The 40,460-nt window shown below is 67.8% G+C and carries 39 protein-coding genes, 2 pseudogenes and 1 riboswitch; of the genes and pseudogenes, 21 read left to right on the top strand and 20 right to left on the bottom strand.

Features of this window, described 5'->3' with window-relative positions; translation table 11 throughout:
* Positions 1–82: 82 nt before the first annotated feature.
* Positions 83–958: a hypothetical protein gene (locus ACLB9X_RS32380; protein ID WP_410364007.1), complete on the bottom strand. Its 876-nt coding sequence runs from the start codon at positions 956–958 to the stop codon at positions 83–85.
* A gap of 467 nt (positions 959–1,425) precedes the next feature.
* Between ACLB9X_RS32380 and ACLB9X_RS32375 the strand changes: the two genes are divergently transcribed.
* Both ACLB9X_RS32375 and ACLB9X_RS32370 read left to right on the top strand, forming a co-directional pair.
* Complete coding sequence (locus ACLB9X_RS32375; RefSeq protein ID WP_410364006.1) at positions 1,426–2,382, top strand: hypothetical protein; 957 nt, start codon at positions 1,426–1,428, stop codon at positions 2,380–2,382.
* 369 nt (positions 2,383–2,751) lie between these two features.
* On the top strand, positions 2,752–4,695 hold the full coding sequence (locus ACLB9X_RS32370; protein WP_410364004.1) for a Helicase associated domain protein: 1,944 nt from the start codon (positions 2,752–2,754) through the stop codon (positions 4,693–4,695).
* 146 nt (positions 4,696–4,841) lie between these two features.
* On the opposite strand, the gene ACLB9X_RS32365 is transcribed toward ACLB9X_RS32370, so the two are convergent.
* On the bottom strand, positions 4,842–5,354 hold the full coding sequence (locus tag ACLB9X_RS32365; protein ID WP_410364003.1) for a hypothetical protein: 513 nt from the start codon (positions 5,352–5,354) through the stop codon (positions 4,842–4,844).
* A 216-nt stretch (positions 5,355–5,570) separates the two neighbouring features.
* Here ACLB9X_RS32365 and ACLB9X_RS32360 point away from each other — a divergent pair.
* From ACLB9X_RS32360 to ACLB9X_RS32350, 3 genes and pseudogenes are all read left to right on the top strand, one after another.
* A pseudogene (locus ACLB9X_RS32360) lies at positions 5,571–5,801 on the top strand (RacP protein); the annotation flags it as partial.
* Between the two features lie 68 nt (positions 5,802–5,869).
* Positions 5,870–6,723: pseudogene (locus tag ACLB9X_RS32355) on the top strand (IS5 family transposase).
* Between the two features lie 428 nt (positions 6,724–7,151).
* A complete protein-coding gene (locus ACLB9X_RS32350) occupies positions 7,152–7,301 on the top strand; it encodes a hypothetical protein (RefSeq protein ID WP_410364002.1) in 150 nt (49 codons plus the stop codon).
* 2 nt (positions 7,302–7,303) lie between these two features.
* Here ACLB9X_RS32350 and ACLB9X_RS32345 read toward each other — a convergent pair whose 3' ends face one another.
* Positions 7,304–7,660: a PadR family transcriptional regulator gene (locus ACLB9X_RS32345; protein WP_410364001.1), complete on the bottom strand. Its 357-nt coding sequence runs from the start codon at positions 7,658–7,660 to the stop codon at positions 7,304–7,306.
* Between the two features lie 342 nt (positions 7,661–8,002).
* On the opposite strand from ACLB9X_RS32345, the gene ACLB9X_RS32340 reads away from it, so the two are divergent.
* Together ACLB9X_RS32340 and ACLB9X_RS32335 are read left to right on the top strand one after the other, a co-directional pair.
* Complete coding sequence (locus ACLB9X_RS32340; RefSeq protein ID WP_410364000.1) at positions 8,003–8,872, top strand: IS5 family transposase; 870 nt, start codon at positions 8,003–8,005, stop codon at positions 8,870–8,872.
* A 1,499-nt stretch (positions 8,873–10,371) separates the two neighbouring features.
* Positions 10,372–11,040, top strand: coding sequence for a hypothetical protein (locus ACLB9X_RS32335; protein ID WP_410363999.1), 669 nt, complete (start codon positions 10,372–10,374; stop codon positions 11,038–11,040).
* A 347-nt stretch (positions 11,041–11,387) separates the two neighbouring features.
* Here the strand turns inward: ACLB9X_RS32335 and ACLB9X_RS32330 are convergent, their stop codons facing one another.
* On the bottom strand, positions 11,388–12,311 hold the full coding sequence (locus ACLB9X_RS32330; RefSeq protein ID WP_410363998.1) for a glutamate ABC transporter substrate-binding protein: 924 nt from the start codon (positions 12,309–12,311) through the stop codon (positions 11,388–11,390).
* A 398-nt stretch (positions 12,312–12,709) separates the two neighbouring features.
* Between ACLB9X_RS32330 and ACLB9X_RS32325 the strand changes: the two genes are divergently transcribed.
* Positions 12,710–13,147, top strand: coding sequence for an STAS domain-containing protein (locus ACLB9X_RS32325; protein WP_410363997.1), 438 nt, complete (start codon positions 12,710–12,712; stop codon positions 13,145–13,147).
* A gap of 202 nt (positions 13,148–13,349) precedes the next feature.
* Here the strand turns inward: ACLB9X_RS32325 and ACLB9X_RS32320 are convergent, their stop codons facing one another.
* The 3 genes from ACLB9X_RS32320 to ACLB9X_RS32310 form a co-directional block, all read right to left on the bottom strand.
* Positions 13,350–13,766: a hypothetical protein gene (locus tag ACLB9X_RS32320; protein WP_410363996.1), complete on the bottom strand. Its 417-nt coding sequence runs from the start codon at positions 13,764–13,766 to the stop codon at positions 13,350–13,352.
* 138 nt (positions 13,767–13,904) lie between these two features.
* A complete protein-coding gene (locus tag ACLB9X_RS32315; protein WP_410363995.1) occupies positions 13,905–14,252 on the bottom strand; it encodes a DUF6233 domain-containing protein in 348 nt (115 codons plus the stop codon).
* Between the two features lie 17 nt (positions 14,253–14,269).
* Entirely contained in the window at positions 14,270–14,641 is a 372-nt protein-coding gene (locus tag ACLB9X_RS32310) for a hypothetical protein (RefSeq protein WP_410363994.1), read from the bottom strand.
* Positions 14,642–14,765: 124 nt separating this feature from the next.
* On the opposite strand from ACLB9X_RS32310, the gene ACLB9X_RS32305 reads away from it, so the two are divergent.
* Complete coding sequence (locus tag ACLB9X_RS32305; protein WP_410363993.1) at positions 14,766–15,122, top strand: hypothetical protein; 357 nt, start codon at positions 14,766–14,768, stop codon at positions 15,120–15,122.
* A 23-nt stretch (positions 15,123–15,145) separates the two neighbouring features.
* On the opposite strand, the gene ACLB9X_RS32300 is transcribed toward ACLB9X_RS32305, so the two are convergent.
* From ACLB9X_RS32300 to ACLB9X_RS32260, 9 genes are all read right to left on the bottom strand, one after another.
* Positions 15,146–16,162 (bottom strand): ATP-dependent DNA ligase, encoded by a 1,017-nt coding sequence (locus ACLB9X_RS32300; RefSeq protein ID WP_410363992.1) that lies wholly within the window; start codon positions 16,160–16,162, stop codon positions 15,146–15,148.
* A gap of 187 nt (positions 16,163–16,349) precedes the next feature.
* On the bottom strand, positions 16,350–17,699 hold the full coding sequence (locus ACLB9X_RS32295; RefSeq protein ID WP_410363991.1) for a replication-relaxation family protein: 1,350 nt from the start codon (positions 17,697–17,699) through the stop codon (positions 16,350–16,352).
* Positions 17,700–18,070: 371 nt separating this feature from the next.
* Complete coding sequence (locus ACLB9X_RS32290; protein WP_410363990.1) at positions 18,071–18,937, bottom strand: hypothetical protein; 867 nt, start codon at positions 18,935–18,937, stop codon at positions 18,071–18,073.
* Positions 18,934–19,833, bottom strand: a complete 900-nt coding sequence (locus tag ACLB9X_RS32285) for a sigma-70 family RNA polymerase sigma factor (protein ID WP_410363989.1) — start codon at positions 19,831–19,833, stop codon at positions 18,934–18,936. The genes ACLB9X_RS32290 and ACLB9X_RS32285 overlap by 4 nt, the downstream gene beginning before the upstream one ends.
* Positions 19,830–20,042, bottom strand: coding sequence for a hypothetical protein (locus ACLB9X_RS32280; protein WP_410363988.1), 213 nt, complete (start codon positions 20,040–20,042; stop codon positions 19,830–19,832). Before ACLB9X_RS32280 ends, ACLB9X_RS32285 begins: the two co-directional genes overlap by 4 nt.
* Before the next feature lie 681 nt (positions 20,043–20,723).
* Positions 20,724–20,921: a hypothetical protein gene (locus ACLB9X_RS32275; RefSeq protein WP_410363987.1), complete on the bottom strand. Its 198-nt coding sequence runs from the start codon at positions 20,919–20,921 to the stop codon at positions 20,724–20,726.
* Positions 20,922–21,219: 298 nt separating this feature from the next.
* Complete coding sequence (locus ACLB9X_RS32270) at positions 21,220–21,843, bottom strand: histidine phosphatase family protein (protein WP_410363986.1); 624 nt, start codon at positions 21,841–21,843, stop codon at positions 21,220–21,222.
* A 276-nt stretch (positions 21,844–22,119) separates the two neighbouring features.
* Positions 22,120–22,707 carry an SMI1/KNR4 family protein gene (locus ACLB9X_RS32265; protein ID WP_410363985.1) on the bottom strand — a complete coding sequence of 196 codons (588 nt, stop codon included), beginning with the start codon at positions 22,705–22,707 and terminating at the stop codon, positions 22,120–22,122.
* Positions 22,708–22,750: 43 nt separating this feature from the next.
* On the bottom strand, positions 22,751–24,340 hold the full coding sequence (locus tag ACLB9X_RS32260) for an ISL3 family transposase (protein ID WP_410363984.1): 1,590 nt from the start codon (positions 24,338–24,340) through the stop codon (positions 22,751–22,753).
* Between the two features lie 313 nt (positions 24,341–24,653).
* Between ACLB9X_RS32260 and ACLB9X_RS32255 the strand changes: the two genes are divergently transcribed.
* Positions 24,654–26,246 carry an ISL3 family transposase gene (locus ACLB9X_RS32255; protein WP_410363983.1) on the top strand — a complete coding sequence of 531 codons (1,593 nt, stop codon included), beginning with the start codon at positions 24,654–24,656 and terminating at the stop codon, positions 26,244–26,246.
* A gap of 123 nt (positions 26,247–26,369) precedes the next feature.
* Here the strand turns inward: ACLB9X_RS32255 and ACLB9X_RS32250 are convergent, their stop codons facing one another.
* Positions 26,370–27,095, bottom strand: a complete 726-nt coding sequence (locus ACLB9X_RS32250) for a DUF4241 domain-containing protein (protein ID WP_410363982.1) — start codon at positions 27,093–27,095, stop codon at positions 26,370–26,372.
* A gap of 696 nt (positions 27,096–27,791) precedes the next feature.
* Positions 27,792–27,974: riboswitch (cobalamin riboswitch) on the top strand.
* Between the two features lie 252 nt (positions 27,975–28,226).
* Here ACLB9X_RS32250 and ACLB9X_RS32245 point away from each other — a divergent pair.
* A complete protein-coding gene (locus ACLB9X_RS32245) occupies positions 28,227–28,616 on the top strand; it encodes a hypothetical protein (protein WP_410363981.1) in 390 nt (129 codons plus the stop codon).
* On the opposite strand, the gene ACLB9X_RS32240 is transcribed toward ACLB9X_RS32245, so the two are convergent.
* The 3 genes from ACLB9X_RS32240 to ACLB9X_RS32230 all read right to left on the bottom strand — a co-directional run bounded on the left by ACLB9X_RS32240 (position 28,600) and on the right by ACLB9X_RS32230 (position 29,547).
* Positions 28,600–28,881, bottom strand: coding sequence for a hypothetical protein (locus tag ACLB9X_RS32240; RefSeq protein ID WP_410363980.1), 282 nt, complete (start codon positions 28,879–28,881; stop codon positions 28,600–28,602). The two genes, ACLB9X_RS32245 and ACLB9X_RS32240, sit on opposite strands and share 17 nt — an antisense overlap.
* 100 nt (positions 28,882–28,981) lie before the next feature.
* Complete coding sequence (locus ACLB9X_RS32235; protein ID WP_410363979.1) at positions 28,982–29,215, bottom strand: hypothetical protein; 234 nt, start codon at positions 29,213–29,215, stop codon at positions 28,982–28,984.
* Entirely contained in the window at positions 29,212–29,547 is a 336-nt protein-coding gene (locus ACLB9X_RS32230; RefSeq protein WP_410363978.1) for a hypothetical protein, read from the bottom strand. The genes ACLB9X_RS32235 and ACLB9X_RS32230 overlap by 4 nt, the downstream gene beginning before the upstream one ends.
* A gap of 16 nt (positions 29,548–29,563) precedes the next feature.
* Between ACLB9X_RS32230 and ACLB9X_RS32225 the strand changes: the two genes are divergently transcribed.
* The 10 genes from ACLB9X_RS32225 to ACLB9X_RS32180 all read left to right on the top strand — a co-directional run.
* Complete coding sequence (locus ACLB9X_RS32225; RefSeq protein WP_410363977.1) at positions 29,564–30,721, top strand: GNAT family N-acetyltransferase; 1,158 nt, start codon at positions 29,564–29,566, stop codon at positions 30,719–30,721.
* Positions 30,722–31,006: 285 nt separating this feature from the next.
* The gene (locus tag ACLB9X_RS32220; protein ID WP_410363976.1) at positions 31,007–31,972 is read left to right on the top strand and encodes a TauD/TfdA family dioxygenase; all 966 of its coding nucleotides are present in this window, start codon (positions 31,007–31,009) and stop codon (positions 31,970–31,972) included.
* Positions 31,973–32,123: 151 nt separating this feature from the next.
* Complete coding sequence (locus ACLB9X_RS32215) at positions 32,124–33,044, top strand: TauD/TfdA family dioxygenase (protein WP_410363975.1); 921 nt, start codon at positions 32,124–32,126, stop codon at positions 33,042–33,044.
* 15 nt (positions 33,045–33,059) lie between these two features.
* A complete protein-coding gene (locus ACLB9X_RS32210; protein WP_410363974.1) occupies positions 33,060–34,259 on the top strand; it encodes an NAD/NADP octopine/nopaline dehydrogenase family protein in 1,200 nt (399 codons plus the stop codon).
* A gap of 1 nt (position 34,260) precedes the next feature.
* Positions 34,261–35,505, top strand: a complete 1,245-nt coding sequence (locus ACLB9X_RS32205) for a hypothetical protein (RefSeq protein WP_410363973.1) — start codon at positions 34,261–34,263, stop codon at positions 35,503–35,505.
* Entirely contained in the window at positions 35,502–36,707 is a 1,206-nt protein-coding gene (locus ACLB9X_RS32200) for an MFS transporter (protein WP_410363972.1), read from the top strand. The genes ACLB9X_RS32205 and ACLB9X_RS32200 overlap by 4 nt, the downstream gene beginning before the upstream one ends.
* Before the next feature lie 35 nt (positions 36,708–36,742).
* Positions 36,743–38,023: an aspartate aminotransferase family protein gene (locus ACLB9X_RS32195; protein ID WP_410363971.1), complete on the top strand. Its 1,281-nt coding sequence runs from the start codon at positions 36,743–36,745 to the stop codon at positions 38,021–38,023.
* Between the two features lie 44 nt (positions 38,024–38,067).
* Entirely contained in the window at positions 38,068–39,171 is a 1,104-nt protein-coding gene (locus ACLB9X_RS32190; protein WP_410363970.1) for a M20 family metallopeptidase, read from the top strand.
* Positions 39,172–39,491: 320 nt separating this feature from the next.
* A complete protein-coding gene (locus ACLB9X_RS32185) occupies positions 39,492–39,914 on the top strand; it encodes a hypothetical protein (RefSeq protein WP_410363969.1) in 423 nt (140 codons plus the stop codon).
* Between the two features lie 84 nt (positions 39,915–39,998).
* The coding region (locus tag ACLB9X_RS32180) for an SMI1/KNR4 family protein (protein ID WP_410363968.1) at positions 39,999–40,460 on the top strand (462 nt) is incomplete at its 3' end.

The following is a 40,460-nucleotide window of genomic DNA, read 5'->3' as shown; positions in this document are numbered from 1 at the left end:
ACCCGACTCCACGGTGAGATAGGGCACGTCCCGCCCGCCGAATACGAAGCCAACCACTACCTGAGCGCCACGAAAGCCCAGGTCACAACCAACATCTGAGATCTCTACCGAACCCGGAACGGTTCACAGCGAAGAACCGGGTCATGCTGGTGCGGTTCAGCCGCTCGATCCCGCCCTTGTGGCGGGCGCTGCGCACCTTGTGCATCGGCACACCGAGCAGGCCGAAGGTCCGCCGGACGGTCTTGGACATGAAGTCGGAGCCGCCGTCGACCCGTACCAGGTGCGGCAGCCCGCCAGCGGGCCCGTACGGGGGTTCGCGCAGCACAGAGGCCCGTACGGCCGCCAGGACCGATCCGCGGTGCGCAGAGCCGGCGGTGACCGCCCAGCCCATCACGTTGCTGGTGCCACGGTCCTCGAACCACGTCACCCACACGTTCGACGGCTTCTTGTCAGGCATCATCACGACGGTCGGGGCCTGCTTGTGGTCCCCTTCCCACACCTGGTTGCGGGCGACCGCCGGGCGCTGGAAGGCGGGGTCGAAGCCGCGGGCAGCTGGGATGCCTTCCCGCAGCCCGGCCATGAAGCCTGGGTTGAGGTCACGGGCGATGGCGTCGTGCAGCGTGGTCAGGCCGATCGGCCTCTCCCCCGCCCGCTTGGCCTCGCGCACCAGATGCTCGTGGCAACGCTTGACGTTGCCGCGGTAGTCGGCGAGGACATCGACGATCTCTTCGGTGATCTTGAAGCGCCTGCGTTCGGGCTTCTCCGGTGAGCCGGTCTCTTCCGCCTCGGCCAGCCAGCGCCACGCCTGCCGCAGACTCACGTCCACCGACTCGGCAATGAGCCTCATGTGTGCGGTGGTCAGCTCCCCCGACTCCCGCAGCCTGAGCATCTGACGAACCGCGGCAGGCCTCAGCTCGTCGCGGGGCTGACCCAGACCCGTCTCCGACTCATCGTTCACGGTGATCACCGTCGGCGGAACCTGTAAGACCAGCAGGCGAACAGCGGCGCAGCGCTCAAGTACAGCCTCCCCCGGCAGAGGTAACAGAGCGGCACGGTCGGGTGCCGCACAACGTGGATTGAGGCTAAATGCGGCGTGACCGAATCGGAGGAGGCTGTCACTGGAACGAGTGGGCTCTGGGCTGTTTCGCCTTCACTCAGCGAGAACATGCGCTATTTGATGCCGGTGAAATTGCTAGGCCGGTGCAGGCCCGGCCTCCCCAAGGGCGCCCTTCCGGAGTCCTTCCCCCGTGGCCTGTACTGCTCTGTATGGAGTGCCGCCCTGGCCGTACATGCACCGAACTCGCCAGCAGGGACGCGGGAACGCCCATGGCTGTCCGTAGCCCGTGGCCCTGTCTACAGCCGTCGATGCCACATGGGACACCTACGCTCCCTGGTCCTCCACCGGTCCAGGTCATCGTTGACCCCGTGGACGACCCCGCGCTCATGCGTGCGGCGCTGCTGGCCCATGCACCCGAACAGGGGCGTATTACCGTTCACCTTGCGCCCTCGCGGTATCCCTCACGCATGCTCTTTCAAGAGATGCTTACCCAACTGGGCAAGAATCCGTATTGGAGATCCAGCACCGAGGCCGCTGACACGCTGCGGGGACAGGCCTTTGTTTGGATCACCGCGTTGGGGATCAGGCATGTCATCTTCTGTCGCGCCCACAACAGTCGGTGGGACCGAGTCTGGGAAGCCCTGCTCGCGCTGCGCCGATCCGCGAACTTGCGTCTTACCGTGCTGTGGCACCAGCCTTGGACCGGCACCCCACATCTGGCCCGCGTGCCACACCGGGTGATCAGGGCCCGGTCCGCCGCGCGGGTGGCCTTGCTGAATACGCCACAACATCAGCGCCCAACAGAGAGTGGAACATCGCTGAAGGTGAAAGCAGTAAGCCGGCCTTTGCCAGAGCCTGTGTTCTCCGACGCCTTACCAGGACACGCAGCGCCAAGCGGCCGCATGGATGAGCCGTTCTGTCCAGGCGCCGACACCATCCAGTATTCTCCGTCACGCCCGAACGGCCTGCGGATGCAGCCCAGCCCAGAGGTTATCGCCGGCCTGCTGCAGATCGCCGACCCGGGAATCGCCGCGATCTTGACAGCCGCAACTGTCACCAGCCTTGGTCTGCGCGCACTCTCCAACACCCGAACCTGCGACATATCCGTAGACGGCGACTTGCTCAAGACACATGGAGGCGTCGGCTACGACTCTCACGGGCGGTGCGCACTGCATATGATGCCGCGATGGGCCCAGCCAGTCCTCAGAGCAGGTCGGCTCGAATGCCTCACGCACTACCAGCACCCATTCGCCTACGCCAAGAAGTACGAGAAAATGCTTCAGAACGCCGCCCGCGGTATTGGGCTTTCTCTACAGACCGCTTGATCCCGAGTGATCCCGAGGCAGCCGCTGAAGACTATTGCTGGTACTGAACACCGGATCCGATGTGCTCCACCAAAGCAAGCCCGTCACTGCGACTTTGCCACGCAGAAGCCCTCACCAGCACCCAGCGGCCGCGCTTGCATGCTCAAGTGAGCATCCGCCAGAGCCAGCAGAAGGAGATTCGACAAAGGCGACACCGGCCAACACGGATTCATGTCACTGCGGAGCGCGAACTGATGCCACCATGATCGACCAGCTAAACCGCCCATGACTTGCTCACATACATCTCCCGGCAAGTGACACACGAAGCCGAACGTCTCGGTGACGCCTTCCCCGAACCTCACAGGCGCCTACGGCCAGCAGCTGGCCCCGATGGACCTGACGGTGGTCGATGAGGCCCACAGGACTTCCGGCTCGATGGGCAAGGCGTGGGCCGACGTCCACAACCAGACCGTCATCCCGTCGCACCGCCGGCTGTACCTGACGGCCACGCCGCGGATCTGGGAGGAACGGCTGAACCGGGAGGTCGCCGAAGGGGTGCGCGACCCGCTGCCGCGCGAGATGGCGGCCTCCATGGACGACGAGAAGGTCTTCGGGCCGGTCCTCTACAAGCTCAGCCTGGCGTCGGCCGTCTCGCGCGGGTTGCTTGCGCGGTACCAGATCATCGTCCTGGAGCTGAAGGACCCGGTCGTCACGCCCGAGCGGCTGATGGGCGAGGACCGGCACACGGAAGAAGTCCGCGGGCAGCGCCTCGGAGCCCTCCAAGCCGCGCTCCTGCACACCATGGCGCAGCACAACCTGTCGACCTGCATCACCTTCCACCACCGGACCATAGAGGCACAGGCATACGCGGAAGGCCTCGAGCGGGTCGCGGCGAAGCTGCATGCCAACGAGCCCGAGAACTACCCCGCTCGGATCTGGGCGGACTGGCTCTGCGGCGAGCACATCCCCCAGCACCGGCGGGAAGTGTTGGGCTCGTTCGGCACCACGACGCAGCGGGCCGTGCTCTCCAACTGCCGCGTCCTAGGCGAGGGCGTCGACATCCGGGCCGTGGACTCCGTGGCCCTGCTGGACCCCAAAGGGGCGCCCCACGACATCGTCCAGGCCATCGGCCGGGCGCTGCGTCAGAAGCCCGGACAAGGAAAGCTCGCCTCGCTGATCGTGCCGGTATTCCTCCAGCCCGGAGAAAAGCCGGAAGACATGTTCACCTCCGGGTCGTATCGGCCTTTGGTGAAGGTACTTGAAGGGTTGCGCGCTCACGACGAAGAAGCCGTCGAACTGCTGGCCATCCCGCAAGAGCCTCAGAAAGACGTCGCGCAGCCGTCCGTGAACATCGGTCCGCCGCCCGAGGAAGACGAGGAAGAATCCCGCCTGCTGCTTCGCTTTGCCGCCCCGCGTGACCCGGTGATGGTCGCAGACTGGGTCAGCTTCAACGTGATCGACACCGAGAAGCAGGACTGGGCACGCGGCTGGGCGGCCTTGAAGAAGTTCACCGAGCGTGAGCAGCACGCCCGAGTGCCCTACGGACACAAGGAGAGTACCTACCCCCTCGGGCAGTGGGTCGCGGAACAGCGACGGGCGTACGGGGCCGGGCAGATGAGCGGCCTGCGCGCCCGGCGGCTGGAGAAACTCGGCATGGTCTGGAGCCTGGCGGATGAGCGGTTCCAGGAGAACCTGGAAGCCGCCAAGGCCTACTACGAGCAGCACTGGACGCTGTGCGCACCCCGCACCGCCACCATGCTCGACCGGCCGATCGGGCAGTGGCTGTCCAACCTCCGCCGCCCCGGCACCCTCGACGACCACCCCGAATGGAAGACCGCGCTGGAGGCCGTAGACAAGGACTGGAACCCGTCGTGGCCAGCGGAGTGGCAGCGGCACTACGCCGCACTGCGCGAACTACTACGCGACGAAGAAGGCCAGGCCCACGTCCTGCCCGGCGTCACCGTCCACGCCATGGACATCGGCAAATGGCTCGCCCGACAGCGGACACCGAAGGCCTGGGAAGCCCTGACGGACGGGCAGCGCGAGCGCCTGGAGCAGCTCGGCATCACGCCGCCGGCCCCGGAGCCGAAAGAGCCCGCGAAGCCCTCCACAGCGCCTCTGAGCCCCTTCGAGAAGGGCGTAGCAGCCCTGGCGCAATACAAGGCCCGCGAAGGCTCTGTAGGGCCTGTCAGCCGCTCCCACGTCGAGATTCTCCCGGATGGGACCGAAGTCAAACTCGGAGTGTTCCTCTCGAACACCAAGAGCCGCCGGGCCAAACTCACCCCCGACAAACTCACCCAACTCGCCAACCTCGGACTGGCGTGGGCCGCGTAGGGAAACGTCCTCGCTCGCTGAAGCGTCCACGAAGGCCGGAGCCCCGGGAGGACACACCTCCCGGGGCTCCGTGGCGTTGTACGGCGGGGCGCCGTAAGTGCCCGGCTGTCCCCGGTCCGCGGGGTAGGGGACAGCCGGGGTCCGCCTCAGCACTCGACCAGTGTGCCATCCAGAGAGGACTCGACGCTGATGAGGTACTCGGTGGGGGTCGTGTAGTGGATCCGCAGAAGGGCCGGATCACCTGCGAGGTCCTTGCGGTAGCAGGAATCAGCGGGAGCATCCGGCGTACCTCCGGCTTCGCCCGCCGGTCGGAGCGGTGTCCAGCCGTCCTCCTTCGTCTCCTTCCGGTAGTGGTCGAGGACCGTCTGCTGGTCGGCGTCGGACTCGTAGCCCGACGTGGCGGCCAGCCAGGGATCCCCGCTGTCGTCCATGCACTCGGTCTGCACGCCCTCCAGGCCCGGCGCGGGACGCGCGCCGGCCGGAGGGGTACGGAAGATCTTTAGGGCCGCTACCTGCTGTTCCCGGACGGAGCTGTCCGCGCAGCCGCCGGCCCCTACGAGCCAGGTGACCGCCGCGAACACGCCCGCACCCGCGACCGCGAGTGCGAGAAGAAGCAGGCCGGACACCCGTAGCGCACGGCTCGTCTTCGGCTGCGTCACCAGAGGTACCTCTTCCGGTAGAGATAGTCGCCGACAGCATAGAGGTAGCCCAGAAGCTGACCTCGGCGGTTGAACCGCGCCATCTCGCGGCTGTTCCACCAGCTGGACGCGAACGCACGCGCCTGACGGTTGTTGTGCTGGTCCTTCACCGTGTCGCAGGACCGGTTCCAGCGCTTGCACGTCTCGCCCCACTCGTGCGCGTCGCCGAGGCTGGAATGGCCACCGCTGATCTGGACCCGGGCTGATGGCTACCAGCTCGGCGCGGAACGGGCCGCGTTGGAGGCCTACGAACGGGCCGTCCTCGCCGAGAAGCTGACCGAGTTCCGCCGGTTCATCACCGGCACGGTCGCCCCGCACGCCGCCGCCCACCCGAACGACAAGTGGGTCCGACACATCGTCGCCCAGCTCAACTCCATCGAATCCACCCTCGACCTCATCGCCTCCTGACCAGCTGTGATGGGCCACCCGTCCAAGGGGACGGGTGGCCCATCACAGCGCTGTTCAAGGACACCGCCATGCGCCATCCCACCTATCCCTCGGACACATCCGACGCCGAGTGGGCCCTGATCGAACCGCTGCTGCCTACACCAGCCTGCGACACTCCTGCTGGCGGCCGACCGGAGAAACATCCCCGCCGCGAGATCATGGACGCCATCCGCTATGTCGTGGACACCGGCTGCAAGTGGCGTGCTTTACCTGCTGACTTCCCGCCTTGGCGCACGGTCTGGGGCTTCATGGCCCGCTGGGCGGCTGCCGGAGTGGTCGGGCAGATCCGCGACCAGCTCAGTGGCCGGATCCGCCGGGAGATGGGCAAAGGGCCCAAAGCGGTGGCCACCGTGATCGATTCCAGTCCGTGAAGGCCGCCGAGACGGTCGGCAAGGACTCGCGCGGCTACGACGCGGGCAAGAAAATCAACGGCCGCAAGCGGCATCTCGTGGTCGACACCAGAGGGCTTCTGTTGCTGGTCATGGTCAGCCCCGCCGACCTGCACGACAGCCATGCGGCGAAGGAAGTCCTCTTCCGCCTCCGCTTGATGCACCCCGAGATCACCATCGTCTGGGCCGACTCCGCCTATGCCGGAAAGCTGGTGGACTGGGCGAAGAAGCACCTGAACCTCACCATCAAGACCGTCAGCCGTCCCAAGGACGCCTCCGGCTTCGTCGTGCTGCCCCGCCGGTGGGTCGTTGAGCGGAGTCTTGCGTGGATGATGCACGCACGCCGACACGCACGCGACTACGAACGCCTGCCCCAGCACTCCGAAACGCTCGTCACCTGGGCCGCCATCACCCTGATGACCCGCCGCCTCACCCGCAAAGGCGCCACCCCGAGCTGGGCGAAGAAGAATGAGGCTGAAGCGGGCTCCTCATGAAGCTGACGTCGGCGGATCGTTCAGGGAGTCGGAGGGCGTGTCCCAGGGCGTGATGGAGGGGTCAGGCTGGACCCGGGGGACACCTCGCTGGTGGGTGGAGCACTTTCGGACGGGGTAAACGATGGTCCCACACCTCGCCCTCGGTCGCCGGACGAAGTGCTCGCCCCGAATGCCAGCATGCCGGCCACAGCAACCGTCGCTGCTGCCCCCGTCAGGAGTACCACTGCTTTCCGAGGTCGCACGCGGGGAATAGGTGCACCGACGTCGTCCGGGCGTGGCCGTCTGCTGCCGTCAGGGCCGGGCTCAGACTCATTGGCCGACGCTGCCGGCTGCCTGATGACGGGTGTGGAACCGGTGGACTTCTGGCTCAACTCGGCGGCCACGATGTCTGCCGCCGGCCCTAGCCGCTCCAGAACGGTGCGGGCTGCATGGGCATGCAGGGCATCTGCCTCCTCCAGGCCGGCGTCAATATGCTCGACTATCTCCTGCCTGAGCTCTATGCGTCGTTCTGCCGTGAGGAACACGGACGCATTGTCAAAGCGACGCAGGTACTCCTCGACAAGCTGATGCCCGCTTGAGGTCACTGATTCTTCCCCTCACTGTCCAGCAGGTTATCGACAGCAGTTCTGAACGGCACCCACTCACCGGCGAAGTCTGCCAGCGCTAGTCGTCCCGCATCTGTCAGCGTGTAGTAACGGCGTGGGGGGCCGGCATCGGACTCGATCCAGACCGTGCTGACCCACCCTTCTTTGCGAAGCCGTGAGAGCAGCGGATAGATGGTGCCCTCACTAGTCACGAGTCCATGGGCGTCGCACAGCTCACGCACCAGTTCGAAGGCGTATCTCTCACCGTCGCGCAGAAGCGCCAAGACGCAGAACTGCAATACCCCGCGCCGGAGTTGACTCACTCCGGAACGTGATCCGCCGGGAAGTCCCATGCGGTACAAGGTAGCTGCTGAAGGCCGGTACCGCCAGTACTGCCGCCCCTCCAAGGCGCACCGTTTATGATCGGACAGACGCAGCCCGCAGGACCTTCAAAAACAAGCACTGAGAGGTCGTCTTCACCTGAACTGCCCGTGTATAAGCCGATTCTTGGGTCGCGAGATCGTGGTGACGGTGAGGTTGTAGGTGCGGTTGGGGCCTGTGGGCCGGGTGGAGTGACAGGTGTGGCGGGATGAGAGTCGTTCCTGTCTCATCCCAGAACGCCCAGCTTTCTATGTGCTTCCGTCGTTACCGCTGTACGCCTGGGCGCACTCCGCCTGGAGCGGTACGCCGGAAGCATGCCTGAGCGACGCCCCTATCCGAGTGACCTGTCCGATGCCCGCTGGGAGTTGATCGAGCCGGTCCTTGCGGCCTGGCGCTTCGAGCGCCGTGGCAGAGCCCTGGACTTCGGCCGGCCGCCCGAGCATGACCTGCGCGACATCATGGACGCGATCTTGTACGTGGACCGGACCGGAGTCCAGTGGCGCTACCTGCCGCACGACTTCCCGCACTGGAACACGGTCTACGGCTACTTCACCAAGTGGCAGCAGGAAGGCGTGTTCGCCCAGCTCAACGGCCTCCTCCGGCAACTGCTGCGGCAGAAGGAAGGGCGGGACGCCGAACCATCCGCCTGTGTCATCGACGCCCAGAGCGTCAAGACCTCCACCAGCGTCCACGCCTCCAGCCAGGGCATCGACGCCGGAAAGAAGATCGTCGGCAGGAAGCGAAGCATCGTCACCGACACGCTCGGCCTTCTCCTCGCCGTGCTGGTCACCGCCGCCGGCGTGCAGGACTCCGCCGCCGGCACCCGGCTCCTCGACCAGGTCGCCGCCGACCACCCCGGCACCCGCAAGGTCTGGGTCGACGGCGGCTACCGCCAACACCTCGTCGAACACGCCGCCACCCTCGGCATCGACATGGAGATCACCGCCCGAACCCCCGGGACCAGGGGCTTCAACCCGATCCCGAAGCGGTGGGCGGTCGAACGGACCTACGGCTGGCTCATGCTCCACCGCCGCCTGGCCCGCGACTACGAAACCCTCTCCGAACGCTCCGAAGCCATGATCCACCTCGCCATGACCGACCTCATGGCCCGCCGCCTCACCGGCGAGAACACCATCTCCTGGCGCGACCCGACACCCCAGACCAAACAGTCGATTCCGGGATAAAACAATGGGAGAAAACGACCTCTGAGCGCAAAGCGCTCCGACCGGGAGAACACAGCACAGCGCCGAGCACCCGGCACACGCGACCGGACCGCGGAAAGCACAGCGAACCCCGCCCACACGGCGGACACGGGAAGCGGACCACGCCCACTACCCCGCGACACCGACCACACCACGCCCCGCCCGGGGGGCGAACGCCACGCCCAACCACGCCGCACCCAAACAACCCCAAAACGATAGAGCAGCACACGGGGCCGGCCGCTGGCCGGCAAGAGGGCTGCCCCTTGACGGGAGCAGGGTTCCGGAGGCGCCGATCAGCACCAGCGGGCGGCCCTCAGGCACCCAGGATGGGGACTTCAGATCGGCGATAACCTCGGGCGAGACGCGGACGCTCGTGGTCGTAGTAGTTCATCGAACTCCGCGAGTGCACGCGCCGTTCATGCTCGGACGTGTAGTCACGGACACAGCCTCACAAGGGGCCCGAGCACGCGCCGTCAGGTGAGGTGAGGTTGGGCTGCCTGAGTGAATTCGATGCGAGCGCGAACGAATGCTAGGAGCTGCTCTTCTCCGACACCGTGCAGATGCGGGGCGTTTACCCAAGAAGCAGCCTGAGTGCCGAGGTCGGCGCATATCGTGACAAGGCGAACGGCTTGGGCTCCGACACTGATCGGACCGTGCAGCTCGATGACAGAACAGGCATGTTCCATGCGGGTGAGAGCGCGCTGCAACTTCTCATACCTGACCATTCTTGACTGCCATCCGTGCTCACCTCGGCGTACTTTTCGCCGAAACCAGAGGACAACCCGCCCGGCGCGAGGGCTTTTGGCCCGGACATACTCCGCCGCTCTGAAGGCCCATCGTAGTTTTCGTGGGTGACCATCTGGCCAGACGTCCATTCGTATCGGTCTTAGGACCAGGCCCTGGAGTGCGCCTTCGAATTCAAGAGCGTCAGCGAGCAGGGCAGCGCATGCGTTGCTGCGGTTGGAACCGATCCACTGCATATGCGCGCCATCAGCCTGACGACTGGCAGCATCACGGGCTGCGGCTGCTTGGGCGTGGGCGCCCCGGGCTTGGAGCTTGGCCGCCATGACAGCACATCCCCCACCAATCACAGCACCGGCTAACGCCGCGAGTACCTCACTCATGATGCTCACTTTCGTCATACCGGCTCATAGAGCACTCATTCTTCGCGAACGTCTTGCTTCGGATCGCGGGGCGGCGTCTTGACGCAGCAAATCGCTCGGCACATCCTCGATCCGGGTAAGGACCCGGTGGACCGTGAAGAACAACCCCGGCCCGCCGACGCTCCTTGGGGATGCAACGCGAGGATACCGGCGGACCCCATTGAAACCGGTAGCACGGTCTGCACCGGCCCCTTGAGCGCGACGTCGTCCTGTCATGCGCCGGGCCGTACGCCGGCCTCGCCAGCTCCTCCACCGCCGCCCGGGGGGACCCGATGCTCACGAGTTACGACGAAATCGGCCGCTCATAGAGTGATCAGCATGCCGATACCCGTCCATGCCCTCGCCCACCGGCCGCTGACCGCTGGGGCCGTCGCCGAGTTGGTCGCCCTGCCGACCGCGCCGCACGTCCCTGACGACTTCGAATCCCGCAATGTGGAGGTGCAGAAGCGTGGATGGGCATGGGAAGACCTGGTCTGCGACTCCTTCCGCACCGGATACGGGCATGTGCTGTGCACCGACGGCAGCAACCCGTTCGGGCGCCCGGAAGTCCGGCACTTCCTGGTCTTCGGCGAGGTGTATCCCGTCGACCCGGACGACGAGGAGGTGACCAACGGAGAGTGGCTGTACGAGCTCATCGACGACTGGCAGCAGCTGCCCGGCTGGAGCGGCCGCAGGCCATGCACCGACCAGGACTGTGAGACGGTGCTCGAACAGGCCGCGCAGGCAGTGACCGAGCACCTCGGCCAAAGCCCCGAGCGGACGCTCCTGTCATCCGCGGCCACAGTCACCGGACCCGCGTTGACCCACCGCATCTGGCGCACCCCCACCCACGCCCTCGTCCTCGGGCCGGCATCCGACAACGGCCCCTACGGCTACCTCACGCACCTCCAACTGTCCTACACACCCCTCACCTGCGGCCCCGACCTGCCACCCGCCCATGACACCGACAGCCTCGACAGATGGATCAGCGCACACGTCGACTGGTGACCTCGGCCCCACCACCGGGCACACGGCCCTCCACGACGCCGCCAGCACCCACCCGGCACGGCACGAACGGAGCCACCAGGCTCCTCCACCGCCGCTCAAGGGACCGATGCTCACGAGTTACGACGGCATCGGCCGCTACTACCAGACCGACCCGGCCCAGGCCGCGGCCGTGATGCGTCCCTCGGCCACCTTCAACCAGGCGCTCGCCACGCTCGGCTGACGCCGCCGCACCCCGATCCGCCCCGGCCGGCACCGCGCCCGGCCGGGGCGGAGTCGTCCGCCCGGGGGCCGCACGACGAAGGGGCGGCCACCCGATGACCGGGTGGCCGCCCCTTCGTGGCGGTATGTCAGTAACGCTCGACGAGCGGCGCGCCGCCGTACTTGGAGCCGGACAGACCCAGCGTCGCGTCGTACGCCTTCTCGTGGTTGCCGTTCGCGTCATGCGCCTCGATGGAGTCCGACACCGCCTCGCGCAGTGCCTTGTCGTCCTTGGCCATCCCGATGCCGTACGGCTCCTCGGTGAACGGGTTGCCGACGACCTTCAGCTTGTCCGGCGCCTGCGCCGCGTAGCCCATCAGGATGGCGTCGTCCGTGGTCACGGCGTCGACGTCGCCGGCGAGCAGCCGCTGGACGCACTCGACGTCCTTGTCGGTCGCGACCGTCGTCGTGTTGTACTCGGGCTTCTGGATCTCGCGCAGAGCCGTCGCGCCCTTCACCGAGCAGACCGTCTTGCCCTCCAGGGAGTACGGGCCGCCGATGGTGCGGTCGTCCTTGCGGACCAGCAGGTCGGCGCCGGCCATGTAGTACGGCCCCGCGAATCCGACCTTCTTCTTGCGCTCGTCGTTGATGGTGTACGTGCCGACGTACAGGTCGATCTCGCCATTGGCGATGGCCGCTTCACGGCCGCGGGTGTCGATCGTCTTGAACTGGATCAGACGGGGCGCGAAGCCGAGGTCCGCGGCGACCATCTTGGCGATCTCGATGTCGAAACCCGAGCGCTGGCCGTCCTTGTCCTGGTAGCCCAGGAAGGGCTGGTCGTCCGCGACTCCGATCACGAGCTTGCCCGCCTTCTGCGCCCTGGCGAGGGTCGGGGAGTCGAACGAGACGTCTGTCGCGACCTTGTAGGTGGGGAGCTTGGGGCGGTCCATAGAGCTCGGGCCGCCCGACGGGGCGTCACCGGCGGAGCGTGACTCGCCGCTGCAGGAGGTGGCGGTCAGGACGACCGCCATCGCGGTGATCGCCGCGAACGTGGCCGACTTGCGGGACTTCATGGTGCGACATCCTCTGTTCCAACGATCCGGGGGAGCCTGCGACGCCCGCGGGACCGCGGTGTGTTGCTGGTGTGTTGCTCCCCGCACCAGACCGTGGTGCCCTGCCCCACTGTTCTCGATTGTGAGGACCCTAGAGATGGGCCGCCGGTTCGTCACTGCATCTGAGCTGAACTTGAGGATCACGGTCCGGCTACGGAGGGGGAAAACCGGTGCGAACCGGGATGTCAACGGCGCGAAGCCGCGGGCCAAGGGCCGGGTGCGCGCCGTCCCGAGGAAAGCGCTGGTCGGAAGTTCGGGGCGGGGGGCGATTCCCCCGGTTGTGGTGTGGCGTGTTGCGGCGGTGACCGCCGGGCCCCTAAATGAGGCAAATCCGAAAAATCGCCCTGATCGGATGGCTCATGGTGCTCACCCACACGCTCGACCGTGGCGTACTGGTCGTCACGCTCCACGGCGACGTCGTGATCAGCGACCGCGCCACGGTGTCGCAGCAGCTCGCAGAAGTCGTCCGGTCCCATCTGCCGCGAGCCGTGGTGATCGAGCTGCGGACGTCCGTGATCAGCGCGGCGGCGCTCAGCGCCGTGCTGCGGGCGCACCGGCAGTGCGGCCAGGCGGGCATGACGCTGTCGGCGGTGGCCACGGTGGCGTCGGCGCGGCGGCCCGCCCGGCGCGCAACACCGGTGAGCGCACCCCGATCCCCGGCAGCGTCCACGCCGCCCATCCCGCCCTCCCACTCACTCCAGCCAGGGACATGGAAAAAGCGGCCGCAACGGGGATGTCAGCACCCCGACCACGCCCGCACGCTGGCGCTGACCTGGGCGAAGTCCCGGACACTGTGAAGGCTCGCGCAACGCCTACCGCAACACCCAGCGCACCATCCACCGCAACGCCTGGCGCAACGCCTGGTGCAACACAGGTGCTGGCCGGTCAGCAGGAAGGCTGATCCGCCGCCGCGATCCGCCCGAGCCGTGCAACTCCCTGTCCGGCCATGTCGGTGATCCATCCGTCAGCCCCAGCCGGCAGTAGTGCAGGCCGGTCGTGCTACTCAGTGGTGCGGTCGGGGTCGGGGAGCTCTGGCGGGAAGTGCCGCTCCAGGATCTCCGCCCAGCGGTGCAGGACGACGAAGCCGGTGGTCTCGGCCTGCGCCTGGACCAGCTCGGTGAGGGCGTCGACGAAGGGCTGGGCGGCGGTGTCGGCGGGCAGCGCGGCAGCTGCCTTCTTAAGGCGCTCGTGCGCGGTGGGGAAGACGCCCTGGGCCCATGCCTCTTGCTCCCGCACGCGCTTGCTGCCCTCCTCCATGTTGATTTCCATGATGACCAGTGCCGGACACTCGGGGGTGTGCCACGTCTCGCTGATCGCGCCGCCGGTCTTCACGTAGGCGATGCGGGTGTTGTCGGGCCCCGGCAGGGCAAAGCAGTCGGTGCAGTCGACGCGTTCTGTCTCCGGCTTGTCGGTCATCGCGGAGCTCCCTTCGAATGGAGGAGAGCCTGCCATCCCGATCAACGTGCGCGCGGGGCAAGAGTCGCTTGGCCGCGGCGTGGCAGGCACGATGCTCGCACGTCGGCCCGGGACGCTGGGCGCCAACGAATAGCGCCGTCACGCAGAGGTCAGCCCGGTCTCCGGACGGCAGATCTCGCATGCCTTGATGTCCGGCTCACCCAAGGCGATGAGCGCCTCTTCGCGGTCCAGCCAGCCCATCGGGTGCTTGTACATGGCGCAGCCGCCGCGGTGCAGCACCGCGAAGGTGTCATCACCCTGCGCTCTGGACGGTTCGATCTTCCACGACGACTCCTCCCGCGCAGCCCGCTCCCGTTTCCGCGCGGCCTCTTCCTCAGCCTCCAGGCTGCGGATCGTCTCCCGAATCCGCTCCAGCTGGTACGCCTGGTACTCCTCCACGACGCGCAGCTTCTGGAGGCGGGACAGCTCGGGCGACGGCTCAGACATGACGGGCGGGTGCAGCATCAGGCGGCGGAGACGACGTCGACAACGGGCGCCGCAGCTGGGAGGGTTTCGTGCTTCAGCCGCATCCGCTCCCCGACCCGCTTCTCCCGCTCCACCGTGTCCCAGTACGGGTGCGCGGCGACGGTGACGGACAGGTCCGTGCACTCCGTGCGCAGGCGCTCCACCGCTGCCTGCTGGCCCTCGGTATATCCGGGGCTGGCGTCACGGCCTCCGGTGACGACGCCGGTGTGGGGGTGCTCGGTGCCTTCCCAGCCGGCCAGCGGCTCCACGGACCAGGGAAGAGTGCGGCAGAGGGCGGAGAGTTCCGCGGTGGCTTGGTGCAGGCGGATCTGTGCGGCGCGCAGATCGTCGGGGAAGTCGGTGTCGACCATGACGACACCATACGCATGTTCGAATTTCTTGCCGAAAATCCACCCCGACATATGGCCAAAACCCACACCGTCGGGTGATGATCAACCCACCCCCCCACAGCACCACCCACCCCTGGGGGCCGCCTTGACTCTGAACCCGCCCACCGCGCACACCCTCACCCTCGCCACCATCCACCGCGCCGGCCCCTTCACCACACTGGTCACCATCCAGGGCTGGTACCACGAGCAGATCCTGGCCCCCGTCCAAACCGAAACCCTCCTCGAGGTCACCGGACGGAGCAGGGCGGACCTCCCCGGTGAGCGCGTGTGGGTCATGGCCCGCCTCGATGCCACCGTCCCTGCCGGTCTCGCCCTGCGCGGCTGGTCCCTGGACGAGCCGACCACGCCCCGGCACACGCAAGCGGAGCCCCCCGGCAGCAGCGCAGACACATGGGCCGGAACCCTTGCGAACACCGTGCCGGCCACCCGCTGGGCCGCCTGACCACGGCCAGCCGCGCGCCCCGGTCAGCCGGCGGCGGGGGCCGTGCCCTCGCCGAACGGCGGCACGTCGTCTGTGGTGACGTCCAGGCGCAGGCGCACATAGCGCAGGGGGTGCCGCCAGGCGCCGCGGTCGATGGCGGTGTCGGCGCTGATCTCCGCGACGAGGTCGGGGACGACCAGGGTCGGGTCGAGGATCTCGCGGCTGCCCCACGTGACGCTGAACCGTACGCCGGTCCACGGATGCCCGACCTCGGCCGGTGTGAGGTGGTCGGCGAGCTGGTGGGCGGCGTCCGGCCGCAGCGGCGTGGTGCGGCCCACCGGACGCAGCCGGTGGTCGGCGTCGTGGCGTCCGAGGACGAGCAGTTGCGGCTGGGAAAGGCTGCCGGTGACCGCGCCGATGATCGCTTCGGTCGTCTCGCGGCGCCGGACCTTGAACCACGCGCGGGCGCCCGGCACATACCGTTGCCGAAGGCCCTTGATGACGACGCCCTCCACACCCGGGACGCGGGTCCAGGAGGTCAGCCATTCCTGCGCGAGGGCCGGGTCGGTCGTCATCGGGCACAGCGTCCACGGCGGCGTCAGCCCGTACTCCAGGAAGAGGTTCTCCAGGACGGCGCGGCGCCGCTCGTACGGCTCGGTGAGCAACTCTTGGCTGTCGGCCTGGAGGACGTCGAAGGCGATGAAGTGCGCGGGCATCTTGGCGGCCAGATCGTCGACGGTGCGCGCGCCCGACACGGCGCGGCGCTGCAGCGCCTCGAAGGACAACCGGTCCCCCGACCACACCACCAGTTCGCCGTCGAGGACCAGACCGTCCGGCAACTGCCGTGCCGCGGCGACCAGGTCGGGGAAGTGCCGCTGGATCAGGCTGCCGCGGCGCGACTGCAACAGCACCGCACCGCCGATACGGTTCGGGGTGAACAACAGGGCGCGGTAGCCGTCGAACTTGGCCTCGAACGCCAACCCGCCGGGCAGCACCCCAGGGCCGGGCACCGATTCCCGGGCCTGGGCCAGCATCGGCTGCACCGGAGGACGCAGCACCATCAAGCCGCCCTCGGTCTGGGCGGCGGCAAGTCAGCCCGGGATGTCCCGAGGATCGCCGCCGTACCTGTACTCGCTCGCTCATGTCCTGTCTACGACTGCGCCCGCCGGCCCGCGACCCGGGCGGCCATGATCAGCGCCGACAAGGTCCAGCAGCTCATGGTGCTCAGCGCGTGGGCATCGCTGGTGGCTATCGTTCGGCGGCGCGGGCGCGCAGGCGGGCCATGATTCCGTTGGCCGGCCCCGCGTCCTCGGTCCGGCGTTCGGATTCGAGCTCGCGGCGCGCGTGCTCGCACCGCGGGCACAGCCCGCCCTGTTCGGGCCGGTAGCCGTCCTGGCCCATCATCCCGGTGCCGACGTCCGTGCCGCATGACGGGCACGACCAGGGCCAGGCCGCGGCAAGCCGTTCACGGCGCTGCTCGTCCTCGAGCGCGCGTGCCTGTTCGCGTTCCGTACGGCGCTGTTCCTCGCGGGCCTCGTGGTCGGCCTTCGTGCGGGTGTTGGTCAGCGCGTCGGTCAGGGGCTGCCACGCGGAGCGGCCGAAGCGCCACCAGATCGGCCCGTGCGGGCCCTTGGCACGCAGGTGGTCAAGGTGGGTGGCAACAACGGGGATGGTGTCGGTGTAGTCCCACCAGCCGTCCGGCTCCTGGCCGTCGACGGGCTGGTGCCAGCCGGTGTCGGTGAGCCAGCGGCCTTCCCAGCACGCCCGGGATGCTTCCTTGATCGCTTTCATGCGCCGCATCCGTGCCTCCTGACCGACGTCCTTGGTGAAGACGAGGGCGACCGGGGGGTAGCCGCCGCGGCCGGAGTCCTCCCACAACGTCGACCACAGCGGGGTGTCGCGGCCGCGGTGGTCCTTGACCTGCCGGCGGAAGAACGCGCGGTAGCGGACGAGCTTCTGGGCGACGACCTCAGCCGGCTCGGTGTGGTTGTCGACCTCCACGAACAGCACCGGCACGTTGTCTTCCGGCGCGACGAGGACGGCGTCCGAGCGCAAGGAGCCCTTCGCCGGGGCGGTGAACGTGCCGGCGACCGGCAGCGCCACCTCCGTCTCCCAGCCCCGCAGATGCCCGAGACCCCGCGGGCGCACCGGCAGCACACGCTGCTTCGGCGGCTTGGTGGTGCGGCGGGCGACGGGCTTCGTCGCGAGCGGCGGCGACTGGCGGAATGCGTCGATCGTGTCCGTCACCGCCAGGGCGTGCGCGGCGCCGGCCTTGGCCGCCTCCCGCGCGGTGCCGCCCATCTCCCGCACCGGGCGGTCCAGCTCGCTCGCCGCCGCTGCCAGACCGGCCGTGGTCAGGTTCCACAGATCGTGCCGCACCGGCTTGCCGGACGGTCCCAGCCGCGCTGCCCGGCCGACAGACTCCGTCAGCCCGGCATGCCGCAGGTCCTTGCACGCGTTGCGGACCGTCTGTACATCGGCCGTTCCCGGCAGCACCAGCTGGCGCAGCTGCTCGGCCGTGGCGACCTTCACCACCCCCAGCGCCAGCAGCACCAGCGCACGCGCCCGACCTGTCGAGTCATACGGCCAGTCCGTCACACCCGCCCCCATTCACCGTCTCCAACCGCCCGCCCCGGGCCATGCGTCGCCCCTTTGTCTGACGCCGAACAGTCGGACAAAGGGGTGTCGAAGTGCCGCCACCCTGCGAAACCAGGCGCTGACTTGTATCGACACGACCGACCACAAACGTGATCACTGTAGGGGAAAGTGTAGGGAGAACTGTAGGGGCGGCTGTAGGGAATGACGCATGGCCTCACCAGGCCTGCCCAGCCCGCGCCTGACCGCGCTGCGGAAGCGCCGATTGCTGAGCGACTCCGCGAGGGCATGGCCCCTGCCGCCGCGAGAGCTCCAGCCGAAACGCTGACCAGCCTCCTCACGCTTGCCCTGTCTTGTCGTCCTCCTCGTGGTGCTCATCGGCTGGCAATCTCGCCGGTCTGTGAGTGCACCGGCGGCGCTGGTTCGGCGTCGCGAGGACGGGAGGTGGCCTGGTTGCTGCCACGATGACGGGTCCGTGTAAGCAGAGGTTGGCGTCCTGCGGGGAGTTCACGTGGGGCGTCAGGCCGGTCCCCGGCCGCGTCAAGGAGAGCGCTGACTCGTCGTGCGAAGTCCGGGCCGGGCATCGGCAGGTCCATCTCGGGCTGGCGGAGATAGCCGGCGGCGACCGCCGTGGGAACGTAGGCCATGAGCTCGGTGACCACGGCGGACTGTTGGCGGGTGGTGGACTTCGCGAGGTGACGCAGTACGCGAAGCATCGTGGTGGTGGGCGCGTCGGTGACCTGCCTGCCCGCTGCGTGCCGAGACCATGGCGGTGCCGGCGGCTCTGCTGGCCGACCAAAGCAGTCGTCGGGTGGTTGGACGTCGTCGGCCTGTCGGTGCCACCAGTCCGCGGCTTCTTTCTCGCCCAGGGCCAGGTGGTGGAGGTGGAGGCAGTACGCGGCGGCGGCCTGACCGGCCCCTGCGGCGTACTGCCACCAGAAGCGGGCGCCGTCGTCGGTGTCCGTCAGCTGCAGGACGCAGGCGAGGATGAGGGCGCTGCGGGGCTCGGGCAGCTGCTCGGTGACGAACTCGGCCACATCGTCGGCGGGGGCGTGGGTGACGAGCGTTTCGCACAGGGCGCGCAGATCTTCCGCGGCATCGGCGGAGGTGCTGTCCTTCACGGGTGTGTCGCCGGCGGGAAGAGGATCTGGCGATGGGGTCGTGGGCGGGACGATGTCCCGGGGCACCGTGCGGTCCCGGACCAGCAGGGCCCGGGAGAGGACTTCTTCGATGCGTGTCATGCGGTGTTCCCTTCGGTCTCGGGCGACGGGCAGATGACGCTCTCCAGGAAGTAGGTGGCGTGGCGCTCGCCGGAGCGGATGGTGGCCAGCGGGACGCCCATGAGGGCCGAGGCGTGCTCGGGGCAGATCCCGTAGAGCTGGCGGAGCACCATGATGTCGAGCTGCTGGTCGGGGAGCCGGCTCATGGCTTTGAAGAGCTGGAGGCTCTCCTCGACCTGCTGCAGGCGCTCGGTGTCGGTGGTCAGGCGCCGCAGGGCCACGGTGTCGAAGGCGGCTGCGCCGAACTCGGGCCGGCCGTCGATGTGCGGGGTGCGGGCCATGACAGTGGTGCGCAGGGTGTACCAGGCGAAGCGCCGGATGTCGGGGCTGGAGAGGGCCTCGTTCCAGCGCAGCCACAGGATGTCGAAGGTGTTGGAGACGGCGGTGTCTCGCTGGTCGTCGTCGAGGAAGACCTGGGCGTAGAGACGGTAGTCGCCCTCCACCGTCTCTCGGAACGCGCGGTGGTCCAGGGGCGGCGTCTGGGATGTGGTCACCAAGGCCTTCTCGGTGGACCGTTCGACCCATTCGCTGGACTTCTGGGCTTCGAAAGCCGCTTGCCGCCACAGCCGGTACAGGGGCCAGCTGGGCATCTGCAGCTGGAGGGACAGGCTGAGGATGATCTCCCAGCGCGGATAGAGCCCGGTCCCCCGCAGCAGCTCAGAGATCTTCGACTTGGCGAGCAGGACCCTGACGCTGAGGTCGCTGAGCGTCAGTCCGCTCTTCAAGTAGGTGTAGCGCAGTGGCTCGAGCCAGGCGCGGTGGACGCTTCCCACGCCGTCCGCGATCGGCCCGAGCTTGCGCCCGGGCCGCAGGGGTACCGGTTCCGCGGGAGGAACCGGTTCGAGAGGGGTCGTCACGGGGCGCTGCCCTCCTTGTCGGGCACCGCGTCCACGCGGTGCTCCTGGGGCGGCCCCGTCTGGGTACGAGCGGCGCGGACGATCTGCTGGACAACGAGCCCGAGGACGGGTGCCAGTGCGGCGATCGCAGCGGCCTGTCCCATCGCCGCCATCACGACGCTCCAGGCGAGCACCGTCGCGGTGATGATCAATATGTGGTTGAGGGCCACGCACAACTCCCTTGTTGTCGGCCTGGTGCTCCACGGCCCATCCGGAAGCTGTGGAGCTTCCCCGGGCCGCGGGTGCCGAGTCCGCTGCCCCGGGGAAAGGCAACCAGCTCGAACCGCAGGGGAGTTGCCACACCACGTGATCATGGATTCACGGAACAATGACGGTCGCGGTCTGTTGAACCGGCGTGCGGAGATGACCGTTCAGATACGCAGTGAGCACCAGGAACCGCACCAGGGGGTCGAAGTTCCCGGTATTCCTTGCAATCCCCCGGCCGACCCCCGTCAAATGGATACCGGACACCTTGCGTGTCGGCCTTCCATCCGGAAGGGCTCGCTCCCGTGCCGAGATCGATAGGGAGCGAGCGTGCCGCTCCCGCCTGGCCGGTCTTGGAGGCCAGGCGAGAGCGGCACAGTCCCCACACGAGGACGACAGGACCGTAGCCCAGCGCACTGACAGTCCCCCGACCGATGCCGCGGCTGGTGCTGTAGCCCAAGGCACCCGGGAGGGTGGCGTGGGGTCGCGGATCGTAGAGCCAGGGCCCGGAAGCCGACGCGCGCCACGCGCACCGACCACTGGGAGCGGCGGTGCGCGGATTCGCACCGGTGCGCGCGGCGCGATGAGTTGTCCATGATGCACCGCATTCCCCCACCCTGGCGCGCACCGGATGCCGGAACGTCCACTCACCGCTGGCGGTGTCGGCGCAGGCGCGTGGACCGCCACGGGTTCGGCTGGCCGCCGGGGTACTGCCTGGAGCGGCGCTGGACCGGCGGCGGCTTCGGTGACAGGTACAACGCCGTTCGCAGCCGGGATGCTTCAGCGAGCTGCTGGAGGAGCTCCAGACGCTCCGGCGAGAAGTGCAGCGGGATCGGGTCAACCATGCGGGACTCCGCGCTTCGGTTGGCTCTTTCCTCGCACTCTCGCCACTCTCGGTCGGCACCACGGCCGGGCGGCCGGCCGCGTCCCAGCATCTGGCGCGGCGATTTCGTTCGCTGTCCCGTCGGACGGTCTCCGCCGGCCGGTCGCACGCCACGCGTGGCTCCGTTCACTTCCTCGGGCAGCGTTTGTTGATGAGTACGAGCAGCACTATCGGTCTTGACGGCGCCTGGCTCTTGGGGCAGCCAGGCGCCGTCACAGGATCTTCGTCTGGTGACTGCCTGCGATGGGAGATCGCTGCTCTCAGATGTGGAGGTCGGGCGGGAAACCGGTCCATCGAAGATCGGCGGGGAGGTGGCCGGTGTCATTGAAGAGGAGGACTGACGGGGGCCGGCCGGGCGCGTAGCGAATGACGGTGAGCGCGGCGTTGGCGTGGTTGATGCCCATCCAGCGCCACTTCGGGGCGTCAAGGGCGGCCCGGATGAGCCAGCCGATGAGGAAGTTGTGGGTGACGACGAGTTCGTGGCGCGGCTCATCGCCAGCGACGGGACCCGTGAACCGCGCGAGAGCCTCCTGGGCCAGGCCAGGGCCCTGTTCGCGCTCCTCGGCTGGGAACTGGGCGAGGTGACCGAGCATGGCGTCGGCCGATTCCGACGGCAGCTCCTGGCGCTGCGGCATGTAGGGGATGTAGTCGCCGGCCGGTCCGGAACGCCGCAGGGGAACACCGTCGAGCTGCTCGCAGACCAGCTGCGCCGTCTGCTCCGCGCGCGCGAGCGGGCCATGGTGGATCGCCGTGAGAGGGGCCCCGCGGAGCCGCTCCCCGAGCAGAACGGCCTGACGGCGGCCGTTGTCCGTCAGCGTACTCTCGTCCGATGAGGCCTCACCGTGCCGCGAGAGGTACAGGTAGCGGGCAGCTGTTGCCGTCATGGGCGAGTCCTCCGTCAGGTTCATGATCTTGCGAACGTCTGGACGGACGTTGACATGCGCCATGTGGTTCCGCAGCCGACGGACGCATCACCTTTCGGGCTCGGGTGCTGGCGAGTCAGTAGCGGTCGGTGCCGGTTCCGATGATCGTGCCGTTGAAGGTGAGGGCGGCATGACCAAGGCCTTTCACCAGGAGCATCCCGATGCTGCCTTGGCAAGTACCCCACTGCTGTCAAAACTCGGGTTCTGGCTCACTTTCCGTGGAGTGGTTACGGAGAGTCAGATCTTCGGGGCCATGCGATGGCGGTTTGGATGGGCACGAAGCCGAGGCGAGGTGAGTTCCAGGGCCCGGTTGTCGCGTCCGGCGCTCATGTGGTTGAGCCAGCGTTCGTACCAGTCGAGGAAGTCGGTGGCGGAGGAGACGTTGGGGCCCCAGTACCCGTCGCCGTTACCAATGAGAACGCGGCCAGTGAGGGGACCGGTCACCGCGATGACGCATACGTCAGTGCAGCCCATCTCGATGATGTGGAGGAAGAGATCGCGTCCGTGGGCCCTGGGTTCTGTGCCGTCGAAGCCGCGGAGTGTCCCTGGTTTTCCACGCGGATTCATGACCAGCAGGGAACACCGCTCCAGCGGCATGAGGCCGTAGAACGGCGCCGCGCCTGAGCCGCCGATGTGCGTGAGGAACTGCCGATAAGCGTCGGGCAGGGCGATGTCGTGCTCGGCCTCAAACGCAGCGACGCGTGCTTCCGCCAGCTTCGGACCGAGGCGAAACTCGTGTTGCTCTTCCCCGAAGGAGTGGCTGCGCAGGGGTTGGAACGGGATCGCGGCCAGCTTGCGACGCAGGCGGGGTATGCGGGGATCCATGGTGCATCTTCTCTCGTCCCCGTCACCCTATGGGTGGCTGTAGTCAGCTGGCCAGAAGAACCCTCTTCCGCAGGAGAGTGAAGCCGGCCCGGCCGAACATCTGGCGCTTGAGCATCTTGATCCGGTTGACGTGTCCTTCGACCACGCCTGAGTTCCAGGGCAGGGTGAGCCCGGCGATGACGGCGTCGCGGTCACGCTCGATGCCTGCGGCAAGGGTGTGGAGGCTGGGGAGGTTGTCGCGCCGGACGGCATCAAGCCACTGCGGCAGCCGTTCGCCCTGGCGCTCGGCGAGCATCTGGGCGAATGACCGCACGTGAGTGGTGAGGGCGTCGAGTTCGTGGCAGTGGACCAGCACGGCCTTGAGCCGAAGGTGGTCGATTTCCGGGAGGGTCTCGGGGTGCCGGAGGATCCAGCCGGCGACAACGCGGGGTGACGGTGGCCGAGCTGTGACGGCGCCAGGAGAGAGCCGCTTCTCCCGGAAGTAGGCGCGAACCCGCTGGTAGCTGCCCTGATAGCCGAGCGGCACAAGCTCCTCCCACACCGTCCAGGCGTTGGTGCAGCCCTGGTTCCAGCGGTCGTCCAGGTAGGGCTTGAACGCGTCCAGCTTGGACGGCCGGCCCTGCCACTGCCCATGAAAGAGGTCCTCCGGGGCGGCTGCGTCGGCGAAGAGCTTGACGGTGCGCGAGGTCATGCGGAGCTGGCGGCCGATCGCCCTCCGGCTGAGCCCGGCCGTCAGCAGTTCGTGGACGGTCGCGTGCTTGGCGCGGGTGCGGTCGGCGAAACGATGTCCGGTCGGCCAGGGCGAGCCGGACGGGTCTTCGAACTTCTCCGGCTGGGGGACGGACTGGGCTGGATCCGGGGCCAGGACTTGCAGGCATCCGCGGTGGTCTGCGACACAACGCTCGGCTGCCTCACTCAGGTTGTGCCAGAGGTGCCACCTGTCCGCGACCTGCACCGCTTGGGGCGCCCCGGCAGTGGCGCCTTCGGCGAAGAACGGTGCCCGGTCGCGGCATACGACCTCCACCCCGGGCCGCTTCGCGAGCCAAGCTGCCAGGCTGGAGGATTCCCGGTCGGGCAGCAAATCCACCGGACGCCGGGTTTCGACGTCGACCAGGACAGTCCCGTAGTGACGCCCTTTGCGGGTCGCGTACTCATCGACTCCGACCACGCGCGGGGCAGGAACTTCCGGGTCGGGCAAGGATTCGACCAGCCGCAGCACTGTACTGCGGCTGACGGACACGCCGAAGACTCTCGCCATGCGGGCCCCGGCCCGACCGGCGAGCGCGAGGCCGACCGCGGCCAGCGTCGACCGCAGGCGCTCGGTCCGCCGGCCGTACCGACGGGTCAACCCCGGCACCTGCTCGACGAAGGTCCGCCGCCCGCACGAGATGACCGGGCAGAGGAACCTGCGGACCCGCAGGCAGAGGACGACCCGTCTGCCACCGCTGGGCACATCAGCGGGAAACCGCAGGTAGGAGCTGTGAATCCGCCGCGACCAGCTTCCACAGCCAGGGCAATCGGACCCGGCCACCGTCCTCTGGGCCTCGATGCGTACCGCTTCGTCGGTCACGTCGACCGACAGCACAGCCACGTCCGAGATCGACGGGAACAGTAACTCCTCCAGCCGGAGCACTACTTCTTCCACGGGCCGAACTGTCAGCCACACCGCACTGGAGACGAATCATTTTCAGGCAGCTTCCCGAGGCCCCGCCCGCCCGACAAGCGTCACTCCGCGTGGTGATTCACGGAAAGTGAGCCAGAACCCAAATCGGTTCTGGCACAGATCTTGGGGAGTCGTCGCGGAGCGTTACCGTGATGTTCGATTGCGAGGAGTCTGGCTCGTGCGAGACGGCGTACGCCTTGTCGCCTGACAGTCGGAAATGACGCTCCCTCAGGTTCCCTCCGTTCGCTGCTGCAGTCGGCTGCGGACGGTGATGGTGCTGGTCATGCAGACCGATGCACTGTCCTGGGACACGCTGGTGTTCGTAGGGATCGACGATGTGGAGATCGAGGCGGTTACGGCCGCGTTCGGCACCGTCGAGGTGGTGGCGAAAGGCCGGGCGGGCGGCGGTCTATGTCCGGACTGCGGCCGCTTCTCGGTCCGAGTCCACGACCGCTATCAGCGGAGCTTGAAGGATCTTCCTCTGGCTGGCCAGGGCTTTGTGATCCGGCTGACCGTCCGGCGCTTCATCTGCGGGTCGGCGGACTGCCCGCGCCGGACGTTCGCCGAGCCGTTCTCCCGGCTGACCGCCCCGTACGCGCGGTTCACCACGCGGCTCAACCGCGCCCTGGAGCGAGTCGGGCTCGCCCTGGCCGGGCGGGCCGGCGCTCGGCTGACGGCCCAGCTGGGTTTTGGTGCGGGAAGGATGACCTTGTTACGCAGGGTCATGGCATTGCCCGATCCGCAGTTCAGTACTCCGCGGGTGTTGGGCGTGGACGACTTCGCGATCCGCCGCGGCCAGACCTACTCCACCGTCTTGACCAGCGTCGAAGACCATCGCGTGGTTGATGTGCTCCCGACTCGTGAATCCGGGCCGCTGGCCGCCTGGCTGATCCGCCACCCCGGCGTGGAGATCATCTGCCGGGACCGGGCGGGTGCGTACGCCGAGGGCGCCCGGCATGGTGCGCCCGACGCTTTGCAGGTCGCCGACCGCTTCCACCTGTGGCAGGGCCTCGGCCGGGCTGTGGAGACCTGCGTCGCCTCCCACCGCGACTGCCTGCTCAACCCGTCGCCCAGCGGCATGCTGCCGTACGGCACCCGACCGGCTCCCGGTCGCCCGCAGGACGACTCGATGCCTGCCGGCCGGCGGGCCGAGCGCAAGCAGGCCGCACACGCCCTGGTCCACGAAATGCTCGCCCAGGGCCATTCACGCCGGGCGATCGCCCGGCACCTGGGCTGGGGCCTCAACACCGTGCTCCGGTACGCGGCTGCCGCACGCTGGCAGGACACCATCCGCGAGAACCGGACCCGGCCCAGCAGGCTGGACCCCTACAAGCCCTACCTGGAACGGCGATTCGCCGAGGGATGCACCAGCGTCACCCGACTGCACAGCGAGCTGGTCGCCGAGCAAGCTCCCGTCACCTACGGCATGGTCCGCGCCCACATCGCCACCCTGCGCACGGCTCCGGCCGACGCGCCGCCCCGGCCTCCGACGGTGCGCCAGGTGACCGGTTGGCTCACCCGTCACCCCACGGCCCTGGCCGAGGAGGACCGCGCCGCTCTGAAAGAAGTTCTGACCCGCTGCCCCGAACTAGACACAGCCGCCGGGCATGTCCGCGACTTCGGGAAGATCCTCACCGGCCGCCTCGGCGTCACGCTCCCGGCCTGGATCGACGCGGTCGATGCCAGCCAACTACCCGGCCTCACCGGCTTCGCACTCCACCTGCTCCGGGACATCGACGCCGTGACAGCGGGGCTCACCCTGGACTGGAACTCCGGCAGCATCGAGGGCGCCGTGAACCGCATCAAGAAGATCAAGAGGCAGCTCTATGGTCGAGCCGGATTCGAGCTACTCCGCAAAATAATCCTGCTGCAGTAGCGCCTCGCCGTGGTTATTGGGGGTATGACTTCCGATACCCTTCCTCAGGCTGTTTCTCCCAGTGAAAGCGGTCATCCACGTCCGGCCACGCGACTCGCAGGACAGGGAGAGGCGGCAGCGACGTCATGCTTTGGCGCCGGCCATGCCACTGGTGACGACGATCGCGGCCACGTCGCCGGTCTCGGTCCGCCCCAACCAGACGACGCCGCCTGACTGCGCCGTGAACGTAACCAGATCGGCTTGTTGTGACTCGTCGCTGATCCGCTCGCACCCGTCCGGCAGCTGTCCGCTGTCACGCGGCTCCCAACGGCCATCCGCACATGTGCGAAATGGCGCGGACAAAGTCGTCCACGCGCCGGCGTCGGCGAAGCAGCCGACATTATGGTCCGCGCCGAACCGGGGATGCTCGCTCGGCGGAAGCCGGTCGATGTCCTCGCCGACACCCAGGCCCATCTCCCACCCGACCACAGCAGCGTCACTGATACGCAACCGGGTCGCCGCGCACTCGACGCCATCGAAGTGCTCGCCGAAGAACTCGTACGGGCCCGCTGTCCACGCGATCTCCACTCGGTAGACGCCTGGGGGAATGCGCACCGCCAGCTCCCGCGGGGGCCTCGTCGGCAACCCACGCTCATATCTCCAGGTGTCGTCGTCGTCCCACGGCGCATCGACCACAAGACGGCCGCTGGGCACACGAATGGTCGTCACCTCCTCGACGCTCCTCACAACGACGGGTGTTGTCGGATCGTCATACACCGCCCCCAGGTGAGCACCGGGCGTGAAAGCCGTCTCCAAGTACCAGGTGGCCTCAGGCCCGGCTGCCAACCGCTCGTCCCCGACCCACTTCATGTCTCACCCCTCCTCGCCGCCCGGCCGGGCGGTCAACCGAAACGTACGTGGGCCCGCTGACATCGGCACTTCGTGCATCGTCACGATCCGTGATCGCTCCCCAAGATCTGTGCCAGAACCCGGAACTCAGGCTCTGGCTCAACTCTTGTGGTGGGCCATCAGGCGAACGGCTGGGCCATGGCCTTTGCGTCGGAGTCGTGGACGAGTTCAGCAAGCTGGATCAGGAAGCCGTACGTCGCCAGACGCCCCTGGCTGCGAACGAAGTATCACCGGCTGGAGCACTTGAAGATCTCCCGGCGGCGCACTTTTCGGAGGCTGCGCTCGTATGCGTTCGCCGCCTGCAGGACAGCCGCTTCCGCCTCCTCCGTGGTGCCATCGAATTCCGTAACGGTCCGCGCATCACGGTCTGTCTCCGCGACACCGGAGACAGGTACGGCCAGCACTATCCATCGGGGCATCCCGCGATCAGTTCCTTCCCCCTTGGCGTCCCTTGTCGCGACGCGCGCGGGGTCAGTGTGGCAGGCGAGCAGCGCCGAACGGGACCGTCACCGCAGAAACCGTCACCACAGAAGTTGAGCCAGAGCCGGAACTCATGAACAAAACCACCCTCATGGTCGCTCGCCACCACCCCGCTCTCTAGGAGCGGCAACTGCGGGGCTGAGACAGTCCTCACAAAGCCATGTGCGGGATGGGTGTCGCTGACAGAATGACCGACGTCCAACGCGATGGTGAGCGAGGAAGCCGGTGTGATTCCGGCACGGTCCCGCCACTGTGACCGGTGACCGAACGCCGACGTACGCCACGGCCCCACAGGGCCGGAAGGCCGGCGGAAGGGACGACCCGGGAGTCAGGAGACTCACACCATCGCCGTCTCCATTGGTCCGGGGCGGATTTCCCCGGAGAGAGCACGGTGATCTCGCCATGTCCGCTGTCACCCCCGCACTGGGCTCCCGCACGGAGGGCGCCCGCCCGTCGGCACCCTCAAGAGCCTTCCCCCTCCCAACCTCGGCCGACTGGCCCGCCTACACGCTTGCAGCTGTAGGCGCCACGGCGCTCTGGGCGGCGTGCCTCTGGGCGTCCGCTCACGTCCGGGCCGACGCGGCTCTCCATACCGCGGCCTTGTTCGGCCACATGGTCTCGCTCGTGGTCGGTTTCGGCGCTGTCTTGGTGATCGACTACTTCGGCCTGCTCTGGCTCACCGGAAAACACACACTCGGCGACGTACTGCGGCTGACGAACAGTCTGCACGCCCCCGTGTGGGTCGGCATGGCGGGCCTCGTACTTACCGGTCTCTTCCTGAACCCTGACCTGAGCTCCACCCTGACCCGCCTGAAAGTTGCCGCGGTGCTGGTGATCGCCCTCAACGGCATATGCGCGACGGCACTCCAGCGATACCTCACGCGCCTTGCCCAGGAAGTCCCCTCGCAACCGGTGCTGCTCCGTGGTGCCGCAGTGGCAGCAGTGTCGCAGGCCGGCTGGTGGCTCGCGGTCGTGGTCGGCTTCCTCAACAGCCGGGACTGAGACAAGCTGGACTGGATCGGCCCGTCCGACGCCTGAAAGCCTGGGGCTGTCCACGGACGCGCATCCGGTCCTCGTCTGTGAGCAGGCGGCCGATGGCGGCAGTCAGGTCTTGATGTTCGCTGCGGACGGCGTGGTGGAAGGCGGTCGCCAGTTCGACGAACCGGTGGAGGAAGGGGAGTCCGGCGGCCTCGATGTCTCTGACTTCGTCGGCGGCCCGGACGGGGTCGGCGAAGGAGACGGCGAGGGCGAGGCGGACCTGCATCATGGCGCGCTCGCCGGAGGATCAACGGCCTCTGGGCCCTTCTGCGTGACGGACGGCCATACAGCCCGCTACCGCCCGTCACGTTGGCCGCTTGACCACTCAACTAGGAATCGTCGCCCCACCTGCGGCAGTGCTCGTAGGCGAGAGCTGCGGCCGTGTCGGGGTCGAGGGCGTCGAACTCCTCTCCCCAGCGGGTGAAGTCGTCTTCGCTGGTGGCAAGCAGCTGAATCCGGTCGGCGACCGGGCCGGGCAGGACGGCGACGATGAGCAGCTCGGTGCAGTCGACGTCCAGGGTCAGGCCGATGACGGTGAACGTCTTGGTGGCTGCTGCGGTCATGCGATCAGCTCGAACGTCGCGCTCTCGATGGCTCGGGTTCGCAGGTCTCCCTCGAACGCCGCGGCGACGCAGGCGCCGTTGTCGCCGCCCCAGAGCGTTTCGGGACTCTCGCCACCCTCGCCCTCGGCACGGTGCGGGAAGTGCTCCAGAACGGCCCCTGCCGCGTTCTGCTTGGCCTCGTCGAGGGTTTCTTCCTCAGCGACGACCGCTGCGCTCGTGGAGCGCGTCTTCGACTTTCTTCGCGGTCCTGCCTGGCCCTGCTGGGGGTTATAGCCCAGAGTCCCTACCCTGGTCAGGGCGCAGGGACCCGGATTGACAGGCTGCTTCTGCACATGTGAGGTTCCTGAGATGACCGGGATCGATCTTGTACACAGCCTCTCCGAGATCAGCGAGAGCGAGCTGGCCCCACTAACGGAGGGCCGCTCCTTCTACGTCAGCGGGCCGTGGCTGCGGGCATACGAAACTCTGCGAGCGCCGGACATGGCATATGTCACGCACAGGGACGGCGTGGGGCGGCTCGATGGGCTTCTTCCCCTCTACCGGCAGCGGCCTGGCATCCTGGCGCCGTACGACGCCTTTGGTGCCTATCTGCGCGGCATTGGGGGCTTCGCCGAGAAAGACTGGTCGCCGAGCCTGGTCCTCGGGCAGAGCGCTGCCTACTGCAACGAGTTCCTGACCGTGGCGGGTACCGAACCGGAAGCCGAGTCCCAGATCATCGCGGATCTACTGCGGGCCGCCGAAGAGCAGCGCAAGCGATGGGGGCTGTCGGCCACGTCGGCTCTCTATCTGAATCGCGAGGGCGCTCGTCAGCTGGCCGCAGTGACCGGAACGCCGCGGCCGTTCATCTGCGACGTCGAATGTGAAATCGACATCGAGTGGGATTCCTGGGACGGATATATTCGATATCTGCACTCTCTCGGCAGGAAGCGGTCCGCCTCAGCCCGTCGCGAGACGGAAGAATTTCAGGCGGCTGGCTATACAGTCTCCGCAGCCCGACTCGGTGAGCTACTGGCAGAGTCAAATCGGCTTTTCACCAAGCTTCAGGAGAAATACGGCGACCGTACGAGCATGGCGGATCGAGCGCACTATCTGAAGATCCTGGCGACCGAGGCCGATAGCTACAGCCGACTCTTCGTGCTTCGCAGAGACGAGGAGATCCTGGGCATCTCGCTGGCGTTCCTTTGGGGCGACGCGGTGTATATGCGCCAGCTCGGGCTGGACTACGAGAGGCTGGCGGGGGCAGCGGAGTACTTCAACCTGACGATCTATGAACCGGTTCGCTTCGCTATTGACCACGGCTACCGACGGGTCCACCTCGGGCGCGCTTCGTACGACGCCAAGATGTTCCGGGGAGCCAAGGCCCGCCCATTGGTGGGCGCCTGCTGGTCGGCGACCGCCGAACCGCCGTCGGCCCAGAACTCCTTCGCCGCGTGGAACCAGCGGCGCGCCGAGGCTGCCGAGTCGGGTGACCGGCAGATGGTCATGGCGACCTTCGGGGCGCACTGACCTGTGTCACAGCGGAATCGATCGGCAAAGCTTCCTCACGGATTGGTAAAGTCTCCTCAAAGAGATGTCCCGTCAGCGAGCGGGGCATCCCTGTGACGGAGGGGATCACAGGCACGTAACGGGCAGAGCCCTTTGCCTTGATTGCCCCATAGGGCGCCGCACTCAAACCCCAGTATGCAACGAATTACTCAAGCGTCAGCGATTGAGTCGATTGCCCGAATTGGGCGACTGTTGACGGCTTCCTCGTCGAACGGTGTTCTCCATGATCGTGATAGCTTCATGATCATGGAGAACACCGAGATAGACGCCATTTCCCTCGAATCTGGATTCCCTTCGACTGTGCGCTATACGGCGGCCCGCGAAAACCCCGCCAAAGCCCTGGTCGGCCTGGACGAGGCGCAGCGCAATGCGGTGAAAACCCTCCTCGAAGAAACCGGCGCAGTACTCTTCCGCGGCTTCAATGTGCTGACCATCGATGAATTCGAAGAGGTTGCCGAAGCTCTCCTTGGCGAGCTGGCCGCCTACAAGGGCGGCGACGCCCCTCGCAAGGCCGAGCGAGGCCTCGTCTACAACGCTTCAGGGCCCGACAGGACGCGCGCTGTGCGGGCCCACAACGAGCTGTCCTACGCCCCCTGGCACCCCGGCACCCTGCTCTTCGGCTGCAGCGTTGTAGCAGCCGAGGGCGGCGCCACCACCGTCTTCGACGGCAGCCGCGTCTACTCGATGCTGCCGCCCGCAGTCCGCGACGACTTCACCGAGCGCGGCGTCACCTACATCCAGCACCTTCCGCACGCGGCTGGCGATCCGAGCGGTATCAAGTCGTGGCCCGAAACCTTCGAAACCGAGGACCGGGACCACGTCATCGAGCATTGCCAAGAGCAGTACACCTCGGCCAAGTGGACCCCGATCGGCCTGCTGACCACCAACCGCACCCCGGGCACACTCGAGGTGGGCGCCGACAAGCGGCGCGCCTGGTTCAACCAGGCCCACATCTGGCGCAAGGACCCCGCCACGGTGCCTGACGTCACCGACATGGACCGCTGGGAGAGCTGGATCGGATACGGCGCTACCTTCGGCGACGGCACCGAGATCCCCGAGGAGCACATGCGGCAGGTCGCCGAGGCCCTCGCTGCCTGCGAGGTGCCCGTGCAGTGGGAGGCCGGTGACGTGCTGTTGGTCGACAACCGAGCCGCCATGCACGGCCGTACGCCTTACAGCGGCGAGCGCCAGGTCTTCGTCGCCTTCGCCTGACGCCCGCCGCACCACCCGAAGCACCCCGCCGCAGGCCCGCCACTGCTGCCGGGCCGTGCAACCACCCTCACCGCCGAACACCGGACGCCCGGCACCCTGCCGCGCCGCAAGCACGCCGTGTGCCGCGCCTCCCGTACGAAAGAGCACAGCAATGCGCGTTCTTCCCGTTCTCGACCTCACCAGCGAGCAACAGCAGCGCCTCGCCGACCTCGTCGAGCAGGTCCTCACCAACTGCCCCGGCCAGACCGAGTTCCGCTATGTGAGCTACATCCGCGGCCACCTGACCGTCCGCTCGGAGCTCGGTTCAGTCGCCGGGGCCTTCACCGCCTCAGGCGGCGACGCAGTGCACGTACGGAACCTGCCGCAGTTCGACGACGTGGAGCGCAGCAAGATCCTCTGCATGCTGCTCGGCGAGGCGATCGGCACCGCAGTGGCCTACGCCGAGTACAACCACTCGTACATCACCGACATCCGCCCCACCACGCTCTCCACGGAGAAGAGCTCCGGCGTGGAACTGCTGAGCATGCACAACGACCTCGCCTGGGCGAGCGACAACTGCCGTCCGCGCACGCTGGTACTGGTGCCCCACATCGCCACCGGCGACGTGCCGAAGACGCTGCTGGCGCCGGCACGCGACGTCCTCGACCTGCTCCCCGAGGAGACCAAGGAGGTGCTGCGGCAGCCGTGGTTCGAGGCACGATCCGGCTCGGCGCTGTCCTGGGGCCACGAGCGGGTGCGGCGGATGGAGCTGCTAATAGAGGCAGACGGGCAGCCGCCGGTGCTGCGGCTCAACTTCGGCACCTTCACCCCGGCCGCGCACCTCAGCGCCGAAGACGCCGAGCGGGCCGCCCGCGCCCAGGAGGAGCTGAGCCAGGCAGCGCTCAAGGTGGGCAGGCAACTCGGCATCGCAATCCAGAAAGGCGAGTCGGTGCTGATACCCAACGACCACTGCATGCACGGCCGCGACACCATTGAGCCCGGCACCTGCGAGCGGCTACTGCTGCGCTCCTACGTCCTGCCAGACGACGTCGCCGCGCTCCACGGCAGCAGCCTCGTCCAGCTCAGCAGCTGACGGGGCAGCCGCTTCATGACCGACATCGCCATCATCGGCGCAGGGCACGTGGGCCTCACCCTTCTCGCCGATCTGCAGCTCACCAAGCCGCTCCACGGGCGCACCGCGACGCTGCTCCCCTTCGACCGCACGGGCGCACTCGACCGGCGCACCCGAGACTGGACACGGCTGACCATGGAGAACCTGGTCACCGGTGCCATGGAGCAAGTAACGCTCGATCCGGCGCAGTTCGGCTCCCTGTGGAGTGAGCAAGGGCACGAGGCGCTGCAACGCGCCGAGGCCATCTTCGTCACCGTGCCCGACATCCCCAACCTCCGACTCGAACTGCTGGACCATCTGGAACGCACCGTCGACCTAGCCGACAAACTGATCGTCTTCGTACGCGGCGGGCAGGGCGGGCAGCCCGTGCTCGCCAAGTGGATCAGGGACACCCCTCGGGTGCGGGGCACCTCCGTCGTCCTGGTGGAGGACTCCTTCTACGGCACCCGGGTGCTCGGTGACCGGATCCAGTACAAGCGCAAAATCTCGGTGAACGTCTCGGTCTACTCGCCCGACCCTGACGCGGCGCTCGCCGCCCTACGCGGCATGTTTCCGCTCGGCTCGCAGATCAACCGGCCCTCCTGGCCTGACATGGCCGTCACCGACGGCATTGAGCTGCAGTTCAACCCACTCGGCTACATCATCCACGTGGGGGTGGCGCTCGACCCTACCAACCTCGCCAAAACCCGCGAGGGTATCCGCTACACCCACTACATCGACGGCATCTCCCCCGAACTGGCCGCCAGGCTCGACTTGCTGGACCAGGAGCGGGTCATGCTGGCCGAGGCTATGGGAGCGCGGGCACAGACTTTCCCGGAGATCATCCAGCGGCAGTATGGGCTTCCTCCTCAGCCGACCTTCCACGCCATGATGCAGTCCTGCCGGCCGATCTACCGGTCGCTGTCAAGCGGCAGTATCGAGGAGCTGAGGACCTCGCGGGTGCTGTTGGAGGACATGCCGGCCTTCCACACGATCCGGTGGCTGGCCGACGCCTGCGGCGTCGACATGCCGCACACCCGCGCCTACTTCGTCGATGTCCTCGATCGGCTCAGGGAGATCGGCGCCGACTCGCCTGGCTACACGGCGTACCTGCCCTATCTCGACAAGATCGACGGCGGTACCGCCCAGCTCAAGGAGCTGCTGAACCACCCGCACCGTAAGAAGACCGAGGTCTGACATGCCGCAGCGGATACGTCATGTGCTGATGGTCAACCGGCGTCGGCAGGAGCTGGTGACCCGCATCCTGAAGGACCCCGGGCTGCGGCTGTCCCTCATCACCGAGGAGGACTGCCTGCCGTCCTACGCCGAAACCGACGCCATGGCGTCGGTCACCCTCGTTGACGACGTGCAAAACCTGGATTCTGTACGGCGGGCCACGCTGGAGCTGCTGGACCGCTTCACGTTCGACGCGATCGTGGGCCCTGCGGAGAGTTCGATCCCCACGGCCGGATATCTGCGCAGCTACCTCGGTCTGCCCGGCATCCCGTTCGACGTCGCGCATGCCTTCTGCAACAAGAACGCGATGAAGGCAAGGATCAGCCGGGCAGGACTACCCGTGGCGCGCCGCACGCTCGCCCCGCAGGACGGGAGCGTTGCGGACTTCCTGCGTCGGCACGGTCTCCCCGCGGTGATCAAGCCGGTCTGGGGGGACGGTGCGGCCAATGTGCACGTCGTACGCGATGAGGCGGATATCGCAGAGCTCAGCAGGCCCGACGGGCCGCTGCTGCGGCACGATACGGCGCCCTTCCTGATCGAGGACTTCCTTCAGGTCGAGGAGGAGTATCACTGCGACGGCCTGGTGCTGGGCGGCAAGGTGCAGTTCGCGGCAGTGTCGAAGTACACAGGCCCGCCGCTGCGGGCCAAGGGCTCCGTGTTCGGCTCGTACACACTGCCTGACCACACCGACGAGGCCAAGGAGCTTGCCACGCTGCATCGCGCTGTCGTGCGGGCTATGGGGCTCACCGACTCGGTCACGCATCTGGAGGTGTTCCGTACCCCGGCCGGGCTGGTCGTCGGTGAGATCGCCTGCCGCCCCGGCGGCGGCGGGATCCCGATGACGCTGAAGCGCGCGTACGGCTTCGATGTGTGGGAGCACTTCCTCGCCACCGAACTAGGCGAGCCGCTGGAGTGGCGCCCAAGGCCCGAGGACGGGGTGTTCGCTTTCCTGATGTTCCCGGTCCGCGCGGGTACCGTCACCCGCGTACCGGGTCCCGAGGTGTTCGCGGACCTGCCCGAGGTAGAGCGAATGGACATCACTGCGCAGCCCGGCGACCGGATCTCGGGGCTGTTGTACTCCACCAGTAGGGCGGGGATGGCGCTAGTCCGGACCGACTCGGTGGAGGAGATCCCACAGCTGCTGGCGACACTCGAAGAGCGCTTCGTGGTCGAGTACGCAGACCACGCCCAGGGAGCGGACCGGTGAGCGGCGCGACCGCCACGGCCCGAAAGCCTGGCACCATGCGGCACTTCTGGGTATTCACCGGTGCCTCGGCAGTCTCCAAGTTGGGCAACACCTTCCTCAACGTCGCAATGCCCTGGATCCTGCTGCAGGTCACGGGGTCCGCGCTGGTCGCCGCAGCGAGCTTCGGCGTGCAACTCGCGCCGTATGCGCTGTCACCTGTCTTCGGCGTGCTCGTCGACAGGTTCGACCGGCGCCGTGTGTTCGTCTGGGCGGAGATGGCGCAGGGCGTGCTGGTGGCACTGTTGCCGCTGCTGGTGTACGCGGACAGCGCGGTGCCGGTGCTGATCTTGCTCTTCCTCATCGGATGCGGCGGCCTCACCTCGGAACTGACCAGTGACTTCGGCCTGATCCCCGAGCTGGCCCCGGCCGACAGCCTGACTAAGGCCTACAGCTGGTACACCACCACCATCTCTGTCATGCGCTTCATCGGACCCGCCCTGGTCGGTGTCGTGATCGGTACGCTCGGCCCCAAGGCGGCGCTGTGGATCGACGCCGCCACCTTCCTGGGGACCGCAGCTGTCGCGCTGACGCTGCCCGTGCGTTCCGCTTCCGACCAGGGGCCGAGCCTGTTCCGTCAGATGTTGCGCAACGGCTTCAGCTCTTTCTGGCAGCTGCGCAAGGTGCGCAGGCTCACCGCCGCGCTCGCCGTATTCAACCTCGGGGCGGGGGCCGTGCCCACCGTGCTCATCGTCCTCGCCCAGTCCCACTGGGGTTGGAGTCCGCAAGCCGCAGGCGCCGCCCTCGGCATCGGGGCTCTCGGTGCCGCGGCAGGCGCCTGGATCACCCCCCGGGTGGCGCGCGACAGAGGGCTGGAGACCCGGATCGGCATATGGTTTTGCGTCTGCGGGCTCGGCGGCGCGTTGATGCTCTTCGGCTCCGCACCCGCCGTCATCGCCGGATTCACCCTGTTGTCCATGGGCGAGGGCGGAATGAACGTCACCACCAACGAGTACCGTTACACCGCCATCCCCAAGGACCTGCTTGGCCGGGTCAACGCGATCATCCGCGCCATCATCATCACCGGAGCCGCCGCCTCGTCGCTCGTGCTGGGTGCCACCGCCGAGACCGACAGCCCGTACCTCTGGCTGGCTCCCGTACTCGCCGGCGGCGTCCTCGCCAGCGGGATCTGGTCCACCAGGTCGCTGCCCGCCCCCCGTCCCTGAACCACCGGCCCGCACGGCCGACCATGGAGAGTGCCATGATTACCCACGTGCTTGAGAGCGCCCACCAGCGGTACGCCGCCAAGCGTCCGGTCAGCGAGCGTATGCACAAGGACGCCCGTTCCTTCCTGCCATCCGGCACCACGCGCTCGGTGCTGGACTTCGATCCGTTCCCGTTCGCAGTCGCCTCGGCCGCCGGATGCCGACTCACCGACGTCGACGGCCACGAGTATGTCGACTACCTGGGCGACTACAGCGTCGGACTCGCCGGGCACAACCCGGAGGCGGTGCGGCAGGCGGTCGCTGCCGTCCTTGACAACGGCTGGTCCTTCGGCACGGTGGCCGCCGAGGAGGCCGAGGTCGCTAGAATGCTGTGCGAACGCTTCGAGTCGCTGGACCTCGTACGCTTCACCAGCTCCGGCACCGAGGCCAATCTCGTGGCGATCTCGCTGGCGCTGAAGTGGTCGGGTCGGGAGAAGGTGCTCGTATTCGACGGCGGATACCACGGTGGCTTCCTCAGCTTCAGTCGCGGCCGCCCCTCGCTCAACATCCCCGTCGACGCGGTGCTCTGCGACTACAACGATCTCGAGTCGGTGCGCGGGGCCTTCGACCAGTGGCCTGAGCAGATCGGCTGCGTCTTGGTGGAGCCCATGCTCGGCTCCGGCGGACGCATCCAGTCCGCCCCCGGCTTCCTCGCGGGCCTGCGCAAGATCTGCGACGAGCAGGGCGCCGTGCTGCTCTTCGACGAGGTGCAGACCTCCCGGATGTCGTACGGCGGGGCCCAGGAGCTGCTCGGCGTACGCCCCGACCTCACCACCATGGGCAAGTACCTCGGTGGCGGCTTCGGCTTCGGCGTAGTCGGCGGCGCGGAGCGGATCATGCTGCAGATCGCCCGGGGCCAGCAGCCCTCGTACGACCACTCGGGCACCTTCAACAACAACCGCTTCTCCATGGCGGCCAGCGCAGCCATGCTGAGCTCTGTGCTCACCCGGGATAGTCTCGACGCGCTCTTCCGGCGAGGCGAGCAGCTGCGAGGCCAGGCCGATGTGCTGCTGCGCGAGCACGGCTTCCAGGCCACCGGCTGGGGCTCGCTGATCGGGATCCACCCGACCGACATACTGGTTGCTCGGGCCAGTGATCTAGCGGATGCGGACCGGCGGCCGGTCGAGCTGCTCTTCCACGAGCTGCTCGACCGTGGCATCTACATCGGCAAGAGCGGCTTCGTCACCCTGTCGCTGCCGCAGACTCCGGAGACCGACGCACGCTTCCTCGCGGCGCTGGAGAGCTCGCTGCAGGTGGTCGCGCGCGCCTGCCAGTAAGCCCATTGTTCCGTCAACCACGTTCCCGAGCCTGAAGGTCGGACATGCACCAGAGCACTGAGATCAGCACCGAGGCGATGCTCGCCGACCTCCGGCGACTCGTCGAGGTCGAGTCGCCCTCCCGCGACCTGGCCGCCCTTCAGGAGTCGGCCGAGGCGGTCGCCGAGATCCTGGAGAAGCGATTGGGTGGTAAGGCGGTCCTGCTGCCGGGGGAGGCCGGTACCCATGTTCGTTGGTCCGGGGGCGGCACCCCGCGGGTTCTCGTCCTCGGCCACCACGACACGGTGTTCCCCAAGGGCACCCTTAACACGCGTCCGTTCCGGGTGGCTGACGGGCGCGCGACGGGGCCCGGCGTCTTCGACATGCTGGGCGGACTGGTGCAGGCGGTGCACGGGCTGGCCGCACTGGACGAGCTGTCGGGCGTGGAGATCCTCGTGACGGCGGACGAGGAGGTGGGTTCGGGCACCTCGCGGGCACTCATCGAGGAGCTGGCGCGGGAGTGCGGCGCCGTGCTGGTGTTTGAAGGCTCCGCGGAAGGCGGTGGGCTGAAGACCGGCCGCAAGGGCTGTGGCACTTTCCGAGTGGACATCGAGGGACGCGCGGCTCACGCCGGTCTCGAGCCTGCCGCCGGGGTGAACGCCTTGGTCGAAGCGGCCCACCAGGTGCTGGCCATCGCGGCGCTCAGCCGGCCGGGGGTGGGCACGACAGTGACTCCGACGGTGGCCACTGCGGGGACCTCGGACAATGTGGTGCCGGCTGAGGCTACGGTGCTGGTCGATGTGCGCGTCGAGTCGGCTGCGGAGAAGGACCGGGTCGAGGCGGCCTTCGCCGCTTTGACCCCGCACCTTCTCGGGGCTCGGCTCAAGGTGCAGGGCGCGGTGGGCCGTCCCCCGATGCCCGAGTCCGCGGCCGCGGAGTTGTTCGCCATGGCGCAGCGGCTGCAGCCGGGCATCGAGGGCAAGGCGGTCGGCGGCGGCAGCGACGGTAACTTCACCGCCGCACTGGGCGTGCCGACTCTCGACGGGCTGGGCGCCGTCGGCGGCGGCGCGCACGCCGACCACGAATACCTGGTGGTCGACGCGATGGCCGAGCGGGCCCGCCTCGTGGGCGGACTGGTGGCCTCGATCCGCCACTCCCACCAGGGCTGATCCGCTGTTCGCCTTTCAGGCCCCGAACGTGCCAGACCCAGCCCCGTGGGGCAGCACCCGGGCCGATCCGCCCTACAGTCCGGCAGGCGCGGCGACGATGAACGCTTCGATGCGGGGCAGGCCTTCGGTGTCGGGCAGGTAGTGGGCGCGGCGGATGCCTGAGACTCCGCCTGTGACCAGGCGGACAGCCCCCGGGAGCGTTCGGCGAATCGGCTGACGATGAGCTCGGCCCGCGCCCGGGGGCCTTCGTACACCGTGCGGACCGAGCGCCAGGTCTGCCCCTTCTGCTGTTTGCCACGGCAGCGGTCCGGACCCGAGCGGTGCGGCTCCACATCGACCGGCGCGCCGTCCTGGTCGACGATCGTGTGGATGCGGCGGCAGCGCGGGGTGCGCTGCCAGCTGCACCACCATTTCGGCTCGTCGCACTTCTTGCCGTGCCAGCGGCGGCAGTCCTTCGTGCGGCCGACGAAGGTGATGCGGCGGATCTCGTAGACGGCGTAGGGCGTCTGGTCCAGCCCGGTCTGGAAGGCGTCCAGGACCGCGCGGTTGCGGCCGTCCTCTGTGAGCCGCCCATAGAGCGATCCTGCGGGCCCGTACAGGGACATCTGCTCGTTGAGCGCCATCGAGACGTACTCCAGGCGCAGCACGTCGGCGGCGACGTGCGGGTGGGCACGCAGCCGCTCTTCGTGACGGTCGCGGGAGGCGCAGAAACGCCGGAGAACGGGCAAGTTATTGAGAATTGAGACAGGGGTGTGACCTTTCTGGGGTCAGGAGGTGGCGCCCCAGTCGCGCGGGGCGTTGTCACAGCTGGGTGGTATCTATGCCGCATGAACATTGATCAAGCTGACCCTGCTGAGCTGGCGGCGCTTCGTGCGGCGTTCGACATCGATGACGGAGGCGAGTCGGCTCTTGGCTGGGAGGCAGTCCATGCCTTCGAGGCAGAACACGGGATCGTGCTGCCCGAGCCGTATCGGACCTTCGTCGCTGAGATAACGGACGGTTCGTACTCCGGGCCGCCCGAGTACGGACTGCTTTCGGTGGCGGAGCTGCCAGCCGACTGGGGCGATGACGAGCAGGAACGCGACCTGAGTAAGCCGTTCCCGCTGGCGGAGGCGTGGATGTGGGAGGAAGACTCGGGGACCCGCCCGAGGATGCCGACGAGGGGCCTTCCCCCGCGGAAGTGGACACGCGTTCGGGGTTGTCATGCGGCCAGCGTGAGCCTAGCGGACTCCTGCTGGTGCCGGTGTTCGAAGTCCACGGGGCTGAGCTGCCCGTTCGCGGAGTGGCGT

Origin of the sequence: Streptomyces sp. 5K101 (genome assembly GCF_046506645.1) — a bacterium.
In the GTDB taxonomy this organism is placed as follows: domain Bacteria; phylum Actinomycetota; class Actinomycetes; order Streptomycetales; family Streptomycetaceae; genus Streptomyces.
The sequence above is the reverse complement of the archived record's forward strand: the minus strand, read 5'-3'. Positions and strand labels throughout refer to the sequence as shown.

Coding starts and splice junctions, on each gene's coding strand:
- ACLB9X_RS32190 (WP_410363970.1), top strand. CDS start 38,068: ATGCACCAGAGCACTGAGATCAGCACCGAGGCGATGCTCGCCGACCTC.
- ACLB9X_RS32325 (WP_410363997.1), top strand. CDS start 12,710: ATGGTGCTCACCCACACGCTCGACCGTGGCGTACTGGTCGTCACGCTC.
- ACLB9X_RS32255 (WP_410363983.1), top strand. CDS start 24,654: ATGCAGACCGATGCACTGTCCTGGGACACGCTGGTGTTCGTAGGGATC.
- ACLB9X_RS32205 (WP_410363973.1), top strand. CDS start 34,261: ATGCCGCAGCGGATACGTCATGTGCTGATGGTCAACCGGCGTCGGCAG.
- ACLB9X_RS32215 (WP_410363975.1), top strand. CDS start 32,124: ATGCGCGTTCTTCCCGTTCTCGACCTCACCAGCGAGCAACAGCAGCGC.
- ACLB9X_RS32275 (WP_410363987.1), bottom strand. CDS start 20,921: ATGGTTGACCCGATCCCGCTGCACTTCTCGCCGGAGCGTCTGGAGCTC.
- ACLB9X_RS32270 (WP_410363986.1), bottom strand. CDS start 21,843: ATGACGGCAACAGCTGCCCGCTACCTGTACCTCTCGCGGCACGGTGAG.
- ACLB9X_RS32245 (WP_410363981.1), top strand. CDS start 28,227: ATGGTCTCGCTCGTGGTCGGTTTCGGCGCTGTCTTGGTGATCGACTAC.
- ACLB9X_RS32330 (WP_410363998.1), bottom strand. CDS start 12,311: ATGAAGTCCCGCAAGTCGGCCACGTTCGCGGCGATCACCGCGATGGCG.
- ACLB9X_RS32220 (WP_410363976.1), top strand. CDS start 31,007: ATGGAGAACACCGAGATAGACGCCATTTCCCTCGAATCTGGATTCCCT.
- ACLB9X_RS32340 (WP_410364000.1), top strand. CDS start 8,003: ATGCCTGAGCGACGCCCCTATCCGAGTGACCTGTCCGATGCCCGCTGG.
- ACLB9X_RS32315 (WP_410363995.1), bottom strand. CDS start 14,252: ATGTCTGAGCCGTCGCCCGAGCTGTCCCGCCTCCAGAAGCTGCGCGTC.
- ACLB9X_RS32320 (WP_410363996.1), bottom strand. CDS start 13,766: ATGACCGACAAGCCGGAGACAGAACGCGTCGACTGCACCGACTGCTTT.
- ACLB9X_RS32370 (WP_410364004.1), top strand. CDS start 2,752: ATGGACCTGACGGTGGTCGATGAGGCCCACAGGACTTCCGGCTCGATG.
- ACLB9X_RS32300 (WP_410363992.1), bottom strand. CDS start 16,162: ATGGTGCTGCGTCCTCCGGTGCAGCCGATGCTGGCCCAGGCCCGGGAA.
- ACLB9X_RS32210 (WP_410363974.1), top strand. CDS start 33,060: ATGACCGACATCGCCATCATCGGCGCAGGGCACGTGGGCCTCACCCTT.
- ACLB9X_RS32345 (WP_410364001.1), bottom strand. CDS start 7,660: ATGGGACTTCCCGGCGGATCACGTTCCGGAGTGAGTCAACTCCGGCGC.
- ACLB9X_RS32335 (WP_410363999.1), top strand. CDS start 10,372: ATGCCGATACCCGTCCATGCCCTCGCCCACCGGCCGCTGACCGCTGGG.
- ACLB9X_RS32290 (WP_410363990.1), bottom strand. CDS start 18,937: ATGACACGCATCGAAGAAGTCCTCTCCCGGGCCCTGCTGGTCCGGGAC.
- ACLB9X_RS32310 (WP_410363994.1), bottom strand. CDS start 14,641: ATGGTCGACACCGACTTCCCCGACGATCTGCGCGCCGCACAGATCCGC.
- ACLB9X_RS32195 (WP_410363971.1), top strand. CDS start 36,743: ATGATTACCCACGTGCTTGAGAGCGCCCACCAGCGGTACGCCGCCAAG.
- ACLB9X_RS32235 (WP_410363979.1), bottom strand. CDS start 29,215: ATGACCGCAGCAGCCACCAAGACGTTCACCGTCATCGGCCTGACCCTG.
- ACLB9X_RS32250 (WP_410363982.1), bottom strand. CDS start 27,095: ATGAAGTGGGTCGGGGACGAGCGGTTGGCAGCCGGGCCTGAGGCCACC.
- ACLB9X_RS32265 (WP_410363985.1), bottom strand. CDS start 22,707: ATGGATCCCCGCATACCCCGCCTGCGTCGCAAGCTGGCCGCGATCCCG.
- ACLB9X_RS32225 (WP_410363977.1), top strand. CDS start 29,564: ATGACCGGGATCGATCTTGTACACAGCCTCTCCGAGATCAGCGAGAGC.
- ACLB9X_RS32240 (WP_410363980.1), bottom strand. CDS start 28,881: ATGATGCAGGTCCGCCTCGCCCTCGCCGTCTCCTTCGCCGACCCCGTC.
- ACLB9X_RS32350 (WP_410364002.1), top strand. CDS start 7,152: ATGGGCATGCAGGGCATCTGCCTCCTCCAGGCCGGCGTCAATATGCTC.